Below are 56,057 nucleotides of genomic sequence, written 5' to 3'. Positions count from 1 at the left end.
ACCCCGCCGTCGCCGAACCCGCCGGTTCCCGAGCCGACGCCGCCCGCCCCCGCCCCGTACCCGCCGGTCCCGACGCCGCCGCCCGGCCCGGCCGTGCCGCCGCCCCCGGCGCCCGGTCCCGTGCCGCCCGTGCCCGGCCCGCCGGTCCCCCCGCCCGGCCCGGCGGTGCCGCCGTCCCCGCCGCCGCCCGGCCCGCTGCCGGCACCGCCGTTCCCGCCGCCACCGCTGACCGCCCCGGCCACCACCGCGCCGCCGCCGGCCGCCCCCGCATGGCCGCCGGTCGGCCCGGCCGGCACCCCGCCGTCGTCGGCACCGCCGTCGTCCGAGGCCCGGCCGTCATCCGGGGCCCCGCCGTCATCCGGGACTCCGGCCGGCTGGTCGGTGGGCCACGCCGCGCCGCCGTTCCCGACGGAGCCACCGTCGCCGGCCGCCCCGCCGCCCCCGGTCGTGCCGGCCCCGGCGCTCCCGGTCTGGCCGCCGCCGACCAACCCGGCCACCCAGCGGGACGGCACGCCCGCCGCCAGCGGCGTGGCAACGACACCGGCACCCGCCGCACCGGCGTCGGGCGCTCCCGCCCCGGGCATCCCGGCGTCGGGCGCTCCGGCTCCGGGCATTCCTGCGTCGGGCTTCCCGGCATCGGGCGTCTCCGCACCGGGCGCTCCCGTCTCGGGCATTCCGGCGTCGGGCGCTCCGGCCTCGGGCGCTCCGGCCTCGGGTGTTCCCGCGGCCGGGCCGCAGGCCGCAGGCCGACCGACGTCCGGCCTGTACGGCGCAGCCCCGACCACCGCCTGGCCGGTGGCACCCCCGGATGGGCCGCCCGCGCCGCCGGGCGGGGCCCAGGGCGGCCGGGCCACCGTCGGCAGCCCCGCCGCCCGGCCGGAACCGGGCACGGCCGACCTGGCCAGCACCGCGTACGGCACCGACGGGCCGGGCTTCGCCACGGTCTCGCTGCCCACCGGCAACCAACTGGACAATTCCGGCTCGCTGACCGGGCACATCCTGGCCCAGGGCTGGACGGACGCCCCGACCGCCCGGTCCAGCACCGCCAAGGTGTTGATCGTCCTGGTGGCGTCGCTCGGGCTGCTCGTCGCGATCGGTGTGCTCGTCGTGCTGCTGGCCGGCGACGCGATGGACGGTCTGGTCGGCGGCCTCCTCAACAGCTGAGCGGGCCGGAGGGGCGACTGAGCGGGCCGGGAGAAACAGCCGGGCAGGTCGGGAGAAGGGGCCGAGCAGGACTGGAGCGCGGCGGGGCCGACCCGGGGTGGTAAGCCCGGGAGGGTGAGCCCGCCCACTCCGGTCTCGTGACACGGTGGCAGGTTTGCTATGTCGCCGTACACTTGTCGGGATCACTGACCCGGCGTGCATGAGGCGCGCCCATGGGCGATCTTGCGGGCGATCCGGCGGCGTTCAGCTGCGGCAGGCCATCGCGAAGATGCGCCCCGCTTGAAAGGCATTTCTTGACCACGTTTGCTGACCCCAGCACGTTCCCGTCCGTCTTCGACACCTCGGCCGAGCCGAACAAGCCGGCCGACACCGTCGCCGCCGAGGCCGCCGCGCCCGACGTCGCCGCGACCGCTCCCCGCGACACCGCCGACGGCAGCGCGCCACTCGCGCTCACCACCGCCGACGAGCCCGTAGCCGCCGAGCCCGTAGCCGCCGAGGCGGGGGCCGGACCCGTCGCCGCCGAGGCTGTCGCCGCCGAGGCCGGGGCTGAACTCATTGCCGCCGAGGCCGAGGCGGTTGCCGCCCGGGCCGACGCCGAAACCGTCGCCGCCGAGGCCGACGACGCGGACACCGCCGTCGACGCGGATGTCGCCGTCGACGCGGATGTCGCCGTCGACGCGGATGTCGACTTCGCCGCGGATGTCGACTTCGCCGCGGATGTCGACTTCGCCGCGCTCGGCCTGCCCGACCCGCTGGTCCAGGCTCTCGGCCGGCTGGGCATCACCACGCCGTTCCCGATCCAGCGGGCCACCGTGCCGGACGCCCTCGCCGGGCGCGACGTCCTCGGTCGGGGCCAGACCGGCTCCGGCAAGACCCTCGCCTTCGGCCTGCCGGTGATCGCCCGGCTCGCCAAGCGCAACCGGGCCCGCCCGCTGCACCCCCGGGCCCTGGTGCTGGTGCCCACCCGGGAGCTGGCCATGCAGGTCAACGACGCGCTGGTGCCGCTCGGCAAGGCGGTCGGGATCTTCCTCAAGACCGCCGTCGGCGGCGTGCCGTACGACCGGCAGATCGACGCGCTCCGGCGGGGAGTGGAGATCGTCGTGGCCACCCCCGGCCGGCTGGGCGACCTGATCAACCGGGGCGTCTGCCACCTCGACGACGTCGAGGTGACCGTGCTCGACGAGGCCGACCAGATGGCGGACATGGGCTTCCTGCCGGAGGTCACCGAGCTGCTGGCCAAGACGCCGGCCGGCAGCCAGCGGCTGCTCTTCTCGGCCACCCTGGACGGTGACGTGGACTCGCTGGTCAAGCGGTTCATGACCGACCCGGTCACCCACTCGACCGCCCCCGCCACCGCCGCCGTGTCCACCATGGACCATCACCTGCTGCTGATCCCGCCGCACGACAAGTTCGCCGTGGCGGCGTCCATCGCCGCCCGGTCCGGCCGGACGATGCTCTTCGCCCGCACCCAGCTCGGGGTGGACCGGCTCGTCGAGCAGCTCGCCGCCGTCGGCGTCCGGGCGGGCGGGCTGCACGGGGGCAAGACGCAGCGGATGCGCACCAAGACCCTCGCCGAGTTCCGCGAGGGCCGGATGAGCGTGCTGGTCGCCACGGACGTCGCGGCCCGGGGCATCCACGTGGACGGCGTCTCGCTGGTGCTGCACGTGGACCCGCCGAAGGACCCGAAGGACTACCTGCACCGGGCGGGGCGTACCGCCCGGGCCGGCGAGTCGGGCGCGGTGGCCACGCTGGTGCTGCCCAAGCAGCGCCGGACCACTCTCGCCATGTTGCAGAAGGCCGGCGTCGAGCCGGCGGAGACGCGGGTCCGGGCCGGCGACCCGGCCCTGGCCGAGCTGACCGGCGCCCAGGAGCCCAGCGGGGTGCCGGTCCGCGACGAGCCGCCCGCCCCGCGCCGCTACGGCGACCGTCCGTCCGGTCCGCGCCGGTTCGAGGAGCGGGGCGAGCGCCGGCACGGCGACCGGGACGGCCGGGGCGAGCGCCGCTACGGCGACCGGCCGACCGGCGACCGGCCCGGCGGCGGCGAGCGCCGTTTCGGCGACCGGCCGTCGGGCGAGCGCGGCTTCGGCGAGCGCCGCTACGGCGACCGCCCCACCGGCGAGCGGTCCTTCGGCGACCGACCCACCGGCGAGCGGCGCTACGGCGACGGCCCGACCGGCGAGCGCCGCCACAGCGACCGGCCTACCAGCGAGCGGTCCTTCGGCGACCGGCCGACCGGCGAGCGCCGCCACAGCGACCGGCCCGGCGGCGACCGCGCATTCGGCGAGCGGCGGTACGGCGACCGGGAGCAGCACGCCGGCGGGGACCGCCGGTTCGGTGACCGACCGACGGGTCAGCGCCGCCACGAGGACCGGGGCGAGCGGGGCTTCGGCGACCGGCGGTTCGACGAGCGCGCCGGTGGCGACCGCCGCTACGGCGACCGACCGACCGGCGAGCGCCGCTACGGCGACGGCCCGACCGGCGAGCGCCGCCACAGCGACCGGCCTACCAGCGAGCGGTCCTTCGGTGACCGGTCGACCGGTGACCGGGCCACCGGCGAGCGCCGCTTTGGCGACCGGCCGGCCGAGCCGCGTCGGTTCGACGAGCGCGCCGGCGGGGAGCGCCGCTACGGCGACCGGCCCACCGGCGATCGCCGCCACGACGACCGGCCCGGCGGCGACCGGCCCATGGGCGAGCGCCGCTTCGGGGATCGGGCCTTCGGCGAGCGGGGCGGGGACGCCCGTACCGGCGACCGACGGGGTGGGTTCCGCCCCGAGGGGCGCGGGCGGGACGACCGGCCCCGGGACGACCGGCGCGGCTTCGGCGGGCGACCGCCGGCGCGTACCCACTGATCGGAACGCCGCCACTGGTCGGCACGCCGCTGCGGAGCCCACGCTCCGCGGCGGCGTTTCCGCTTGTGCTGCCGGCGGGTCCGGCGTGCCGTAACGTCCGGTTCATGCCGACAATGCCGAAGTCGCTGTTCTGGGCCCGGACGGACACCGCCGGCAGCGAGCACGTGGTGTTCGACGACGGCGCCGGGCTCGGCGCGCGGGGCGTCGTGCTCGCGGTCGACCCGATCCCCTACACCTGCCGGTACCGGCTGACGGCCGGGTCGGACTGGGCGACCAGCCGGCTGGAGGTCGAGGTGGAGGGCGCGGGCTGGCAGCGGAGCGTACGCCTGGAAGCGGCGGGTGGCCGGTGGCGCGTGACCGCCGCCGAGCAGGGCGACCTGGACGCGGCCTTGCGGGCGGCCGGGCATCCGGCGGCCGGTCTGCCGGGCGCCGACGATCCGGAGCGGCTGGCCGACGCGGTGGACGTCGACCTGGGCGGTTCGCCGCTGTTCAACACCCTTCCGGTACGCCGGCTCGGGCTGACCGCCGCCTCCCCGACCACGACGTCATCTCCGGCTGCGGCGGAGCCGGGGGCGGCGCACCGGATCACCGTGGCGTGGGTGCAGGTGCCCAGCCTGCTGGTGCTGCCCGCCGAGCAGGTCTACACGGCGCTTGGGCCCGGGCGGGTCCGCTTCGCCAGCGAGACGTTCACCACGGAACTGGCCGTCGACCCGGGCGGCTGGGTGCTGCACTATCCGGGCCTGGCCGACCGCATCGCGCCGCGCTGAACGCTCCCGGCCTGACGCGAGTGTTAGCAGGGGTCCCCTGTACAACAGAATGCGTTAACAGGGGGCCCTTCCTTTCACTCGGGCCAGGTGCCGGTCGCCAGGAAGCGGTCGACGGTCGCCAGGTGCGGGGCGAGGTCGAGGCCCTGCCCGGCCACCCACTCGTCGGCGTAGTAGGTGTCGGCGTACCGGTCCCCCGGGTCGCAGATCAGGGTGACCACCGAGCCGGTACGGCCCTCCGCGAGCATCCCGGCGATCAGGCCGAACGCGCCCCACAGGTTGGTGCCGGTGGAGCCGCCGACGCGGCGGCCGAGCAGGGCCGAGCCGGCCCGCATGGCGGCCAGGGACGCGGCGTCGGGCACCTGGACCATCCGGTCCACCACGGCGGGCAGGAACGACGCCTCGACGCTGGGCCGGCCGATGCCCTCGATCCGCGAGCCCCGGCCGGTGCACACCGCCCAGTCGGCGGCCTGCCAGGCGGGGTAGAACGCCGAGTTCTCCGGGTCGACCACGCAGAGCTTGGTGGGCAGCCGCCGGAACCGGGTGTAGCGGCCGATGGTGGCGCTGGTGCCGCCGGTGCCGGCCCCGACGACGATCCAGGCCGGCACGGGGTGCCGCTCCAGCGCGAGCTGGGCGTAGATCGACTCGGCGATGTTGTTGTTGCCCCGCCAGTCGGTGGCCCGCTCGGCGTACGTGAACTGGTCCATGAAGTGCCCGCCGGAGTCCTCGGCGAGCCAGCGCGCCTCGACCACCACCTTCGCCGGGTCGTCGACGAGGTGGCAGCGCCCGCCCTGGAACTCGATCTGGGTGATCTTCTCGGGCGAGGTGGACGCCGGCATCACCGCGATGAACGGCAGCCCCAGCATCCGGGCGAAGTACGCCTCGGAGACCGCCGTCGAGCCGGAGGACGCCTCGACGATCGTCGTCCCCGGGCCGATCCAGCCGTTGCAGAGCCCGTACAGGAACAGCGAGCGGGCGAGCCGGTGCTTGAGCGAGCCGGTGGGGTGCACCGACTCGTCCTTGAGATAGAGGTCGATGCCCCACTCGCGGGGCAGCGGGAACGGCAGCAGGTGGGTGTCGGCGGACCGGTTGGCGTCGGCCTCCACCGTGGCGATCGCCTCGGTCACCCAGCGCCGGCTGGCCTCGTCGCACCGGTCGAGATGAGTCATGTTCGGAAACGTAGCAAGCTGATCGGCCCTGGTCGCGGGCCGGTCAGGACCGGGTCGGGCAAAGCCGGTCAGGGCCGCTCGCCGGGGGCGTCCCGGTCGCGGGGCGGGCCCGTCAGGTCGCGGGGCGGGCCAGCGGCTGCGGGCGGTTCTCCCACTTGGTGGACAGCGCGATGCCCGTCCGGGTCGAGGCCACCCCGGGGGTGCGGTTCAGCCGCATGATCAGCTGCTCCAGCTCGGCGATGGTGCCGACCCGGGCCTTCAGCAGGAACGACTCGACGCCCGCCATGAAGTAGCAGGACTCGATCTCGGGCATCCGCCGGAACGCCTCCAGCACGTCGTCGGTGTCGCCGCCGGAGTCCTCGACGATGCCGATGAGCGCGGTGACGCCGAGGCCGATGGCCTCGGGCTCGACCTCGGCCCGGTACGCCCGGACGACGCCGCTCGACTCCAGCTTGCCGACCCGCTCGTGCACGGCCGGGGCGGAGAGGCCGACCTGGCGGGCCAGCTCGGCGTACGAGAGTCGGGCGTTGCCCTGCAACAGCTCCACGAGGCTGAGGTCGATGGCGTCCACGGACTGTGACCCTAGTCGTTGGGGCGTAACGCCGGTCGCCCGGCATGCGTTGCACATGACAGTAGGTGAGTGTCCGCAGACCTTCGGTCGAGGGAGAGCAGAACCGCCCCAGTTTACTAACTTCCCACTCAGTGCGTTTTTCGCGTTTGGCGGACAGGCCAGGTCGCTGGTGCTGTAATTGCCATACGTCCCTCATGACGGCTCTGGGCTCGCACCGGCCGGGGGCAGTGTGTTCAGCCGGGGGCTTCGTCGACGCGAGGAGGGGGCTGTGGACACTGGAGATCGCCTGCTGACACCGGGTGAGGTCGCCGCGCTGTTTCGGGTTGACCCGAAGACTGTGACGCGCTGGGCGGCGGCCGGCCGGATAGGCAGCATCCGGACTCCAGGCGGGCATCGCCGGTTTCGGGAATCCGAGGTGCGGGCCCTGCTTGAGGGGGAGGGCATGCTGGACGAGGCGGACGAGATGGGGAAGGCCCGTAACGTCGGCCCCGCCGCGTCGACCGGCCCTGGCCCGGCCAATGCCGGGATGTACTGAGCAGGTGTGCTGACGGGCACGGGCCGGCCAGTCCGGCCCGCGTCCGGCCACCGGCCCCGGCGTCGGGAGTGTCACGGCGGCGGGGCCGACGACCGGCCCCGGACCGTGGGGCGGGAGCGACCGGCCCGGGCCCGGTTCAGGAGCGGGCGGTGCCCAGCTCGCCGGACCAGCGGCGGAACAGCGTGTGCGGCACGCCCAACGCGTCGAGCACCTTTCCCGCCACGAAGTCGACGAGCTGCTGCGCGGAGGCGGACGCCCCGGCACCGTAGAAGCCGGGGCTGGCCGGCAGCACCACCGCCCCGGCGTCGTGCAGGGCGATCAGGTGCTCCAGGTGGCTGCGGGTCACCGGCGTCTCCCGGGGCACGACCACCACCGGCCGGCGCTCCTTGAGGTTGACCTCGGCGGCCCGCTGCAAGAGGTCCTTCGACAGGCCGATGGCGATGCCGGCGCAGGCCGCCGTGCTGGCCGGCACGACCGCCATGCCGCGTACCCGGTAGGAGCCGCTGCTGGGGCCGGCGGCGAGGTCACCGGCGGGCCAGTGCCGCACGTCGGCGTCGCCCAGGTCGCGCCCGAGCCAGGCCGCGAGGTCCTCGGCCCAGTGCCCGTCGCGGAACGCCCGCCCGGTCTCGTCGAGGATGGTCAGCCGGGCGGCCCGGGAGACGACCAGGTCCACCGGCTCGCCCGCGTCGAGCAGCCCCCGGACGACCGCCGCCGCGTACGGCGTGCCCGATGCGCCCGAGACTCCCACCACCCATGGTTCCCGCATGCCCTCCAGCCTGCCTGGTCACGGCGGCGGGCCGCCGACCGCCCCCACCCCGGGGACGGGGCGGGGGCAGCCGCGCGGGGCCGACCTGCCATGCTGCCGAGAACGATTCACATCCCACAGGGGGAATCGGTGATGACCGACGACATCCTCCGGTCGCTGCGCGCCGACTGCCCGATCCCGCCCCGGCTGTCGCCGCACGCCGACCGGGTGCAACGCTGGCTCGACGACCGGCTGCCCGGCGTCGGCCTCCCGTTGGACCCCCCTGCCCTGGAACGGCTGTCCCGCGCCCGGTTCGCCCGGTACGCGGGCCGGCTCTACCCGCAGGCCACCGAGCCCGACCTGCGGGTCATCGCCGCCCTGTTCACCTGGTTCTTCCTGGTCGACGACGCCTGCGACAGGCCGGGCCGGCTGTGCCCCGACGAGATCCTCGCGCTGCGGGACGGGACGCTCCGGCTGCTGCGCGACGGGCCACGGGGGCGGCATCCGGGCCTCACGGGTCCGCTGCGCCGGCTGCTGGTGCGGGCGTGGCGGGAGCCGCGCCGCCGGATGCCGGCCCGCTGGCAGGAGCGGTTCACGGACGCGGTCGGCCAGCACCTGCACGGCGCGTGGCTGGAGGCGGTGGGGAAGACCTCCGGCCGCCCGCCGGACGTCGCCCGGTACGTCGAGCTGCGCCGGGCCACCTCGGCGGCGTACGTGTCGTATCCGCTGATCGAGTTCGTCACGGGCCGGCCGCTGCCCGACGCGGTGTACCACCACCCGCTGCTGCGCGAGATCGGCGATCTCGGCAACGACCTGCTCTCCTGGTACAACGACATCGCCTCGCTGGAGCGGGACCGGGTCACCTCCGGCGGGCACAACCTGGTGCTGGCGCTGGCCGCCGAGCGGGGCATCGGGGTGGAGGCCGCGCTCGGCCCGGCCGCCGAGCGGTGGCGGGCGGCGATGCGTCGCTTCGGCGAGCTGCGCGCGGGCGTGCCGTCGTTCGGGCCGGCGCTGGACGAGGCGGTCGCCGACCACCTCGACGGGGTCGCCGCCGCCGTCCGGGGCACGATCGACTGGACGCTGGAGAGCGCCCGCTACGGGGGCGACGGTAAGGAGGGGCCCCTTCTTAACGCTTCAGGTAGAGCAGGGGCCCCTTCTTAACCACGCTGGGCAGCGGCCGCGGCAGCGGCGCAAGCGGCAGGCGCGGCGGGGGGCAGCGCGGGCGGGCGGCGGGGGCGGGGGCTGGCTCAGGGGCGCAGGCCCAGCCTGGCCACGAGGTCGACCAGCGCGAACACGAACAGCGCGATGCCGACGAACCCGTTCGCCGTGAAGAACGCCCGGTTGACCTTGCTCAGGTCGGTCGGGCTGACCACGAGGTGCTGGTAGCCGAACGCGGCGGCGGTGAGCGCCAGCCCGATCCACCACGGCCAGCCGAACCCGACGAGCGCCCCGAACCAGACGAACAGCGCGAACGTCACCACGTGCGCGACGGTGGAGGCGTGCAGGGCGAACCGCAGCCCGTACCGCGCGGGCACGCTGTGCACGCCGATCTCGCGGTCGACCTCGGCGTCCTGGCAGGCGTAGATCAGGTCGAAGCCGCCGATCCACAGGCCGACGGCCGCGCCGAGCAGCCACGCCGGCCACGAGCCGGCGAAGGTGCCGGTGACGGCGAGCCACGCGCCGACCGGGCCGACCGCCTGGGCGACCGCGAGGATCGCGTGCGGCCAGTTGGTGAACCGCTTGCCGTACGGGTAGACGACCAGCGGGACCACCGCCAGCGGCGCGAGCGCCAGGCAGAGCGGGTTGAGCAGGGCGGCGGCGGCGAGGAACACCACGAGCGCGACGCCCGCGCCGGTCCAGGCCGTCCGCACGCTCACCGCCCCGGTGACCAGTTCCCGGGCGGCGGTACGCGGGTTCCGCGCGTCGATCCGCCGGTCGAGGATGCGGTTGGCGGCCATGGCGAACGTCCGCGCCCCGACCATCGCCACGGTGATCAGCAGCAGGTCGAGCCAGCGGACCCGGCCGCCGTCGACCTGCATCGCGGTCAGCGCCGACAGGTACGCGAACGGCAGCGCGAAGACGGAGTGCTCGATCGCGACGAGCTTGAGGAAGGACTTGACGCGGCCCGGCCGCGCCGGCGCAGCGGCGGCGGTGGCCATCAGATCCCGTACTCCTTCCAGCGCTTGTCGACCAGGGAGACGACCTCGGGAGCCATGGTCATCTCCTCGGGCCAGCCCCGGGTGTAGCCCTCGGTGGGCAGCTTGCGGGTGGCGTCGACGCCGACCTTGCCGCCCCAGAACTGCTGGTAGGAGGAGTGGTCGAGGTGGTCGACGGGCCCCTCGGTGAGCAGCAGGTCGCGGGCGTAGTCGACGTTGCCGAACGCCCGGAACGCGACCTCGTGGTAGTCGTGCACGTCGCAGTCCTCGTCGACGATCACGATCAGCTTCGTCAGCGACATCAGGTGCGCGCCCCAGATGGCGTTCATCACCTTCTGGGCGTGCTTGGGGTAGCGCTTGCGGATCGACACGATCGCGCAGTTGTGGAAGACCCCGGCGGCCGGCAGGTCGTAGTCGACGATGTCGGGGATCAGCAGCTTGAGCAGCGGCTGGAAGATCCGCTCGGTGGCCTTGCCGAGGCCGTGGTCCTCCTGCGGCGGCTTCGAGGTGACGATCGAGTGGTAGACGGCGTCGCGCTGCATGGTCATCGTCTCGATGTGCAGCACGGGGAACGGCTCGACCGGGGTGTAGAAGCCGGTGTGGTCGCCGAACGGCCCCTCGGGCAGGCGCTCGCCGGGCTCCAGGTAGCCCTCCAGCACGATCTGGGCGTGCGCGGGGACCTGGAGCGGGACGGTGAGGCAGTCGACCATCTCGACCCGCTCGCCGCGCAGGAACCCGGCGAACAGGTATTCGTCGATGTCGCTGGGCAGCGGCGCGCTGGCCGCGTACGAGACGACGGGGTCGCAGCCGATCGCGACCGCGACGGGCAGGCGCTGGCCGAGCCGCTCGGCGACCGCGTGGTGGGCGGTGGAGTCTTTGTGGATCTGCCAGTGCATGCCGAGGGTGTTGCGGGAGTGCTGCTGGAGCCGGTAGAGGCCCAGGTTGCGCTTGCCGGTCTCGGGGTGCTTGGTGTGGGTGAGCCCGTAGTTGTGGAAGATCCCGCCGTCGCCGGGCCAGACCTGGAGGCCGGGCAGCCGGCCCAGGTCGACGTCGTCGCCGGAGTAGACCACCTGCTGACAGGGGGCGGTCTTGACCTTGCGCGGCGGCACCGACTTGAGCTGCATGACCTTGCCGAGGCCCTCGCGGATGCCGGACCAGCCGACCGGCAGCTCCGGCTTGATCAGCGCGCCGATCCGCGCGCCGACCTCGTCGAGCGAGTCGACGCCCAGCGCCATCGCCATCCGCTTCTCGGTGCCGAACAGGTTGATCGCCACGGGCAGCTCGCCCCGGGTGGGGCGCTCGAACAGCAGCGCGGGGCCGCCCTCGCGCACGGTCCGGGTGACGATCTCGCTGATCTCCAGCGTCGGGTCCACGGGGACGCGGACGCGGCGCAGCTCCCCCGCCCGCTCCAGGGCCGCGAGGAAGTCCTTCAGATCGGTGTACGGGAACCCACGAACCGCCATGCCCCCAGTCTCCCGCACCGCGCTGAGGTGCAAGGAAGGGCCCCTTGTTAACGCCTTCTGTAGAGGAAGGGCCCCCTGTTAACAAGCCCGGCCACCCGGGCGGCGCGCGTCTCCCCAGTCGACCGGCGCTCGTTGGTACGGGTGGCGGCGCGCCGGGTGATCGGCCGCCGGGGTCGGGACGGGGGCGGGACGGGGGCGGCGATGGGCGACGGACGGGTGCCGGCGGGGTTCACCGAGCAGCGGACCCAGGTCGGCGCGGTGGCGATCAACTACGTCCGGGGCGGCCGGGGGCCGACCCTGGTGCTGCTGCACGGCTACCCGCAGTGCTGGCGGATGTGGCGGGGGCTGCTGCCGGAGCTGGCCGACTCGTACCACGTGATCGCCCCCGACCTGCGCGGCTTCGGCGACAGCGACGCCCCGCCCGGCGGGTACGACAAGAAGACCCTCGCCGCCGACCTGCACGGGCTGCTGACCGGCCTCGGCCTGGCCGGGGACATCCGGCTGGTCGGCCACGACGTCGGCACCATGGTCGCGTACGCCTACGCCGCCGCGCACCCCGACGAGGTGTCCCGGCTGGTGCTGACGGAGGCGCCGATCCCCGACGAGAGCATCTACGCGTTCCCCGCGTTGACCGCCGCCGGGCCGGCGGTGTGGAACTTCGGCTTCTTCAACCTCACCAACGGCCTGCCGGAGGAGCTGGTCGCCGGCCGGGAGGCGCTCTGGGTGGACCGCTTCACCGACTCGCTCATGGTGCGCAAGGGCAGCATCGACGCGGGCGACATCGAGGAGTACGCCCGGCATCTGAGGGACCCGGCGCGCCTGCGGGCCAGCTTCGCCTACTTCCGGGCGTTCGGGCAGGACGTCGCGGACAACGCGGCGTACCGGAAGCGGCCGTTGCCGATGCCGGTGCTCGCCGTCGGGGCCGCGGCCAGCCTCGGCGGGCAGGTGGCCGACCAGGTGCGCCGGTACGCCCGCACGGTCGAGGGCCGGGTCGTCGAGGACAGCGGTCACTGGCTCTTCGAGGAGCGCCCGGCCGAGCTGACCGCCCTCCTGCTCCCCTTCCTACACTACTGACCCCACCCCACCCCTGCCCCTCACCGCCCCGGATCGAGAATGAGCCGGGTCGAGGGGGGCATGCAGCAGGCGGTTGGCGAAGGTGGAGATGGTGTACGCGCCGATGCCGAGCACGGCGTCCAACGCGTGCCGGGGCCGCCAGCCGGCGGCGAGGAAGGCGGCCAGTTCCTCGTCGGGGACGTCGCCCAGGTGATCGAGCACGGCGGCGGTGAAGCGGCGTAGCGCTTCGAGGCGCGGCTCGGGCAGCGCCGCCCCGATGCGCAGCGCTTCGATCAGTGCCGTGGTGCCGGCGTGTCGGGTCAGGATGGCGGTGTGCATGGCCACGCAGAGGTGGCAGCCGTTAGCTGCGGCCGGTGCACGGCTTCGTCCTCCAGGCCGTCGGCCCGACCGGCACGACCGCCAGCGAGCTGGGCCACCGCCTCGGCGTCTCCAAGCAGGCCGCCGGCAAGACCGTCGACCGGCTCGTCGCCCTCGGCTACCTGGAACGCGCCGACGACCCCGCCGACGCGCGGCGCAAGCTCATCCGGGGGCATGAGCGACGCGTACGTCTCCGGCGACCCGGACGGCCTCTCGCCCCTGCTGGTCCGCATCCGCGACGCCGTGGCGCGGGAGCTGCACGCCCAGCTCGCCATGCGGTCGGACCGGATCGAGCTGGCCGACGTGCCGGAGATCGCCTACCAGGTGACGCGCCGGGTCGACGAGGTGCTGAGCCGACGGTGACCGGGCGTTGACACGACGGTGACGGGCCCCGGGGTCCACTCGCCGGGCATGGGCGGGCCGGGAGGCAGCGCCGCGACCCGTGGCGGTCGGCCGGCCCGGACGGAGATCACCATGAGCAGACGCGCTCCCCACAGCGTGCTGGCGGCCCTCGCCCTCGTGGCCGGGCTGCCGGCGGCGCGCCGCCGGCAGCGGCGGCGACCACCACCGTGACGTTCCTCCCCAGCCAGGACACCTACGTCAGCTCGTCGAGCCCGAACACGAACTTCAACGACACCAACTCGCTCATGGTCGGCGCGTCCCCGACCCGGATCTCCTACCTCCAGTTCACGGTCACCCGGCTGGTCGATCCGGTCGCCAGCGCCCGCCTCCGGCTGCACGTCCAGAACACCGCCAACGCGCCCAGCCCGGCCGGCGGCACGGCGCGGGAGGTCGGCACCGACTGGTCGGAGCGCACGCTGACGTACGCCACCCGGCCGCCGTCGATCGGCGGACCGCTCGGCTCGCTCGGCATGGTGCGCAGCAACACCTGGTACGAGCTGGACGTCACCAGGGCCGTCACCGGCAACGGCTTCGTCGCCTTCTCCCTGTCGTCCGACAACCCGGACGGCGCCTTCTACGACAGCCGGGAGGTCCCCAATCTGTCCCCGCAACTGATCGTCCAGACCGGGCCGCCGGCCACCGGCAGCAACGTGCTGCTCAACGGCGGGGACATCTCCGCGTGCAGCACCACCGGGGCGGCGCAGACCGCGCAGATCGTCGCCCGCGAGCCCGGCACCGTCATGGCCGGCGGCGACCTCACCGACAGTGGTACGGCGGACCAGCTCGCCAACTGCTACGACCCGACGTGGGGCCAGTTCAAGGACCGGACGAAGCCGATCCTCGGCAACCACGACTATCTGACCGCCAACGCCAAGCCCACCTTCGACTACTTCGGCCCGGTGCTGCCGCCCGGCAAGGGCTACTACTCCTTCGACCAGGCCGGCTGGCACGTCGTCGTGCTCAACTCCAACTGCTCCGAGGTGGGCGGCTGCCAGGCCGGCTCGGCGCAGGAGCGCTGGCTGCGCGCGGACCTGGCCGCGCACCCGACCCGCTGCACCCTGGCCCAATACCATCACCCGCTGTTCAGCTCCGGCGGCCGGCAGTCGTCGAACGTCCGGCCCCTGTTCCAGGCGCTCTACGAGGCCGGGGCCGAGATCGTCATCAACGGGCACAACCACCAGTACGAACGGTTCGCCCCGCAGGACCCGTCCGGGGTCGCCGACCCGGCCCGGGGCATCCGGGAGTTCGTGGTGGGCACCGGGGGCCGTTCGCTGCAGAGCTCGTTCCCCGACCCCGCCGCCAACAGCGAGGTCAAGAACGGGCGCACCTTCGGGGTGCTCAAGCTGACGCTCTCCCCGGCCAGCTACACCTGGCAGTTCCTGCCGGTGGCCGGCGCCACCTTCACCGACTCGGGCACCGGCACCTGCCACTGACCCGGTCCGGGTCCGGCCCGCGCGTGCGGGTCGGACCCGGCGGGGGTCAGCTCACCCCGGCGTACGAGTGCAGGCCGGTGAAGAAGAAGTTGACGCCGAACAGGTTCATCAGCACGGTGAGGAAGCCGACGACGGCGAGCCAGGTCGCCACGTTGCGGCGCACGCTCGGGGTGGCCCGGGCGTGCAGGTAGCCCGCGTAGACCACCCAGGAGATGAACGCCCAGGTCTCCTTCGGGTCCCAGCCCCACGGCCGGCCCCACGCGGCCTCCGCCCAGATCGCCCCGGCGATCACCGCGAAGGTGAAGACGGGAAACGCGAAGGCGTGCAGCGAGAAGGTCAGCCGCTCCAGGCCGGCAGCCGTCGGCAGCCGCTTCGCCAGCGTGTACGGGAAGCTGCGCTTGCCCTGCTCGTAGCCGTTGCGCATGAGGAACGCGACCGCCGGCACGACGCCCAGCAGGAAGATGCCCGACGAGAAGCTGATCGTCGACACGTGCACGACGAACCAGTAGGAGTTGAGCGCCGGGGTCAGCGGCACCACCTCGACATAGAGCTTCAGCTCGGCGAACGCCAGCAGCAGCACCATGACGAGGGTGAGGAACAGCCCGAGGCGGCGCAGCGGGGGGCGCTTCCACAACACGGCGAGCCACGCCGCCGTGCCGATGAACGACACGGTCAGCACGAACTCGTACATGTTGCCCCAGGGCATCCGGTCGGCGGCGATGCCGCGCGTGACCGTGGCCCCGAGGTGCAGCGCCGCGGCGAGCGCGGTGATCCACACCGCGACGCGGCCGGCGAGCCGGCCCCGGGCCGCCGAACGGTCGACGCCGGCCGGCGGGGCGGTGCCGGCCTTGGCGACAGGCCCGGCGGTGCCCCCGGCGCCCACCCCCGCCCCGACCAGCTCGCGGGCGGGCGCGGCGGGCCGGGCGACGGCGCGGGCGTTGCCCAGGGCGTACTCGACGGCGTGGCTGATCATCGCGATCAGGTACGCCAGGGTCGCGAACGTGACCAGCTGGTCGGAGAGTGCGGACATCACTGCGCTCCTTCTCGCGTCCCGGCCGGGCCACGCGCTGTCGCCTCGCCGGCCCGCTCGCCCGGCGTCCCGTCGCCGCGGATGGCGGCGACGAGCTGCGCGAACTCGTCGGCGAACCCTGGATAGTCGGTGCGCGGCAGGCCACCGGCCTCCACCAAGCTACTACCGGCCGTCGGAGATCCACCGGCGGGGTCCGCCGCGGCCTCCGTCGCCCCGGTCGCCGGGGGCGTCCCGGCCGGCGTGACGCGGAACCAGACCCGGCGGCGCTTGCCGAACAGCGCGCCCATGAGGCCGATCAGCAACGTCGTCGAGCTGACCAGCAACAGGGCCGAGCCGGGGTCGTACCGGACCGAGATCGTGACGTACGGCTGCGTGCCGACGAACTCCAGCACGCTGCCGTCGTCCAGCGTCCACTCCTCGCCGACGGCGAGCTTGCGGTCGCCGATCTGCTTGAGCTTGCCGTTGCTGACCTGACGCTGGTCGAGCTGGTAGACCGAGCCGGGGATGCCGGCGTCCATGCCCAGGTTGCCCCGGTAGGCGACCAGCACCACCGCCGGGTTGCGCTCGGTCGGGAACTCCGACCGGGTGAACGGGGGCTGCTGCGGCGCGGTGGGCAGGTAGAGCCCCTCGAAGGCGACCTGGAGGTCGGCGTTGCGCTTGCCGGTGGCCGGGTCGACGTTGACGTCGGGGAACGCGGCCACGCCCTCGCTGGTCAGGGTGGCGTCCCCGGTGGTCAGGAACGGGAAGTTGCTGGTCTGCGTCTTGCCGTAGCGGTCGGTGTAGCGCAGGACCGGCGCGTAGCCGTGGCCGAGCAGGTAGACGTTGGCGCCGCCGAGGCGCAGCGGGTCGTTCACCGAGAAGGACGCGGTGCGGGTGGCCCGGCCCGCCTCCTCCACGTCGACCGTGGCCCGGTACGACTCCGGCTGCGTCGACTCCAGGAACGTCGCGTCGAACCTCTTCAGCGTCAGGCAGAACGGCGGCAGGTCGGCGCTGTCGACGCGGGGGCCGAGCTTGGCCTCGGCGTACTGCTGCCGGGTGTTGCAGAACGCGTTGTCCGCGCCGGCCACCAGCAGCTTGTTGCCGTGCCAGCCGTACCACGAGCCGAGCGCGACCCCGAGCAGCACGGCGATGAGCGAGGTGTGGAACAGCAGGTTGCCGGTCTCCTTGAGGTAGCCCTTCTCGGCGGAGACCTCGGTGCCGCGCACCTGGACCCGCCAGCGGCGGCGGCGCAGCTCGGCGGCGATGGCCTCGACGGCCGCGGTCCCCTCGACGGTCGCGGGACCGGCGGTGGCGACGCCGGCCAGCACGGCGTGCTGGGGCAGCCGGTCCAGCCGCCTCGGCGCGGCCGGTGGCTTCGCCCGCAGGGCGCGCACGTGGTCGCGCAGCCGGGGCACGATGCAGCCGATCAGCGAGGTGAACAGCAGCAGGTAGATCGCCGAGAACCAGACCGAGCCGAACACCTCGAACGCGCCGATCCGGTCCAGCTTCGGGGCCAGGTCGGGGTGCTCGACGAAGTACCTGTTGACGTTCTCCGGGTTGACCCCGCGCTGCGGCAGCACCGAGCCGGGGACGGCGGCGACCGCGAGCAGGAAGAGCAGGATCAGCGCCGTACGCATGCTGGTGAGCTGCCGCCACGAGTTGCGCAGCAGGGCCAGCACGGGGTTGGGCCGGCGGCGGGGGGCGTCGGCCGGCGGGGCCGGCCGGTCCTCGACGACCGTCATCAGATGCTCACCTCGCCCACGCCGACGGTGGTCTGCAACCAGATCACGAAGTTGGTCCACCCGCCGGTGACCAGCGCGAGGCCGATCAGGATCAGCAGGACCCCGCCGACGCGGGTGACCCAGCGGCTGTTGCGCCGCACGGCGCGGAACACCCCGAGCAGCCGGTGGAAGGCCAGCCCGAAGACGACGAACGGCACCCCCAGCCCGAGGCAGTACGCCACGGCGAGCACCACGGCCCGGTCGAGCTGCCCGCCGGGGGTGGCCATGCCGAGCACCGCCGCGAGCGTCGGGCCGGTGCAGGGCATCCAGCTCAGCGCGAAGACCGCGCCGAAGACGGGGGCCCCGAGCAGGCCGGCGGCGGGCAGCCGCTGGATGCGGAACTCCCGTTGCAGGCCGGGGAGCACCCCGACGAACGCCAGCCCGAGCACGACGATCAGCGCGCCCGCGCCGATCTCCAGCTGCCGCTCGTACTGGATGAGGACCCGGCCGACGCTGGCGAAGAGGATCGCGGTGGCGGTGAAGACGGCGGTGAAGCCGGCGATGAAGAGCAGCGTCCCGGCGAGCACCCGCCCCCTGACGGCCGCGCCGGTCCGGCTGCCCTCCCGGGTACGCTCCGCCGTCCGTTCCTGCACGGCGACCCCGCCGCCGGCCGAGTCGCCGGGGCCGGTCGCCGCCCTGCCGCCGGCCGGCTCCCCCGACGGGGGGGTGTTAACAGGGGGTCCCTGCTCTACAGAAGGCGTTAACAGGGGGCCCTTCCTTGCGCGCTCCAGGTCGGTGCCGGCGAGGCCCGTCACGTAGGACAGGTAGCCGGGAACCAACGGGAGGATGCACGGGGAGAGGAAGCTGACCAGCCCGGCGAGCGCCGCCGCGCCGATGGCCAGCAGCAGCGGGCCGCCGCTGGCGATGTCGTGGAAGGTCTCGCCCATCAGCGGGAACCGTCGGGCGCGGGCTTCTCGGCGGCGATCCGCTCGACGATCGGTCGCAGCCGGTCCTGGGTGACCGCCGACCGGATGACCACGGCGACCCGGCCGTCCCGGTCGAGGATCACCGTGGCGGGGATGGTGTTCGGCGCGATGTCGAAGGCGAGGGCGAGCCGGCTCGGCGGGTCGAACAGGCTCGGGTAGGTGACCCGGCCGGACTCGAACGCGAGGGCCTTGTCGCGGTTGTCCTGCACGTTGATGCCGAGGAACGTCACCCCGGAGCCCTTCGTCGCCTGGTAGGTGGCCTCCAGGTCGTCGGCCTCGGCCCGGCAGGGCGGGCACCAGGAGCCCCAGAAGTTGACCACGACGACCTGCCCGAGGTCCTTCGCGATGTCGTAGCTGCCGCCGGTGAGCAGCTCACCGGTCAGCTTCGGCGCGGCGGAGCGCTGGTCGGGGGCGCACTCGATGACTCCGTCGGTGGTGGCGCAGCGCCGCTCCTGGCTGTCGCCGGAGCAGCCGGCCAGTGCCGCCGTGGCCGTCACGGCCGCGAGCAGTCCGGCGATCCACCTTCGGGCTGGCATCAGGCCCCCTTGGCCGTCCGGGCGGTCGGCGATGTGGCGACGAGGTGCGCGGCGGGCTCCGAGTAGCCGATGCCCACCACCTTCGCGCCGTCGAAGTGGAACGAGGTGAGGCTGGCCAGCCCGCACTGCCGCTTGCGCGGGTCGTGCCAGAGCCGCTTGCGCTCGACGTACCGGCGCAGGGTCCAGATGGGGAGCTGGTGGGAGACCAGCACGGCCTCCCGGCCCTCGGCGGCGACGCGGGCGGCGTGCAGGGCGGCGAACATCCGCTCGGCGATGGCCCGGTAGGCCTCGCCCCAGCTCGGGGTGACCGGGTCGCGCAGCACCCACCAGTTGCGCGGGTCGCGGAACGACCCGTCGCCCGGGGAGACCTTCTTGCCCTCGAACCAGTTGGCGCTCTCGATCAGCCGTTCGTCCACCCCGACGGGCAGGCCGAACTGGGCGGCGATCGGCTCGGCGGTCTGCTGGGCGCGTTCGAGCGGGCTGGCCACGACGTGCACCACGTGCCGCTCGGCGAGCCCCTGGGCCGCCGCCTTGGCCATCTGCACGCCCAGCTCCGACAGGCGGAAACCGGGCAACCGGCCGTAGAGGATCTGGCCCGGGTTGTGCACCTCGCCGTGCCGCAGCACATGGACCACCGTCTTGCTCACCGGTTACCCCCCGTTACCTGCCGCTGCCGCCGCGCCCGCCGCCGCCGGCAGGGCCGAGGCGATCCGCTCCAGGGCGGCGTCGTCGATCGCCGCCGAGACGAACCAGGACTCGAACGCGCTCGGCGGCAGGTAGACGCCGTCGGAGAGCATCGAGTGGAAGAACGCCCGGAACGCCGGGACCTGCTGGGTCCGCGCGCTGTCGTAGTCGACCACGTCGGCGTCCGTGAAGAAGATCGAGAACATGCTGCCCGCGTACGACAGGCGGTGCGGGACCCCGGCGGCGGCCAGCGCGTCGGAGGCGAGCTTGCCCACGACGGCGGCCGTGTCGTCGAGCCGGCGGTAGACGGCGTCGTCGGCCAGCCGCAGCGTGGCCAGGCCGGCGGCGCACGCGAGGGGGTTTCCGGAGAGCGTGCCGGCCTGGTAGACCGGCCCGGCCGGGGCGAGTCGCGCCATGATCTCCGCGCGCCCGCCGAAGGCCGCGGCGGGCAGCCCGCCACCCATGACCTTCCCGTACGTCCACAGGTCGGCGTCGACCGGGTCGAGCCCGTGCCAGCCGGAGCGGGACACCCGGAACCCGGTCATCACCTCGTCGACGATGAGCAGCGCGCCGTGGGCGTGGGCGATCCGGGCGAGCTGGGCGTTGAACCCGTCGCGCGGGGCGACCACGCCCATGTTGCCGGCCGCCGCCTCGGTGATGACGGCCGCGATGTGCTGCCCCTGCGCGGCGAACGCCTCCTCGACGGCGGCGACGTCGTTGTACGGCAGCACGATGGTCTCGCCCGCCGCCGCGCCGGTGACGCCCGGCGAGTCGGGCAGGCCGAGGGTGGCCACGCCGGAGCCGGCGGCGGCGAGCAGCGCGTCGACGTGCCCGTGGTAGCAGCCGGCGAACTTGATGATCTTGGAGCGGCCGGTGTGGCCCCGGGCCAGCCGGATCGCCGACATGGTGGCCTCGGTGCCCGAGTTGACCAGGCGGACCTGCTCGACCGGGGTCCGGTCGACGATCTCGGCGGCCAGCTCGACCTCGCCGGGGGTCGGGGTGCCGAAGCTGGTGCCCCGGGCGGCGGCGGCCTGGACGGCGTCGACCACCTCGGGGTGGGCGTGCCCGAGCAGCAGCGGGCCCCAGGAGCAGACCAGGTCGACGTAGCGCCGGCCGTCCGCGTCGTAGAGCCAGGGGCCCTCCCCCCGGACCATGAAGCGCGGCGTCCCGCCGACGGCCTGGAACGCGCGCACGGGAGAGTTGACCCCGCCCGGCACGATGGCGCGGGCGCGGTCGAACAGGGCCTCTGAGGCCGGCGCGTCGGCCGGGTAGCGGCCGGATCCGGCGGAAAAGTCATCGGTCACGATGCGGCCATTGTGTCAGCGCCGGACGGCGAATCGGCAGCCACCCCTGATCGGGGTTACCGGGCTCACCCCGGCGGTGGGGCTCGGCGGGGGCTGGGACGGTCGCTGCGGCGGGGCCCGCCGCGCTGGTCGCCTCAACGGGCCGGGTGAGCGAGATCGCGATAGGCTGACCGGGTGGATCGTGCCGAACTGTCCATCACGGTACACCGGACGGGCGATGAAGCCGTGCTTCGCCTCGCCGGTGAGATCGACATGCTCACGGCCGCCCAGCTCTCGACCGCCGTCAACGAGGCGCTGGCCGACCCGCCGCCGCGCATCGTCCTCGACCTGGGCGGCGTCACCTTCTGCGACTCGCAGGGCCTGGGCACCCTGGTCGTCCTGAGCCGCAAGGCCAGCCACGCGCAGAGCCTGCTGGTCCTGACCAACGTCGGCGACTTCCTGCTGCGCGTCCTGGACATCACGGGCCTGCGCTCGGCCCTGATGATCCGCAACGGCGCGGCCGCCGACTGACCCGGGCACCGGCCGGGCTGATCGCGTCAGCTCGGCCGGCCGGGCCGCGTCACTCGGCGGCTGGTCGCGTCAGCTCGGCGGCTGGTCGCGTCAGCTCGGCAGGTCGCGGCGGCGGAACGCCAGCAGGCCCGCCGCCGACAGGGCCGCCGCGACGGCGGTGAGCGCCAGCAGCGGAGTCCGGGGCACGGGCCCGCCCAGCACCTGCGGGGTGTGGGTGAACGGCGACAGGTCCAGCAGCCACTGGCTCAGCTCCAGCACCGCGCCGAGCTGGCCGAGCAGCAGGCAGGCCGCGAGCGTCGCCCAGGCCACCCCGACGCTGACGCGCGGCAGCAGGCCGAACAGCAGCACCGCCACGCCGACCAGCACCCACACCGCCGGCACGTGGGCCAGCGCCGCCCCGGTCAGCCGGGGCACCCGCCCGGCGACGTCGCCGGTGCTGAGGCCGTACGCCAGGCCCGTCGCCAGGCCCGTGACGACCAGCACGACCGCCGGGCCGAGCAGGGCGAAGGCGAGGTGGCCGAGCAGCCAGCGGGAACGGCTCACGCCGGTGGCGAGCACCGGCTCGGCCCGCTGGGCGGTCTCCTCGGCCCGCATCCGCAGCGCGGCCTGGATGCCGTAGCCGGCGGCGGCGAGGGCGGTGATGCTCAGGGTCGCCCCGAGGTACGCCTCCGCGACCGACGTGCTGCCGCCCAGCCGCTCCATCAGCCGGGCGACGGCCTCGTTGCCCTCCACCGCGCCCCCGGCCGCCTCGGCCGCGCCGCCGAGCACCGCCCCGAGCGCCGCCGCGCCGACGGTCCAGCCGATCAGGGCGACCCGGTTGAGCCGCCAGGCCAACCCCAGCGGGCCGGCGAGGGCGGCACCGGCGGTGGCCGGGCCGAGCCGCTGCGGCAGCACGCCGGCGCCGAGGTCCCGCCGGGCGGCCAGCCGCGACGCCAGCGCACCGACCAGGGCGGTCAGCCCGGCCAGCACCGCCAGCGGCCACCACCGCTCGGAGGTGTAGGGGTGGGTGCGCTGGGCCAGGCCCAGCGGGGAGAGCCGGCTCAGCCACTCCACCCCGCCGGCGTCCCCGGCGAGCCTGACCAGGTAGGCCACGCCGAGGGCCGCGAGGCCCAGCCCCCGGGCGGCGCCCGCGCTCTCGGTGAGCTGCGCGGCGAGCGCGCCGACGGTGGCGAAGAACATCCCGGCGAGGGTCACCGACAGCCCGAACGCCACCGAGCCGGCGGCCGGCAGGTCGGTGGCGACCAGGCCACCGGCGACGAGCAGCCCGAGCAGCAGGTCCGCCGCGTACGTGACGAGCAGCGCGGCGGCCAGCGGCGCGGCCCGGCCGAGGACGGTGGCACCGAGCAGCTCCCGCCGACCCGCCTCCTCCTCGGTGCGGGTGTGCCGGACGACGACGAGCAGGCTGATCAGGCCCACGATCAGGTGCAACAGCCCGGCCCGCTGGGCGGCGAGCGCGCCGACGCTGTCGCCGTACGCGGGGCCGAGCAGCGCCTCGACCGACGGGTTGCCGGCGGTGGTGGCCAGGTATTCGGCGCGCTGGGCGGCGGTCGGGTACAGCTCGGCGTAGGTCGCCGCGTAGCTGGCAGGGAGGGCGGCGATCACCAGCACCCAGATCGGCAGCAGGACGCGGTCGCGCCGCAGGATCAGCCGGGCCAGGTGCCGGGTGCCGGTGAGCGGCCCGCCCCGCCCGGCGGCTGCACGGCTCGTCGCGCCGCCCGGTGCGGCGACTGCGCGGCTCATCGCGCCGCCCCGGCCGGGGCGGCGTCGGGCGCGGCCGTGCCGTAGTGCCGCAGGAACAGCTCCTCCAGCGTGGGCGGCCGGCTGACCAGGCTGCGTACGCCGATCTCGGTGAGCCGGCGCAGCGCGGCGTCGAGGGCCGGGGTGTCCACGTCGAAGCGGACGCGGTCGCCATCGACCCGCAGGTCGTGCACGCCGGGCAGCCCGGCCAGCCCGTGCGGCGGCCCGGCCAGCTCGGCGTCGACGCTGGTGCGCTGGAGGTGGCGCAGCTCGCTCAGGGTGCCGGCCTCGGCGGCCCGGCCGGCGCGGATGATCGTCACCCGGTCGCAGAGGGCCTCGACCTCGCCGAGGATGTGGCTGGAGAGCAGGACGGTGCGGCCGTCGGCGCGGGCCCGGCGGACCCAGTGCTGGAAGACCTCCTCCATCAGCGGGTCGAGCCCGGAGGTGGGCTCGTCGAGGATCAGCAGCTCGGCGTCGGAGGCGAGGGCGGCGACCAGGCCGACCTTCTGCCGGTTGCCCTTGGAGTAGGCCCGGCCCTTCTTGCGCGGGTCCAGCTCGAAGGCGGCGAGCAGCTTGTCGCGGCGGGCGCGGTCGAGGCCGCCGCGCATCCGGCCGAGCAGGTCGATCACCTCGCCGCCGGTCAGGTTGGGCCACAGCGTCACGTCGCCGGGCACGTACGCGAGGCGGCGGTGCAGGGCGACGGCGTCGCGCCAGGGGTCGCCGCCGAGCAGCCGGACGGTTCCCGCGTCGGCGCGGAGCAGGCCGAGCAGCACCCGGATGGCGGTGGACTTGCCGGCCCCGTTGGGGCCCAGGAACCCGTGCACCTCGCCGGCGCGGACGGTCAGGTCGAGCCCGTCGAGCGCCCTGGTCCGGCCGAAGGTCTTCACCAGGCCGGAGATCTCTATCGGAGTTTCCACGATTCCGAAGCTACAGTGATTTCAGAAAGTTGTGAAGTATGTGGAACCTGAGGCACGATCTGATACCCGACTGCCGAGGAGAACCCGATGAGCGCCGCCGATCCGCCCCGCCGCAACGAGGAGGCGGTCCACCACTTCGTCGAACGGATGGCCATGGCCTTCGCGGAGGTCGGCTTCCCCCGGATGGCGGCCCGGGTGCTGTTCACGGTCATGAGCGCGGACGACCCGCTGACCGCCGCCGAGATCGGCGAGCGGCTCGGCGTCAGCGCGGCGGCCGTCTCCGGCGCGGTCCGCTACCTGACCCAGTTCGGCATGCTGGTCCGCGAGCCGGTGAAGGGCTCCCGCCGCGACCGCTACCGGCTGCCCGACAACCCCTGGTACGAGGGGACCCTCACCAAGACCGGGATCTACAAGAACCTCATCGACCTCGCCGACGGCGGGGTCGACGCCCTGAACGGACGCGGCACCGTGGCCGGCGAGCGGGTCTCCGAGATGCGCGACTTCTTCGTCTTCGTCCAGGAGGAGATCGATGCGCTGGGCGAGCGCTGGCGGGCCCGGCGCGCCGCCACCGGGCACGACGGGCACCCGGCCGGCCGCTGACGCCCCGCCGGCCGCCGCGCCTGCCGACCGCCCCTCCGCCGGCCGCCGCCCCACCGGTCGACGCACCCGGCCCGGTTCGGCGCGTTCCAGCGGCTCCGATTCGGCGCGTTCCAGCGGCTCCGGTGCCGCGCGATCTAGAGGCTGTTGCCCCAGCGGGCCTGTTCGAGGAGTTCCACGGCGCGGGCGCGGCCGTCCGGCGCGTCGCCGCGCAGCAGCGCCGTGGCCTCGTCGACCGCGTCGGTGAGCGCCCGCCACTGCGTCTCGCGTTCGCGGACCAGGTCGGACTGCGCCGCCAACTGCCGGGTCTTCACCCACAGCTCCACGAACACCGACACCTTGGCCCGCAGCACCCACGGGTCGAAGGGCTTGGTCAGGTAGTCCACCGCGCCGACCGCGTACCCGCGGAGGGCGAGCTGGGCGTCCTTGTCGGCGGCGGTGAGGAAGATGATCGGCACGTGCCGGGTGCGTTCCCGCCGCTTGATGTGGCTGGCGGTCTCGAAGCCGTCCATGTCGGGCATCTGCGCGTCCAGCAGGATGACCGCGAAGTCGTCCACCAGCAACTGCTTGAGCGCCGCCTCGCCGCTCTCCACCGCCACCGACTGCACCGGCAGTCCCTGGAGGATCGCCTCCAGGGCCATCAGGTTCTCCCGCCGGTCGTCGACCAGCAGCGCCTTGGCCGTCTGAATCACGAACTCTCCTCGCCTCGGCTGCCGCTCGCCCAGGACGACATCAGCTCGATCAGCTCGTCCAGGTCGACCGGTTTGGTGATGTAGTCGCTGCCTCCCGCCGCGAGCGCGGACTCGCGGTCCCCCGGCATCGCCTTCGCGGTCAGGAAGACGATCGGGAGGTCGGCGAAGTGGTGGTTGCGGCGGATCTGCCGGGTCGTCTCGTAGCCGTCCTGGTCGGGCATCATCGCGTCCATCAGCACGATGTCCACCTCCGGATGCTCGGCCAGCAGGCGGACCCCGTCCGCCCCGTTGTCCGAGTACAACACGGTCATACCGTGCAACTCCAATGCGCTGGTCAGAGCGAAGACATTTCGCACATCGTCGTCGATGATCAGCACGGTCACGCCCTCCAGTCGGCGGGTCCCCGGCGTGTCGGCCGGCTCCGGCAGCTCCAGCGGGGGCATGAGCAGCGACGACGGCAGGCCCGCCCGGGCCGGCGAGGGCGGCGCGGGCGCGACCACCGCGTCCGGCGCCAGCACCTCCGGCACGTAGAGGGTGAACGTCGAACCCTCCCCGGGCGCCGAGCTGACCGTGATCGAGCCGCCGAGCAGGCGGGCCAGGTCCCGGCTGATCGACAGGCCCAGCCCCGTCCCGCCGTAGCGGCGGCTGGTCGTGCCGTCCGCCTGCTGGAACGCCTCGAAGATCAGCGACAACTTGTCGTCCGAGATGCCGATGCCCGTGTCGATCACCGTGAAGGCGATCACCTGACGGGCGTTGGTCAGCGCCGGCACGTCGAACACGACGTTCTCGGGGGCCGGGGCGATGCGCAGCGTCACCGCGCCGTTGTCGGTGAACTTCACCGCGTTGGAGAGCAGGTTGCGCAGGATCTGCTGCAACCGCTGCGCGTCGGTGACCAGCGCCGGGGGCAGCTCCTTGGCCAGCCGCACCTGGAAGTCGAGGCCCTTCTCCTCCGCCTGCGGGGCGAACGCCTGCTCGACGTACCCCCGGATCTCGGCGAACTGGACCTCCGTCGGCTCGACGTCCATCCGGCCCGCCTCGATCTTCGACAGGTCGAGGATGTCGTCGATCAGGCGCAGCAGGTCCGAGCCGGAGCCGTGGATCGTCCGGGCGAACTCGATCTGCTTCGGGGTGAGGTTCTGCTCCGAGTTCTCCACCAGCAGCCGCGCGAGCAGCAGCAACGAGTTCAGCGGCGTACGCAGCTCGTGGCTCATGTTGGCCAGGAACTCGGACTTGTACGCCGACGCCCGGGTGAGCTGCTGCGCCTTGTCCTCCAGGCCCAGCCGGGCCAGCTCGATCTCCCGGTTCTGGGTCTCGATGTTGGCCTTCTGCTCCGACAGGAGCTGGGCCTTGTCCTCCAGCTCGGCGTTGGTGCGCTGCAACTCGGCCGACTGCTCCTGGAGCTCGTGGGCCAGCCGCTGCGACTGCGCCAGCAGCTCCTCGGTGCGCCGGTTGGCCTGGATGGTGTTGACCGCCACGCCGATGGTCAGCACCAGCCGCTCCAGGAACGCCAGGTGCAGGTCGGGGAAGGCCGCCACGCCGGCGAACTCGATCACGCCGAGCAGCTCGCCCTCGAACAGGACGGGGAGCACCACCAGGTCGGCCGGCGGGGTGTTGGCCAGCCCGGAACGCAGGGTGAGCCGGCCGTCCGGCGAGGCGCTCACCCGGATCGTCCGCCGGGAGAGGGCGGCCTGCCCGACCAGTCCCTCGCCCGGCCCGAACGTGACGTCGTGCCCCCGCGCCACGTAGCCGTACGAGGCGGTCAGCCGCAGTCGCATGCTGCCGTCGGAGGTGTCCGCCAGGAAGAACGCGCCGAGCTGCGCGTCGACCAGCGGGGTCACCTCCATCATGATCATCCGGCAGACCTCGCCGAGGTCGCGCTGCCCCTGGAGCAGGCCGCCGATGCGGGCCAGGTTGGAGTCCAGCCAGCCCTGCTCGGCGTTCTTCTTCGTCGTCTCCCGGAGGGTGACGATCATCTGGTTGATGTTGTCCTTCAGGTCGGCGACCTCGCCCTGCGCCTCGACCGCGATCCGCTGGGTCAGGTCGCCCCGGGTCACCGACGTCGACACCTGGGCGATGGCCCGGAGCTGGGTGGTGAGCGTCGAGGCGAGCTGGTTGACGTTCTCCGTCAGGTCCCGCCACGTGCCGGAGACGCCCTTAACCTGGGCCTGCGCGCCCAGCTTGCCCTCGATGCCGACCTCGCGGCCCACCCGGGTCACCTCGTCGGCGAACGACCGGAGCTGGTCCACCATCGTGTTGACGGTGTTCTTCAGCTCCAGGATCTCGCCCTGCGCGTCCACCGTGATCTTCTGGCTCAGGTCGCCCTTCGCCACCGCCGTGGTCACCGAGGCGATGTTGCGCACCTGCGACGTCAGGTTCGACCCCATCGAGTTCACGTTGTCCGTGAGGTCCCGCCACGTGCCGGAGACGCCCTTGACCTGCGCCTGACCGCCCAGCTTGCCCTCGGTGCCCACCTCACGCGCCACCCGCGTCACCTCGTCGGCGAACGAACTGAGCTGGTCCACCATCGTGTTCACCGTCGACTTCAACTCCAGGATCTCACCCCGGGCATCCACCGTGATCTTCTGCGACAGGTCACCCTTCGCCACCGCCGTGGAGACCTGGGCGATGTTGCGCACCTGGGCGGTGAGGTTCGACGCCATCGAGTTCACGTTGTCGGTCAGGTCGCGCCAGGTGCCCGCGACGCCGCGCACCTGCGCCTGACCGCCCAGCTTGCCCTCGGTGCCCACCTCACGCGCCACCCGCGTCACCTCGTCGGCGAACGAACTGAGCTGGTCCACCATCGTGTTCACCGTCGACTTCAACTCCAGGATCTCACCCCGGGCATCCACCGTGATCTTCTGCGACAGGTCACCCTTCGCCACCGCCGTGGTCACCGAGGCGATGTTGCGCACCTGCGACGTCAGGTTCGACGCCATCGAGTTGACGTTGTCGGTCAGGTCGCGCCACGTACCCAGAACGCCCTTGACCTGTGCCTGGCCGCCCAGCTTGCCCTCGGTGCCCACCTCACGCGCGACGCGCGTCACCTCGTCGGCGAACGAGCTGAGCTGGTCCACCATCGTGTTCACGGTGTTCTTCAGCTCCAGGATCTCGCCCTGCGCGTCCACCGTGATCTTCTGGCTCAGGTCGCCCTTCGCGACCGCCGTCGAGACCTGCGAGATGTTGCGGACCTGGCTGGTCAGGTTGCCGGCGAGCTGGTTGACGTTCTCGGTGAGGTCGCGCCAGGTGCCGGAGACCCCGCGCACCTGGGCCTGACCGCCGAGCTTGCCCTCGATGCCCACCTCACGCGCCACCCGCGTCACCTCGTCGGCGAACGAACTGAGCTGGTCCACCATCGTGTTCACGGTGTCCTTCAGCTCCAGGATCTCGCCCTGGGCGGCGACGGTGATCTTCTGCGACAGGTCGCCCCGGGCGACGGCCGTCGAGACCTGGGCGATGTTGCGCACCTGCGCGGTCAGGTTCGACGCCATCGAGTTGACGCTGTCGGTCAGGTCCTTCCAGGTGCCGGCGACGTTCGGCACGTCGGCCTGGCCGCCGAGCTTGCCCTCCGTGCCCACCTCGCGCGCCACCCGGGTCACCTGCTCGGCGAAGAGGCGCAGCGTGTCGGTGAGCGAGTTCATCGTGTCGGCCAGCTCGGCGACCTCGCCGCGCGCCCCGACCGTGATCTTCTGCGACAGGTCGCCCTTCGCCACGGCCGTCGCCACCTGGGAGATCGACCGCACCTGGCCGGTCAGGTTCGACGCCATGGTGTTCACCGAGTCGGTGAGGTCCTTCCAGGTGCCGGCCACGCCGCGCACGTCGGCCTGGCCGCCGAGCTTGCCCTCGGTGCCCACCTCCCGGGCCACCCGGGTCACCTCGTTGGAGAACGACGAGAGCTGGTCGACCATCGTGTTGACCGTGCGGCCGATCCGCAGGTACTCGCCCCGCAGCGGGCGGCCGTCGATCTCCAACGCCATGTGCTGGGAGAGGTCGCCGTCGGCCACCGCCACGATCACCCGGGCGATCTCGGTGGTCGGCCGGCCCAGGCCGTCGATCAGCGAGTTGACCGCCCGCTGGTCCTCCGCCCAGGAGCCCTCCAGCCCCTCCTCCTCCAGGCGCTCGTTGAGCCGGCCGTCGCGGCCGACGACCCGGCTGATCCGCAGCAGGTCGCGGTGCTGCCGCTCCTGGAGCGCCACCACCTCGTTGAACGCGTCCGCCACCTCGCCGGCCGCGCCCGCCCGGGGGCGCAGCCGCACCTTCAGGTCGCCACCGCGCACGCGCCGCAGCGCCTCCGCCAGATCGCCGAGCAGCGCGGCCTGGTCCGGCGCGGACGGGTCCGCGGCTACCTGGTGTTTCGCCGTGGTCATCGCATTCCTCGCTGAGTTCCGGGGGCCGCCGGCGCCCGTCGAACGCACCGGCCGTTCCCTCATTGTGCCCGGCTGGGCTCCCCGGACGCGCCGCCCGCCGGCCCGCCACGCCCGGCGACGCCGCCGTCGCCGGGCCGCGGCCCGTCCGGCGCGACGGCCCCGAGTGCCGGATCAGCTTGGCGCGGGGCCCGGCGGCGGTGGAGGATACGGAGGTGTCAGCGGAGGCGGGGCCGGCGGCGTTCGACGGTCCGGACGAGCGCGTCCGGCGGGTCCGGCTGCCCGCGGACCGGCGCACACCGGCCGCCGCCCGCGCCCTGGTCCGCTCCGTGCTCGCCGCCGCGCGCCTCGACGACCTGCTCAACGAGGCCCTGCTGCTCACCACCGAGCTGACCACCAACGCCGTCGAACACGCCCGCACCGAGCTGGACATCGAGGTCGTCGGCGACGACGTCGGCCTCACCGTGACGGTCTCCGACTTCGCCGCCGGGTCCGTCGACGAGCTGACCATCGGCGTACGCAACGACACCTCGGAGATCAACGAGGTGTCCGAGCGGGGCCGGGGGCTGCTGCTGGTGGACCACTTCGCCAGCCGGTGGGGCACGACCTACCTGCCCACCGGCAAGGGGGTGTGGTTCCGGCTGGACCGGGCCGGCGTGGCCGACGGGCAGCGGGTCGCCGCCGGCCCCCAGGCCGGCGCCGCCGGGGGCACGCCGACGTCGGCCGGCGGAGCGGAGCACGCGGGGCCCAGCGCCGGGGCGATGAGCGAGCTGATGCAGACCGCCCCCGACCAGTACGCCGACGACCCGCTGCCCGACTTCGCCACCGACCTGCTCACCCGGCTCGCCGAGATGGTCGGCGCGGCCGGCGGACTCGTCCGACTCGACCGGGGCGACGGGCTGGGCCCGCAGGTGCTGGCCCGCTACGGTCGCACCCCCCGCACCGGCAACGAGCTGCTGCGGGTGCCGCTGGCGGTGCACCGGCCGTACTCCGGGGAGCTGGAGCTGGACGCGGCCCCCTCGACGTACGCGCGGCCGCTCGCCGTGCTGACCGCCGAGCGGCTCTCGCTGCACCTGGAGAACGACCGGCTGCGCCGGGCCGACGTGCGGCGACAGGCCTGGCTGACGTTCCTGGCCGAGGCGGGCGAGCTGCTCGCCCAGTCCCTCGACGTCGAGCTGACGATGGTGCTGATCCCGCAGCTCGTCGTGCCCCGGCTCGGCCAGTGGTGCGCGGTGCACACGGCCGACGAGTGGGGCCGGCTGCGGCTCGCGGCGGCCACCCACGCCGACGAGTCGGTGCTGCCGCAACTGCACAAGGTGCTCCGCGAGACGGGGACCGACTCGGTGCAGTCCCGGCTGCGGGAGGCGTCCCGGATCGGGTCGCAGGTGCCGCTGGGCGGGCCGATGGAGGGCTTCGCCGTCCCGCTGGTGGCGCGCGGGCAGCGGCTCGGCACCCTGGCGGTGGGTCGCCACCAGCGGCACCGGCACGACCCCGACGAGGTGGCCGTGCTGGAGGACATGGCCCGGCGGGCGGCCCTGGCCATCGAGAACGCCCGGATCCACGCCGAGCGGCGGCGGGTGGCGCAGACGCTCCAGCGGTCGCTGCTGCCGCCGGTCCTGCCGGTCGTCGACGGCATCGGCTTCGCCGCGGAGTACGTGCCGACCGGCGACGACGCCGAGGTGGGTGGCGACTTCTACGACGTGCTCCCCCTGCCCGACGGGCGCTGGCTCGTGGTGGTCGGCGACGTGTCCGGCAAGGGGGTCGAGGCGGCGGCCGTCACCGGGCTGGTCCGCGACGTCATCCGGGTGCTGGTCAGCGACGGCAAGCCGCTGCCGGAGGCGCTGGGCCGGCTCAACAACACGCTGGTCGAGCGGGGCGGCGGGCGCTACTGCACGCTGGCGCTGGCGGCCGTCGGGCCGGGCGAGGGCGACCAGCTCGACGTGTCCCTGCACCTGGCCGGCCACGACCGCCCGGTGCTGCTGCGCGCCGGCGACGGTGCCGCGTTCGTCGGGGCCGGCGGCACCGCGCTCGGCCTGCTCGACACGATCGCCTCCCCGGCCGCCGAGCTGAGCCTGACCCCCGGCGACTCGCTGATCTTCTACACCGACGGGGTGACCGAGCGTCGGCGCGGCCGGGAGCTGTTCGGCACGGAGCGGCTGCGGGAGTCCGCCGCGCCGCTGGCCGGCTACTCGGCCGACGTGGTGGCCGCCCGGCTGCGGACGACGGCGATCGGGTTCTCGGCCGAGACGCCCCGCGACGACATCGCGATCCTGGTGCTGCGCAACGACCGCCGCTGACGCCCGGCCCACGGGGATCCGGCCCGCGCCGGGGGCCGGGGGCCGCGTCGGCGCTGCATGTCGGCGACATGGGGGTATCCCGGGCCGGGGATACCCCCATGTCGCCGACATGGCGACCCGGCCCGGCGGGCGCGGGCGCGCGGCGGGCGCGGCGCGGGCGCATGGTGACGGAGGGGCGGGGCACGGCGGGCCGGTCAGAGGCCGCCGGGGAGGCGGCCCGGGGCCAGGCGCTGGTGCGGGTCCAGGTATTCCTTCGCCGCCCGCAGCCGGGGCAGCGAGGCCAGCTCGCCCCACAGGTCGACGGCCTCCCGCACCGGCGGCGGCGCGGCGACCACCACGCACCGGCCCCGCCGGGCGAGCAGGACGGCCCGCACCCCGGCGACGATGGACGCCACCCGCTCGGCGGGCAGGGTGCCGGGCAGGCCGGCGTGCAGCACCCCCTGCCCGGCGGAGCCCCGCACCGGCACCGGGCCGCCGGCCGCGTCGCGCAGCGCGTAGACGGCCGCGTGCAGATCGCTGACCGGCACCTCGATGCGCAGCGCGGTCTCGCCGGGGCCGAACGGATAACGCCGCCACCACTGCGGCGCCGAGCTCTCGGTCTTCGCCTCCCCGCCCAACAGGCCGCGCAGGCCGTCGGCGCGTTCGGCGACGTCGGCGGGACCGCCCTCCAGCAGCACGGTCAGGCTGCCCGCCCCGGCCGGGGTCACCGTGCGCCGGAACATGGCGGGGTGGCGGGCCCTGGCCAGGGCCTCCGGGGAGTCGGGGTGCAGCGGCGGGCGCACCCGGTTGGCCCGGGCCGGCAGGTCCAGCTCCACGGCCGCCGGGTCGAGCCGGGCGGCGAGCACCTCCCGGACCAGGTCGTCGACCTCCAGCGGGCTCCACACCGGGCGGGTGACCCATGCCTGGCTGGCCGGCACCGGCTGCACCCGCAGGGTGGCCGAGACGAGCACGCCGAGGCCGCCCTGCGACCCGCACAGCAGCCGGGCCAGCTCCAGGCCGGGCGCGCCGCCGCCGGCACTGATCAGCTCGCCGGCGGCGTCCAGGTAGCGCAGGCCGACCAGTTGCTCGCAGGGACCGCCGTGGCGGTGCCGCAGCGGGCCGGACTCGTCGGTGGCCAGCACCCCGCCGACGGTGGCCCCGGGCGAGGGCGCGTCGAGGGCCAGCCGCAGCCCCGCCCGCTCCAGGGCGGCCTGGGCGGCCCGCAGCGGGGTGCCCGCGCCGATCTCGGCCACGCCGCCGTCGGCCGGCCGGTGGCAGATGCCGGCCAGCCGCCCGGTGTCGAGCATGATGTCGACGTGCGCGGGGGCGGCCCCCCAGTCGATCTTCGTGCCGGCGCCCCGGGGCACCACCGTCAGGTCGTGGGCGGCGGCCAGCCGCAGCACCTCGGCCGCGGCCTGCGGGGCGCCGGGCACGGCCACCCACCGGGCCTGCGCGCCGGCCACCTCGTCGGCCGCCCCCGCGAACCGCGCGAAGGGCGGGCCGCAGATCTCCGCCAGCCGACGGGTGATGCCCACTGCCCCGGACCGATCGATGGACCCCGCTGCTGCCGCCATGGCCGCAATCGTACATGTGTTCGAACAGCCGGTCGTGCCGCCGGGCGGGTGTCGGGCGTCGATCTCGCCGGGCGGGTGCCGGCGTCCCGACGGACGGTAACCTGACCGGCGTGACCACCGAGACTCCCGTGCCCGTCGCCAAGCGGGTCCCCAGCGAGCGCACCCACCACGGCGACACCGTCGTCGACGAGTACGCCTGGCTGGCCGCCAAGGACGACCCGGAGACGATCGCCCACCTGACGGCGGAGAACGCGCACACCGAGGCGCGCACCGCGCACCTGGCGGAGCTGCGGGCCGCCCTGTTCGAGGAGACGCGCCGGCGCACCCAGGAGACCGACCTGTCGGTGCCGGCCCGCAAGGGCGGCCACTGGTACTACACGCGCACCGTCGAGGGCCAGCAGTACGGCGTGCAGTGCCGCCGCGCGGTCCGCGACGGCGAGACCGACCCGCCGGTCAGCGTGGACGGCGCCCCGCTCGACGGCGAGGAGGTGCTGCTCGACGGCAACCTGCTCGCCGAGGGGCACGACTTCTTCTCCCTCGGCGCGTTCGACGTGAGCCCCGACGGGCGCTGGCTGGCCTACTCGACGGACTTCAGCGGCGACGAGCGGTTCACGCTGCGGGTCAAGGATCTGAGCACCGGTGAGGTGCTGGCCGACGAGGTGCCGGGCACCTTCTACGGCACGGCCTGGTCGGCCGACGCCTCGGTGCTGTTCTACGTCACCGTCGACGACGCCTGGCGGCCCCACCGGGTGTGGCGGCACCGGATCGGCACCCCGTCCACCGAGGACGTGGTGGTCCACCAGGAGGACGACGAGCGGTTCTGGGTCGGCGTCGAGCTGACCCGGTCGGAGAAGTTCGTCCTCATCGACATCCACAGCAAGATCACCAGTGAGGTGCTGGTCATCCCCGCCGGCAACCCCACCGGCGAGCCGGCGTCCGTCGCGCCCCGACGGCAGGGCGTGGAATACAGCGTCGAGCACCACGGGCACCGCTTCCTGATCCTGCACAACGACGACGCCGAGGACTTCGCGCTCGCGTACACCTCGGCGGACGCGCCCGGCGACTGGGTCCCGCTGATCCCGCACACCCCCGGCACCCGGCTGGAGTCGGTCGACGCGTTCGCCGACCACCTGGTCGTGTCGCTGCGCACCAACGGGCTGACCGGGCTGCGGGTGCTGCCGGTCGGCGGCGGCGACGGTCACGACATCGACTTCCCCGAGCCGATCTACAGCGTCGGGCTGGACAGCAACCCGGAATACCGCACCCGGCAGGTCCGGCTGCGCTACGCCTCGCTGGTCGCCCCCGAGTCGGTGTACGACTACGACCTGGTCACCCGGGAGCTGACCCTGCGCCGCCGCAAGCCGGTCCTGCCCGGCCCGGACGGCCGCGAGTACGACCCGGCCGACTACGAGCAGCACCGGGACTGGGCGCTCGCCGACGACGGCACGCGCGTGCCGATCTCGCTGGTCTGCCGGGCCGGCACCCCCCGCGACGGCTCCGCCGGCTGCGTCATCTACGGCTACGGCTCGTACGAGGCGAGCATGGACCCGTGGTTCTCCGTCGCCCGGCTCTCCCTGCTGGACCGGGGCGTGGTCTTCGCCGTCGCGCACGTGCGGGGCGGCGGCGAGCTGGGCCGGCGCTGGTACGACCAGGGCAAGATGCTGGCCAAGAAGAACACGTTCACCGACTTCGTGGCCTGCGCCCGGCACCTGGTCAAGTCGGGCTGGACGTCGGCCGACCGGCTGGTGGCCCGGGGCGCTTCGGCCGGCGGCCTGCTGATGGGCGCGGTGGCCAACCTCGCGCCGGACGCGTTCGCGGGCATCGTCGCGCAGGTGCCCTTCGTGGACCCGCTCACCTCGATCCTCGACCCGTCGCTGCCGCTGACCGTCACCGAGTGGGAGGAGTGGGGCAACCCCCTCGACGACCCCGAGGTCTACGCGTACATGAAGTCCTATGCACCGTACGAGAACGTGGCGGCGGTGGACTACCCGGCGATCCTCGCGGTGACCAGCCTCAACGACACCCGGGTGCTCTACCACGAGCCGGCCAAGTGGATCGCCCGGCTGCGGGCGGCCGCCCCGCAGGGCGACTACCTGCTCAAGACGGAGATGGGCGCCGGGCACGGCGGCCCCAGCGGCCGGTACGACTCGTGGCGCGAGGAGGCGTTCGTCAACGCCTGGATCCTCGACCGCCTGGGCGCTGCGTAAGGAAGGGCCCCCTGTTAACGCATACGGTCGAGAAGGGCACCCTTCTCACCACTGGTCACGCGGTGGTGAGAAGGGCGGCGAGCACCGCCGGGTCGGCGTTGCCGCCGGTGATCACCGCGGCCGTACGCCCCGGTGGCAGCTCGTCCGCGCGGAACAGCCGGGCGGCCGTGGCCACCGCGCCGCTGGGCTCGACGACCAGCCGGGCCTCACGGATCAGGCGACCGGCGGCGGCCCGGATCTCCTCCTCGGTCACCGTGACGATGCCGTCGAGGCGGTCCCGCAGGTGGGCCAGCGTCAGCTCCGACAGGTTGGTGCGCAGCCCGTCCGCGCAGGTGCGGTAGGTCAGCTCCACGTCCCAGGTGACCACCCGCCCGGCGGCGAGCGAGTCCCGCGCGTCGGCGGCGAGCAGCGGTTCGATGCCGTACACGGCGGTCGACGGGCGCAGCGCCTTCACCGCCGTGGCGACCCCGGAGGCGAGGCCGCCGCCGCCGACGGGCACCAGCACCACGTCGACGTCGGGCAGGTCGGCGACGATCTCGGCCCCGACGGTGCCCTGGCCGGCGATGATCCGCCGGTCGTCGAACGGCGGCACCAGGGTCGCCCCCGTCTCGGCGACGATCCGCTGGGCCTCCGCCAGCCGCCGGGCCGGCGGGACGAGCAGCACCTCCGCCCCGAACGCCCGCATCCGGGCGACCTTCACCTCCGGCGCGCCCTCGGGCACCACCACCGTGCACGGCACGCCGGCGGCCCGCGCCGCGTACGCGAGGGCCTGGCCGTGGTTGCCGGACGAGTGGGTGACCACCCCCCGGGCCCGCGCGTCGGGGTCGAGCCGGGCGACCGCGTGGGTGGCTCCGCGCAGCTTGAACGAACCGACCGGTTGCAGGCTCTCCGGCTTCAGCCACAGCCCGTCGTCCCACGGCGCGGCCAGCAGCGGCGTGCGCAGGACGGTCGGCGCGATGTCGGCGGCGGCGGCCCGGATGTCGTCGAGCGTCACGAGGTCCACGGCCCCATCCTGCCCTGCCGAGGGTGGGGGTCAGTTCGGGGACCAGTTGGGGTCGCGGCCCATCCGGGCTACGGCACGCTCCAGGTCGGTGGCGTTCGGCGGGGCGGTGACCGGGGCGGCGAAGGCACCCTGCTGCTGGCCCATCTCGCCCATCCGGTCCATGAACGCGTCAAGCGTGGCGATCACGGCCGGCGCGGCCTCGTACGGCTGGCCGGTGGCCCGCGCCAGGTCCCACGCGTGCACGGTCAGGTCGATCAGCGCCATGTCGCCGATGGTCTCCTGCGGCAGGCCCATCCCCGGCGACACGCCCTCCAGCGCGGCCGGATCGGCCCACGCCGCCACCAGCCGCTCCGTCTCGGCGGCGAACCGGTCCCGCCAGCCGTCGGTGAGCAGGTCGGTCTTGTCGGCCCAGTCCGCCGACTCCCGGGCGGCCATCGCCTGGAAGTTGACCACCACCTGAAAGAGATGCCCGAGCAGGTCCCGCACGGTGTAGTCCGCGCACGGGGTCGGCAGGTCGAACTGGTCGTCGGAGATCGCCCGGACCACCGCCACGGCGCGTGGCGCGGCATCCGCCAGCAGTTCACTAGTCTTCGTGGTCATAGGGGCAGCGTATGCAGCCCGGGAGGGCAAGCTTGAAGAAATGCGACAGCGGCCCGCGCGCCGACAACCGGGGCATCCTCGACCCCGCGCGGCTGCGGCGCGAGGTCCGCTTCCGCCGCCGGCTGCCCGCCGCCGCCCTGCTCCCGTACGTCGAGCACTACTGGCTGATCGACTGGGACCTCGATGAGCCGTTCGAGCAGCGGGTGCTCCCGCACCCGGCGGTCAACCTCGTCTTCCGCCGCGACCCGGCGGACGGTCCGGCTTCCGGGTCCGCCGAGGTGGCCGGCGTCGGGCGGGGGCTGTTCCGGATCACCCTCGCCGGCACCGGCCGGGTCAGCGGCGTGCAGTTCCGCCCCGGCGGGTTCCGCCCGTTCTGGCCGGGGCCGGTCGCCGAGCTGACCGGCGAGCGCCGCCCGCTGCCCGCCGGGCTCGTCGGGGGCCGGCACCCCTGCGACGGTACGGACGACGAGCGCGCCGCCACCCTCGACGCCCTCCTGCTCACCTGGCACCCCCGCCCCGCCTCGCTGCCGGCCTCCCCGTCGGCGGCCGGCGTCGCGGCGGCCAGTGTCCCGGCGGCCGACCCGCCGACGGCGGAGGCGCTGGCGCTGGCCGGGGAGATCCGCACCGACCGCAGCGTGTTGCGGGTCGACGACCTGGCCCGCCGGCACGGCACCACCACCCGACGCCTGCAACGGCTGTTCCTCGACCACGTCGGCGTCGGCCCGAAGTGGGTGATCCGGCGGTACCGCATCCAGGAGGCGATCGAGCACGCCGCCGGCGGCGGGCCGGTGGACTGGGCGGCCGTCGCCGCCGACCTCGGGTACGCCGACCAGGCCCACCTGATCCGCGAGTTCGCCGCCGAGACGGGCCTCACCCCGGCCGCGTACGCCCGCTCGCTCCACCGGCCGGCGAGAAGCTCGCTCAGCCGGCCGGGGTGAAGCGGGTCAGCCAACGGGGGGTGAAGCGGGTCAGTTGGACGGGGCGAGGCGGGTGGGAAGGCTCCCCACGTCGCCGGGGCGAACGCCAGCACCGGGCCGGTGCGGTCCTTCGAGTCGCGCACGACCACCACGCCGGGCAGGTTGCCATGGGACCTGCGGAATCGCGGCCCGGACGCCCGGACGGCCCGGGCCGCGACCATTCATACAGTAACCGTCACATCAGCGGAATGTGACCCCAGTAGGCCCGTTCGGTCGTCTTCCCCCGCGATTCCCCGACCCGGGCGGAACCACGCGGGGGCGCGACTGGCACGACGGCACGTCCCCGCACCAGTCGAGAAGGGACAGCCACAGTGGATGAACGGCCCCGGGACCCGGCCCGCGAACACGCGACGCAGGCTCGCGAACGCCCGCCGGCCCGGGGGCATCTGCCGGTCCGGTCGATCCGGCTCTGCCGGGTCCGCGGCGGGCCGTGGCCCTGCTCGCCTGCCCGCCGCCGGCTCCTGCACGAGTACGCTGACGCGCCCGTCACGCTCGCCGTCCACCTCGCCGGGCTGATGCTGAAGGCGGGCGAGCAGCGCGACGGGTGTTAGGAAGGGGCCCCTTTACAACAGAAAGCGTTAACAAGGTGCCCTTCCTTACCTGCGGCGGACCGCCACCACCGCCACGTCGTCCTGGATCTCCGTGGGGGCCAGCTCGACCACCAGCCGCTGGCAGAAGCCGTCCAGGTCGTCGTCCACCGCCTCGGCGCAGCGGGCCAGGGCGGCCAGCCCCTCGTCGATGGTGGCGTCCCGCCGCTCGATCAACCCGTCGGTGTAGAGCACCAGCGTCGACCCGGCCGGCAGCACGAACTCCAGGTCGGCGGGGCGGTCCGCGCGCACGCCGAGCAGCGGCGCGGAGTGGTTGACGTACTCCACCTGGCCGGCGCGGCTGATCAGCGCCGGCAGGTGACCGGCGCTGGCCAGCTGGATCCGGCCGGTGCCGGGGTGCAGCAGCAGCACGCAGATGGTGGCCAGCTCGCCGGGGAGCAGCGCGCGCATCAGCGCGTCGACCCGGGTCAGGACCACGCCGGGCGGGTGCCCCTCGACCGCGTACGCCCGCACCGCGTGCCGCAGCTCGGCCATCACCGTCGCCGCGTGCAGCGAGTGGCCGGCCACGTCGCCGATGGCCACCAGCAGCTCGTCGCCGAGCATCACCAGCTCGTAGAAGTCCCCGCCCACCTCGGTCTGCGCGCTGGCCGGCTCGTAGCGGACGGCGAGGTCCAGCCCGGTCACCTCGGGCAGCCGGCGCGGCAACAGGCTGCGTTGCAGGGTCACCGCGATCCGGTGCTCCTCGTCGAGGGTGCGCTGCGCCTCCACGGCCGCCGCGAGGGCCTGGGCGAGCTGCCGCACCACCGGGGCGTCGGGGAGCAGGGCCCGGGGCGGCACCGCCACGTAGATGGGGGACCGGTCGGGGCGCAGCCGGGCGACCGCGACGACCAGCTCCGGCTCGCCGCCCCAGTCGTGCACCGCCCACTCGGCCGGGTCCACCTGCCCGCGCAGGATCGCCCCGATCGGCACGTCGTCGGCCGGCATCGGCCAGGGGCGGACCACGGGCTCCGCGCCGGGGCCGGTGGTGGCGGCGGCGAGCGTGGTCCCGTCCATGGTCTCGGCCAGCACGACGACGGGGGTGGCGAGCATCTCCGCCGCGCCCTTCGCCGCGGCGACCATCAGCCGTGGGAAGCTCGGTGCGGAGTTGACGGCGAGGGTCGTCTCGGCGAGCCGGCTGAGCCGGTCGGCGAGCAGCTCGGCGCGCTGCCGGGCCCGGTAGTAGCGCAGCACGGCATGGGTGGTGGCGACCAGCTCGTCGGGCTCGATGGGCTCGGCCAGGTAGGCGTCCGCGCCCCGGGTCAGGCCCTGCGCCCGGTCGTTGACGTCGACCGCGTGCGCCGAAACGTGGATCACCGGCATCGCCGGGTGGGCCTTCTTGATCCGTTCGCAGACCTCGAACCCGGTCAGGTCGGGCAGCCGGACGTCGAGCACCACCAGGTCGATCGGGTCCACCCCGACCCGGGCCAGCGCCTCGCCGCCGCTCTCCGCCTCCAGCGTCGCGAAGCCGGCCCGGCTCAGCCAGCTCACCAGCAGGTAGCGCTTGGTACGGCTGTCGTCGACGACCAGCACGGTCCCCTGACCGCCGTCCACCGTCACGCCCCGTCGGTGGGCAGGACGACGGTGAAGGTGCTGCCCCGCCCCGGCTCGCTGGTCAGCTCCAGGGCCCCGCCGAGCAGGTGCGTCACCCGCCGGGCGTACGGCAGGCCGAGGCCGGTGCCGCCGATGCGGGTGCTCCCCGGCACCTGGTAGAACTCCTCGAAGATCCGCTCGTGCAGCTCCGGCGCGATGCCCGCCCCGGTGTCGGAGACGGACAGCCGCCACCGCCCGTCGCGGATCTCGGCGCGCAGCCGGACCTCGCCCCGCTCGGTGAACTTGAGCCCGTTGTGCAGCAGGTTGCGCAGCACCTGGGCGAGCAGCACCTCGTCGGAACGGACCCTGCCCGGCGGCGGCGGGTCCTCCACCACCAGCTCGACGCCCGGCCTGGTGGACAACGCCCGCAGGGTGCCGCGCAGTTGGCCGAAGATGGCCCGCAGGTCGACCTCGGTCCAGTTCGGCTCCAGCCGCCCGGACTCCGCCTTCGCGAGGTCGAGCAGGTCGTTGACCAGGCCGAGCAGGTCGGTGGCGGAGTCCCGGATCAGCCCCACCTGGCGGGCCTGCTCGGCGGTGAGCGGGTCGGACGCGGAGTCGGCCAGCAGCCGGCTCAGCCCGATGATCGCGGTCACCGGGGCGCGCAGTTCGTGGCTGACGTTGGCCAGGAACCGGCTCTTGGACTCGCTGGCGGTGCGGAGCTGGGCCGACTTCTCGTCCAGCTCGGCGTAGAGGGCCACCACGCCCCGGTTGGTCTCCTCCAGCTCCTCGGTGAGCTGGTTGTAGAGCGCCATCACGCCCCGGTTGGTCTCCTGGAGCTCCTCGTTGAGCACGGCCAGCTCGTCGCGCTGGCTGCGCACCTCGTCGAGGGCGGCGATGAGCTGCTCGTTCTGGAGGGCGAGCTCGTCGAGGGCGCTGGCCGGAGCGGAACTGCCGAGTTCGGCGCGCAGCTCGGCGAGGCGCTCCGGGGTCAGCGCCTGCGCGTTGGCCGGGACACGTCGGGACATCCTCACGACCGTATCGCCCTCCCGGCCCACCACGCCCAGCATGTCCACGAGGCGTGCCACCGCGCCGGACTGCGGCTCGTACCGGCCGCCGGGGAGTGGGCGCACCGGGGCCAGGTCGACGCGCAGGTGGACCGGGCCCTGCACCTCGACGACGGCGGAGAAGGTGACGTCCGCACCACCGCAGAGGTGCAGCAGGTCCCGGGCCACCTCACTCAGTGCGGTGGCGAGCCGGACCTGGTCCTGGTGTTCCAGCCCGACCGCCTCGGCCACCTCCCGGCCCCGCTGCCGGACGAGGAAGATGTCGTGCTCGACCCGCAGCGCCATCTGGAGCAGCGACGGGCCGCCCGCCGGGCCCGTCACCAGGGCGCCCTCGCGGCGAGTACGCACGCGTCGTCCCGCCGCACCCCGGCATCGCGCAGCACGGTCGCGGCCAGCACCAGCGGGGCACGCCCGGCCAGGCCGGGATAGTCGTCGAGCTGCCAGCGGTCCGCCACCCCGTCACTGTGCATCACCAGCGTCGCCCCGGCGGGGAAGGCGTACTCGTATTCGCGGACGACGGGTCGCTGGTGGCCGGCGATGCCGGGCAGGGAGACGAGCCCGCGCCGCCGCTCGCCCTCGGCGAGCACGGTCGCCGCGATGTTGCCGAGTCCGGCGTACCGGAGCAGGTGGGCCTCCCCGTCCAGCTCGGCGACGGCCAGCGCGGCCCCCCGGGTGTGCGACATCGACCGGTGCAGGTGCTGCACCACGGCGGCCGGCGGGGCGGCCGGGGCGGCCCGGAACGCGGCGAGCGCCGCGTCGGTCGCGGACGCGGCCAGGGGGCCGTGCCCGAGCCCGTCGCAGACGAACACCTGGTGCCGCCCCTCGGCGACCCGGACGGCGTACCCGTCGCCGCTGACCTGCTCTCCGGTCAGCGGCCGGGTCAGCGCCCCGGCCCAGGACTGCTCCGGGGCGGGCCCCTTCGGCCAGACCTGCACGGCGAGGACGGTGCCCCGGCCGGGACGGGAGTAGCCGTCGAACCAGTCCGCCTGGCGCATGATGGCGCCGAGGCCGATGCCGAGCGTGCCGGCGGTGGAGTGCCCGTCCCGGGAGGAGACCGTGAGGTCGGCCATGCCCGGCCCGGAGTCGATGGCGACGAGTTCCACGCCGGCCCGGTCGCCGACGCGCACGGGGCGCAGCAGCAGCACGCCGTCCTCGGCGTGCTTGACCAGGTTGCTGGTCAGCTCGGCGGCGACGATGGCCAGGTCGGCGGTGCGGGCGTCGCCGATGCCGAGCTGCGCGCCCAGCCGTTCGGCGGCCCGCCGGACCGAGCTGGCCGCGCTGCCGCTCTCGACCCGGAACCAGAGGCCGTGGTCGGAAACGGCGTCCGGGGTCATCGGGACCACTTGGTGACCGTGATCCGGGTGCCGCGCCCCGGGCCGGTGTCGATGGCGAACTCGTCGACGAGGCGGCGGGCGCCGCTGAGGCCGAGCCCGAGGCCGCCGCCGGTGGTGTAGCCGTCGGTGAGGGCCAGGTCCAGGTCGGCGATGCCGGGGCCGTCGTCGGCGAAGACGATCCGCACCCCGCGCCGCAGGCCGTTGTCCACGACGGACACCTCGGCGCTGCCGCCGCCGCCGTAGACCAGGGTGTTGCGCGCGAGTTCGCTGGCGGCGGTGACCAGCTTCGTCTGGTCGACCAGCGAGAGCCGGACCGCCACCGCGACCGTACGCACCAGCTGGCGGACCCGCACCACGTCCTCGTCGCTGCGGATCGCCTGGGCCTGCGGGTGGCCCAGGTCGACGCCCGCGGTCACCTCGTGTCCGTGGGCTGGTCGCCGGGCTCGTCGACGTCGTAGTGGTCGTCGCGGGTCGCCGCGATCAGCTCCATGCCCCGCTCCACGTTGAGAGCGGTGCGGATGCCGTTGAGCGACAGGCCCAGCTCGACCAGGGTGATGGCGACGGCGGGACGCATCCCGACCACCACCGTCTCGGCGTCGAGCACCTTGGAGATGGAGGCGATGGTGGAGAGCATCCGGCCGACGAACGAGTCGACGATGTCCAGCGCCGTGATGTCGATGATCACGCCGTGGCAGCCGGTGGCGACGATCCGCTCGGCCAGGTCCTCCTGGAGCTGCACCGCCGTCTGGTCGGACATGTCGACCTGGATCGAGACGAGCAGGATGTCGCCGATCTTCAGGACCGGCACCCGCTCCATCAGGACTCCCGGCGCGGCTGGCGGCGCGCCGTTTCCACGCCTGTCAGCCGCAGCACGTGTCGCAGCGCGTCGGCGAGGCTGGCCTTGGTGGCGATGTCGCCGAACTCGATGCCGAGGGCGACGATGGTCTGGGCGATCTGCGGACGGATGCCGGAGATGATGCAGTCGGCGCCCATCAGCCGGGCGGCCACCACGGTCTTGAGGATGTGCTGGGCGACCTGGGTGTCGACCGCCGGCACGCCGGTGATGTCGATGATCGCGTACGGCGAGCTGGTGTCGACGAGGGTCTGGAGCAGCCGCTCCATCACCACCTGGGCGCGGGCGGAGTCGAGCGTGCCCACCAGCGGGACGGCGACCACGCCCTCCCAGATCTTGACGACCGGGGTGGAGAGTTCGAGCAGCTGCTCGGCCTGGTCGGCGATCAGGCTCTCCCGGGTGCGGACGAAGCTCTCGAAGGTGAACAGCCCCATCTGGTCGACCAGGGCGGAGAAGGCCACGTAGTCGCGCAGCGCCGTGTCGGCGGCGTCGGCCTCCAGCAGCTCCAGCAGGACGTCCTTGAGGGCGTACACGCTGATCGCCGTCTCGGTGGCGGTGAAGCCCTGCCGGGCCCGGCCCCGGGACAGCTCGGCCAGCACGGCGCGCAGCTCGCCGGCCGACTCGGACTCCAGATCGAACCCGCCGCCGCGGGCGGCCTCGATGACGGCGTGGTGCAGCTCCTGCACCTGGCGACGCAGCTCCGCCTGGCTGAGCCGGCCGCGTAGCGAGGCGGCCAGCAGCTCCGCCCAACGCTGGGTGATCCGCTCGGCGTGCTCGTCGAGCAGACCGGTCAGGCGACCGCTTTCCTCCGCGCTCAACGCCACGGCATCCTCCCTAGGACCTGGATCGGCCGGACTCTACCACCGGGTAGCCGGGAAGTAGTTGTCCCACGGCAACGACATGACGACCGGCACCCCGGCGCTCCCGGTTCTGCGCCGAACCCCGCTCGTGGGATACGGTTCCACCGATAACAGCAGGAGGTCGGCGAATGTCCTTGACGGTGCAGACGGAACAGCGCGGCGACGTGGTCGTCGTGTCGGTCGCGGGCGAGCTGGACATGGCGACGGCCCCGCAGCTCCAGGACCAGATCACGGACCTGCTGGACAAGGGCCGCAGCCGTCTCGTGTTCGACCTAGCGGAGGTTTCGTTCTGCGACTCGACCGGGCTGTCGGTGTTCGTGCGCGCCAAGAACAGCTGCGACGAGGCCGGGGGCGTGGTCCGGCTGGCCGCGCCGCAGCGCGGGGTGCTGCGCATCCTGGAGGTCAGCGGGCTCGTCGAGGTGCTGCACACCTACCCGACGGTGGAGCAGGCCGTCGCGGGCGACCCCACGCCGACCTCCTCCTGACCGTCCCGCTCAGCGCTCGTCCTCGACGAAGCGGGGGCGGGCGATGACCAGGCCCGCGCCCGTCTGCACGGCGAGGGCGACGAGCAGGAACCCGATCGGCGCGGTCCACCCGCCGGTCGCCTCGTAGAGGACGCCGACCAGCAGCGGCCCGAGCGCCGCGATCACATAGCCGGTGCTCTGCGCGAACGCCGACAGCGCCACCGTCCCCTCCGCCGTGCGGGCGCGCAGCCCGATGGTGGTGAGGATCAGCGGGAACGCGCCCTGGCCGAGGGCGAGCAGGGCCACCCAGAGCAGCGCGCCGCCGCGCGGCGCGAGCGCCAGCCCCAGGTAGGACACGGCCGAGAAGGCGGTCAGCCCGAACACCAGCGGGCGCAGCGTCCGCAGCCGGCCGGCGAGCGTCGGCATCAGCAGCGCCACCGGCACGCCGAGCGCGGTCACCCCGGCCAGCAGCAGCCCGGCCGTCTCCGGGCGGAAGCCGGCGTCGCGGAAGAGCTGGGCCAGCCAGCCCATGATCGCGTACCCGCTCAGCGACTGCGCGCCGAAGTAGACCGCCATCGCCCAGCCGAGCCGCGTCCGCGCCGGCCGCACCCGGGCCGGGGCGGCGACGGCCACCGCGCCGGTGGCGGCCCGTCGCGCGGCGCGGGCCCGCAGCGCCAGGGGCACCCACGGGAGTACGGCCAGCGCGGCCAGCCCGGCCCAGACCCCGAGCCCGGCCCGCCAGGAGCCGAAGGCGTGCGCCACCGGCACCGCCGACGCGGCGGCCACCGTCGTGCCCGTCGTCAACGCCATCGTGTACGCCCCGGTGACCAGCCCGGTGCGGTGCGGGAAGTGCTGCTTCACCAGCATCGGCAGCAGGATGTTCGCCACCGCGATGCCGGCCAGCGCGAGCGCGCTGGTGGCCACGAAGACCAGCGCGGAGTCGGTGACCACGCGCAGCACCTGCCCGACGGCGAGGGCCGTCATGGCGACCACGAGCACCCGGGCCGGGGCGTACCGCCGGACCAGCCAGGGGGTGAGCGCGCCGAGCCCGGCGAAGGCGATCGTCGGCAGGGTGGTGACGAGCCCGGCCATCGCCCCGGAGAGCCCGAGGCCGGTGCGGACCTCGCCGAGCAGCGCGCCGAGGCTGGTCACGGCGGCGCGCAGGTTGAGGGCGACCAGCAGCATCCCGGCCAGCACCAGCAGGCCGCCGGTCGCGGGCTTCGGGCCGGGGGCCGGGGCGACGGGCGCGGGGGCCGGGGCCACGTCGACGGTCGGTCGGGGCCGGGCTGCCCCGGTGACGGGTTCCGCGATGACGGTCGGTGGCGGGGTCATGGTCTTCAACCTACAATCATGGGATGAATCCTGGGCAGGTGATGTAACCAGTGCCACCGTCGGCTGATTCCGCACCTCCGCCCGGCCCGGCCGCCCGACCCGACCCCACGCCCCCGCCCGACTCGGCATCCCCGCCCGGTGCCGCCGCGCCGCCGCCCCGGGGGCAACGCGTCCGGCAGACGACCGAGCAGCTCCGGGCCCGCATCCTCGGCGGCGAGTGGCCGGTGGGCGGCCGCATCCCCACCGAGCCGCAGCTCGTCGCCGCCCTCGGGGTGGGGCGCAACACCGTCCGGGAGGCCGTCCGGGCCCTGGTGCACGCCGGGGTGCTGGAGTGCCGGCAGGGCTCCGGGACGTACGTGGTGTCGACCGACGAGCTGGCCCCCGTGGTGGCCCGCCGACTCACCGACGACCGGATGACCGAGGTCGTCGAGGTGCGCCGCGCCTTCGAGGTGGAGGCGGCGCGACTGGCCGCGCTGCGGCGTACCCCGGCGGACCTGGCCGCCCTCGACGGCGCGCTCGCCGCCCGGGAGGCCGCCTGGCGCGCGGGCCGGGTCGACGAGTTCGTCGAGGCCGACGCGGCCCTGCACACGGCGGTGGTGGCCGCCGCACACAACCGCATGCTCGCCGAGCTGTACGCGTCGGTCGGCACGGCGCTGCGCAGCACGATCAGCCAGGCGACCGGCGACGCACTGGAGCCCGAGCGGTACGTCGACCACGCCCGGCTGGTGGACGCGATCCGGGCCGGCGACCCGGCCTTGGCGGCCCGGGAGGCTGGTGCTTTCCTGGAGCCCTCCCCGGGGGAATAGGTTGCCCGGGAAACCGAACCGGACACCACGGGAGTGACGGATGCTCAAGGGCTTCAAGGACTTCATCATGCGCGGCAACGTCGTCGACCTCGCGGTCGGCGTCGTCATCGGCGCGGCGTTCACGGGCGTGGTCACCCAGCTGACCAAGTCGTTCCTGGACCCGCTGATCCGCGTCTTCGTGCTGCTGATCACCGGCAGCGAGAAGGGAATCGCCGGCACGGCCCCGACGTTCCGGGGCATCGCCTTCGACTGGGTCGCCTTCGTCAACGCGGCGATCACCTTCGCGCTCACCGCGGCGGCGCTCTACTTCCTGGTCGTCTTCCCGATGAACAGGCTGGCCGAGCGGCGCAAGCGCGGCGAGGAGCCGCCGCCGGCCGCCCCCAGCGAGGAGGTCAAGCTGCTCACCGAGATCCGGGACGCGCTGGTGGCCGCCGGCCACACCACCCCCGGCCAGCAGCGGGGCGCCCTGGACGACGTGCTCGGCCGCAACCCGGAGCCCCCGGCCGCGCGCTGACGCCCACCGACACACACCGGCCCTCACGGGATTCCCGTGGGGGCCGGGCGCTGTCGTACACATGTTCGATAGAGTCCGGCCATGGAGCAGCGTAAGCACTGGTGGAACGGCAAATGGGGGCGGCTGGCCCGGCGGGACGTCTTCCTCCGGGTCGACGGCGACCGGTGGCACGTCGAGCAGCGCGCCGGGGGCGCGGAGGGGGTCTCCCGGTTCTACGAGCACCCGAGCGCGGAGGAGGCCGAGGAGACCGTCCGCGCGCTGCTCGCCGGGGCGGACGGGTGGCGGGAACTGTCCCCCCGGCCGCCGTCCGGGTGGGCCTGACCGGCGCGGCGTTTAGTCCGGTGGCCGGGCGGGAACCGCCCCGGGATGGAACAGCAGGGGACGGATCAGCAGGCGGGCATCTCCCGCGTCACCACCGGGATGCCCGTGGTCGACGTGACCGGCGTCGAGGTCGGCACCGTGGACCTCGTCCAGCGGGGCGACCCGAACGCGCTGACCGTGCAGGCGTCGACCGCCCCCACCGCCGACCCGGGCGGCAGCCTGGACGAGTTGATCGAATCCGCGGCGGTCGAGGAGCCGGACGTCCCGGCCGACCTGGCCGCCCGCCTGCTGCGCACCGGCTACCTGAAGGTCTCCACCGACCACGCCCCGACCGGCGCGGTCTACGTGCTCGCCGACCAGATCGCCGCCGTCGCCGACGGCCGGGTACGCCTCGGCGTCCTCGCGGCGAGCCTCCCCGCCGAGGAGTGACCCCAGCGGGCCTCGATCGCCGTCGGCCTTGACCGCCCCGGGCCACTTGGTCGACTCCGGTTGGTCGACTCCGGGCCCCTTGATCGACTTCATGTCGGCGACATTGGGGTATCCCGGGGCGGTTTTCCCCACCATGTCGCCGACATGGAGTCGATCTAGCGCTCCGCCGGCCCAGCCGACGCCCGCCCAGCCGACGCCCGCCCAGCCGACGCCGGCTCGACGGGCTCGACGAGCGCTACCGGCTCGACCGGCGGAACCGACCGCGCGGGCTCGACGGGCGCGGGCGGCTCGACCGGAGCCGGCTCGACCGGCGCGGCGGGCGCAGTCGGCGCGGCGTGGTCGCCCGCGCGGCGGCGACGCAGCAACAGCAGCATCAGCCAGCCGGCGAGCAGCCCCCAGAACGCGCCCCCGACGCCGAGCAGGCTCACTCCGGAGGCGGTGACGACGAAGGTCACCACGGCCGCCTCCCGGGTCGCCGGGTCGGCGACGGCCGCCGACACCGCGCCGGCGAGCGCGGCGAGCAGCGCGAGCCCCGCCACGGCCTCGATCAGCACGGGCGGGGAGAGCAGCACGAGGGCGGTGGCGACGCCCGCGCCGAGGCCGAGCAGCGCCAGCCCGACCCCCGCCGTGACCGAGGCGACCCAGCGGCGCTCCGGGTCCGGGTGGGCGTCGGGGCCGGCGGCCAGCGCGGCGGTGATCGCGGCGAGGTTGACCGCGTGCCCGCCGACGGGCGCACCGATCGCGCTGGCCAGGCCGGTGACCCGCAGCGCGGAGCCTAGCGGGGGGCGGTAGCCGTACCCGGTGAGCACCGCCATGCCGGGGACGTTCTGCGCGGCCATGGTGACCAGGAACAGCGGCAGGGCCAGACCGATCACCGCCGGCACCGTCCACTCGGGCGCGGTGAGCACGAACACCGGCCGCAGGCCGTGCGCGCCGATGCCGCCCGGCGTGGTCGCGGCGATGGCGACCGCCGCCGCGACGAGCGCGGCGGGCACCGCCCAGCGCCGGGCGAAGCGGTGCAGGACGAGCCAGGTGACGACCACCGGCGCGGCCAGCTTCGGCACCTCGACCAGGGCGCGGACCGGCGCGGTGCACAGCGGCAGCAGCACCCCGGCCAGCATCGCGGCGGCGATCGGCCCGGGGATCGCGGCCACCGCCCGGCCGAGGGCCGGGAAGAGGCCGGCGGCGACGATCAGCGCACCGCAGACGACGAACGCGCCGACGGCCGCCGGCCAGCCGCCGGGGACCGGGCCGGTGGCCACCAGCAGCGCCGCACCGGGGGTGGACCAGGCGATCGCCATCGGCAGCCGGTGACGCAGGCCCAGCCACACCGCGCAGAGGCCGGACGCGACGCTGACCGCGAGCAGCCCGGAGGCGGCCTGCCGCTCGTCGGCGCCGACGGCGCGCAGCCCGGCGAGCACGACGGTGAACGAGCTGGCGAAGCCGACGAGCGCGGTCACCACCCCGGCGAGCACGGGTTGCAGCAGGCCGGCCACGTCTTCCCCCTTCGCCGTTCCGTTTACGGAACGATGGCGTGTAGCACGATAGCGGGATGGAGTCGCCGACACCAACCCCCCGAACGGCCCGGGAGCAGGCAGCCCGGGAGCAGGCAGTCACGGACGCCGGCACGGTCGGCGCCCGGGTGCGCGCCCTGCGCGAGGAGCGCGGCCTGTCACTGTCCACGCTGGCCCGGCTCGCCGGGGTGGGCAAGGCCACCCTCTCCGGCCTGGAGAACGGCACCCGCAACCCCACCCTGGAGACGCTCTACGCCGTGACCGCCCAGCTCGGGGTGCCGCTGACCGCGGCCCTCTCCGGGCCGGCGGCGACCCCCACGGTGCGCGGGGCGGCGGTGAGCGCCACCCTGCTGGAGGTGTTCACCGAGGCCGGGGCGACGTACGAGCTGTACCGGATGCGGGTCGCCCCCGGCGTCGGGCAGCTCTCCCCCGCGCACCAGCCCGGGGTCACCGAGCACGTCACCGTCTTCGCCGGGCAGCTGCGCGCCGGGCCGGTGGACGCCCCGCTGACCGCCGGTCCCGGCGGCCACCTGCGTTGGACGTCGGACGTGCCGCACGGCTACGCGGCGATCGGCGACGAGGAGGTGTGGGCGAGTCTGCTGCTGCGCTACCCCCGCCGCTGACCCGTCGGGCCGGTCGACCGTTCGGGCCGCCGGCCGGTCGGCCACCCGCGCCGACACAAGATTCTTTTCGGGCCGACCCCGGAGGGCGTAGAGACGCCGGGCGGGTCTTCTTGGCAAGCTTGTCGTATGACGCTGATCCTCCGCTCGGCCATCCTCAACGACGTCGGCCTCGTGCGGACCAACAACGAGGATTCCGCCCTCGCCGGTGACCGCCTCGTCGCCGTCGCCGACGGGATGGGTGGCCTGCCGGCTGGTGAGGTGGCGAGCGAGATCGTCATCCGCATCCTCGACGAGCTGGACCCGCCCACCACGACCGAGGGGGCCGCCGACGCGCTGCGGGCCGTGGTGAGCACCGCCAACCAGCGGATCCGGGCCGCCATCTCCGTCGACCCCGCGCGCGAGGGCATGGGTACGACGCTCACGGCCGGCCTGCTCGCCGGGGACGTCCTGGTCCTCGCGCAGGTCGGCGACTCCCGCTGCTACCTGCTGCGGGACAACGAGCTGACCCAGCTCACCCGGGACGACACGTTCGTGCAGGCGCTCGTCGACCAGGGCGCGCTCTCCCCGGACCAGGCGCGGCACCACCCGCAGCGGTCGCTGGTGACCCGCGCCGTGCAGGGCGCCGACACGCCCCCGGCGATCGGCACGCTCACCGTCTTCGGCGGCGACCGGCTGCTGCTGTGCAGCGACGGGCTCTCCGACTACGTGGACGACGCGGCGATCGCCGCCGCCCTCGCCATGTACGGCGACCGCCAGCAGTGCGGCGAGCAGCTCGTGAAGCTCGCCCACCAGGCCGGCGCGCCCGACAACGTCACCGTCGTCGTCTCCGACGTCAGCGCGCTCGCATGACCATCCGCCGGTTGACCAACGCCGAGCGGCCGGCCACCTCCTTCCCGCTCCAGGCGTACGCCTTCGAGGCGTCCCCGATGCGGGCCGGGCGGGCCGAGGAGTTCCGCAGCTACCTGCCCTACCACGAGGCCACCCGCACCCTCGTCGCCGAGGAGGGCGGCGAGACGGTGGCCACCGTGTCGGCCATCCCGATGCGGCAGAACCTGCGCGGGGCGGTGCTGCCGATGGCCGGCGTCGCCGGGGTCGCCACCCACCCGCTGGCGCGGCGGCGCGGGCACGTCCGGGACCTGCTGCGCCAGCTCCTCGACGAGATGCGCGACGAGGGGCACCCGCTGACCACGCTGTACCCGTTCCGCGCGTCGTTCTACGAACGCTTCGGCTACGTCGGGCTGCCCCGGGCGCGTTCGGTGGCCTTCGCCCCGGCCGACCTGGCCCCGCTGCTGCGCGCGGACCTGCCCGGCGAGCTGGCCTGGGGTCGCAGCGGCGTCGGGTACGCCGACCACCGCGCCTTCACCGAGCGCTGCCTGGCCGAACGGCACGGGTTCGCGGTCTTCCCCGAGACGCGGGCGGTGCGGCAGCGTGACGACGACGACCGGTGGCAGCTCACCGCCCGCGTCGACGGCGAGACGGTCGGCGTGCTGACGTACCGGATCGACGACCACGGCGGCGAGCTGATCGGCGACGACCTGCTGGTCGCCGACCCGTACGCCCGGGCCCTGATCCTGCAGTTCCTCGCCCGGCACGTCGACCAGGTGGAGCGGGTCCGCCTGCGGGTCCCGGCGGACGAGCTGCCCGAGCTGTGGCTGACCGACCTGGCCGTGCACGTCGAGGCGCGGGTCGCCCGGCCAGGGTCGTCCGCGCCGATGGCCCGGCTGCTCTCGCTCGACGCGCTGGCCGGCCTCCCCGCCGGGCCGGGCCGGGTCCGGGTGGAGTTGACCGGGGACCGGTGGCTCGCCGGCACCCACCTGCTCGACGGCGCGACCGGTCGGCTGGAGCTGCCCGGCGACGCCGGCACCGCGGGGTCCGTGCCGGCGGCGACGCTCACGGCGGCCGGGCTCAGCGCCCTGGCGTACGGGGTGCTGGACCCGGCGGAGGTCGACGTCCGGGGCCTGGGCCGGGTGCCGGCGGACGCCGCCGCCGAGCTGCGCCGGCTCTTCCCCCGCCGGTTGCCATACCTCTTCGCGGACTTCTAGACCCTGGCCGCGACGAGCGGGTGCTGTTTCGCGGCTCGGGGGCGCGGGTAGCGTCCTGCGGGTGCCGGAATGGTCGCAAGCGGGTGGTTGGGGGCTGCTGGCCGGGTCGGCGCTGCTGCTCGGGGCGGCGCTGGGCTGGTTCGTGCCCGTACCGCGCCGGGTCATCGCGTCGATCATGGCCTTCGGGGCCGGGGTGCTGCTCTCCGCCGTCTCCTTCGAGCTGATCGCCGAGGCGCACGAGCAGGGCGGCCTGTTGCCCACCGCGGTCGGGGCGGCCGGCGGCGCGGTCGCGTACACCGGGGCGAACGTCCTGCTGGCCCGGCGGGGCGCGCGGCACCGCAAGCGCTCCGGCGCGCAGCCGTCGGAACGGGACGCGCCCGGCTCCGGGTCGGCGATCGCGGTGGGCGCGCTGCTCGACGGGATCCCCGAGTCGGTGGTGATCGGCGCGAGTCTGCTCACCGGCGGCCCGGTCAGCCTGGTCACGGTCGTCGCGGTCTTCCTCAGCAACGTGCCGGAGGGCCTGTCCAGCGCCGCCGGGATGCGCCGGGCGGGCCGGAGCAGCCGGTACGTCTTCGCCCTGTGGGCCGGGATCGCCCTGGTCAGCGGCCTCGCGGCGCTCGCCGGCCACACGCTGCTGGGTGGCGCGCCGCCGGAGGTGCTGGCCTCGATCACCGCGCTGGCAGCCGGCGCGATCCTCGCGATGATCACCGACACCATGGTCCCCGAGGCGTTCGAGGACGCGCACCTGCTGGTCGGCCTGATCACGGTCGCCGGCTTCCTGACCGCCTTCGCGCTCTCCCACGCCTGAGGGTGCCGAGGTGGCCCAGGCGCAGCCCCCGGCGCGGGCGGAGTCAGTAGGGGTTGGTCTGGCCCGGCGGGCGGGCGCGCAGCAGGGCCGCCGGGCGGCCCGGCCGGTCCGGGGCGGCGGACATCGGCGGGCTGGTGGTGTGCCCGCAGTGCGCCATCCCGGCGAAGAGGTCCCGCAGGGCGGCCAGCGCGTCCGTCCCCGGCCGCCAGCCCAGCTCGACTTCGGCCCGCTCGCTGGACATCAGCGGGGCGTTCAGCGCCAGCTCCACCCAGCCGGCGTCCACGGGTTGCAGCCGGGCCCGCCAGGTCAGCGCCGCCGCGCCGCGCAGCAGCGGGGCCGCCACCGGCACCGTCCAGCCGTGGAAGTGCCGGGCCACCAGCTCCGGGGTGAGCACCGGGTCGGCCGCCAGGTTGAACGCGCCCCGCGCGTCGCCCAGCACCGCCCGGGCGTACGCGTCGGCCACGTCGTCGGCGTGCACGGCCTGCATCCGCAGGCGGCGGTGCGTGGGCACCAGCGGCAGGCGGCCGTACCGCAGCAGCCGCACCGGGGCCAGCGGCCCGAGGAAGTAGCGGGTGATCTCGGTGCCGGCGTCCCGCTGGAAGATCAGCCCGGGGCGCATCCGCACGACCCGCAGCCCCGGGTGCTCCCGCTCGACGCCGTCGAGCAGCGCCTCCACGTCGGCCTTGTCCCGGCTGTACGACGACCCGGGCACCCCGGTCGTCGGCCACCGCTCGCTGACCGGGTGGTCCTTCGGGCCGGGCGCGTACGCGCCGACGGACGACGCGTACACCAGGGCGGGCACCCGCGCGCGGAGCACCGCGTCGACCACGGCCCGGCTGCCGTCGACGTTGGTGCGGCGCAGCACCCGCTGGTCGTGACTGGGCTGGATCTGCCAGGCCAGGTGGACCACCGCGTCCGCCCCGGCGAAGACCTCCGCCAGCCGGGCGGCGGCACCCGGCGCCCCGACGTCGCAGGGGTGCCACGCCAGCCCGTCGTACGGCTCACCGGCGTCCGGGCCGGGCGGACGGCGGGCCACCCCGACCAGGTCCAGGCCCCGTTCCCGGCGTAGCCGGCGCAGCAGCGCCGTCCCGGCGTTCCCGCTCGCTCCCACCACCACGATCCGCATGTCTGGCCCCGTACCCGCTGCGCGGGGGCCGAACCGCGCGGAGCCTCAGGGTCGGGGGGAGGTGCGTACCCAGCTCTGCCGCTGCCGGCGGTCCCGGCTGCGACCGGTGGCGGCCAGGCAGCGCGGGCAGACGTGGCCCACCGCGTCGGCGGCGGTGAGCACATCGGTCGGGGAGTAGTCGAAGCGGACGTGCGGGAAGCGACGCAGCCCGGCCCTGCTCAGGGGCAGCCCGCACAGGGTCTGGTTCTGCCCGGGCAGCCAGGCGTGCACCTCGCCGCCGGGCCGGCGCACCCCGTCGGGGCCGGTCTCCTCGCTCGACGCCGCCACCGCCGGCGCGCTGCTGATCCGCATGCCCTCCGGTTCCCCCTTCGGGGGCGATCCATCCGCCGGTCGGCGGCGGGATCGACCAGGGCCCCGCTCCTGGTCACGGTGCTTCAATGGTGGGCATGCCACTCGACGAGCTGCGCGTTCTGCTGGCCCGGCATGCCCGGCCCGACCTGAGCACGGGCATCCCCGATGTCCGTATCTTCCGCGCCGACCGGCCCAACCCGCCGACGCCGACCACCTACGGCAAGGTGCTGGCCCTCGTCGCCCAGGGCACGAAGCGGTTCGCGCTCGGCGACCGCGTGTACGAGTACCAGGCCGGCGACTATCTCGTCGCCTCGGTCGACCTGCCGGTGACCGCGCACTTCGCCCGCGCCAGCCCGGAGGAGCCGGCGCTCGGTTTCGGCCTGACCCTCCACCCGGCGGCCGTCGCCGAGGTGCTGCTCCAGGCGGACCCGGCGGGCCTGCCGGAGCCTGCCGCCGACACACCGGCGGGCCTGGCCGTCAGCCGGGCCCCCGTCGAGCTGCTCGACGCCGCCGTCCGGTTGCTGCGCCTGCTCGACCAGCCCCGCGACATTCCCATGATCGCGCCCCTGATCAAGCGGGAGATCATCTGGCGGCTGCTCACCGGCGAGCAGGGCGGCGTCCTGCGCCAGTTCGGCCTGCCCGACAGCAGCCTCAGCCACGTCGCCCGGGCCGTCCAGTGGATCCGCGACAACTTTGCGCAGCCCTTCCGGGTCGAGGACGTGGCGCAGCAGGCGGGGATGAGCGTCTCCGCGTTCCACCGCAACTTCCAGGCCGTCACCTCGATGAGCCCGATCCAGTACCAGAAGCAGATCCGCCTGCAACGCGCGAGGCTGCTGCTCGCCGCCAGCCCCGGCGACATCGCCGGGGTCAGCCGCCGCGTCGGCTACGAGAGCCCTGCACAGTTCAGCCGCGAATACCGCCGGCAGTTCGGGGGCCCGCCCCGTCAGGACGCGGCCCGCCTGCACGCCCGGACCGCCCCGCGGGTCACGTCCCACGACAGTTGACCAGAACTCGCGTTTCCTTGCGCGATCCTGCCCGCCTGCCGGACGGACGTCCGGTTGGCGGAACGCCCCCGGTAGCCTGCCCGGACAGGAAGGCAAGGTCGGCCGGGGCCGACGGACGACGA

Annotated in this window: 53 protein-coding genes and 2 pseudogenes (1 of these 55 only partly in view); 25 read left to right on the top strand and 30 right to left on the bottom strand. The window is 74.6% G+C overall.

Going from position 1 to position 56,057, the window contains the following annotated elements; translation table 11 throughout:
* The 3 genes from O7628_RS14065 to O7628_RS14055 all read left to right on the top strand — a co-directional run.
* A protein-coding gene (locus O7628_RS14065; RefSeq protein ID WP_278130936.1) for a hypothetical protein crosses the window boundary here: on the top strand, positions 1-1,164 show its 3' portion. Its footprint begins 615 nt before the window's first position; 1,164 of the gene's 1,779 nt are visible here — the last part of the coding sequence; the start codon falls outside the window, past its left edge; it ends in the stop codon at positions 1,162-1,164.
* 293 nt (positions 1,165-1,457) lie between these two features.
* Complete coding sequence (locus O7628_RS14060) at positions 1,458-4,013, top strand: DEAD/DEAH box helicase (protein WP_278130934.1); 2,556 nt, start codon at positions 1,458-1,460, stop codon at positions 4,011-4,013.
* 104 nt (positions 4,014-4,117) lie between these two features.
* A complete protein-coding gene (locus tag O7628_RS14055; protein WP_278130933.1) occupies positions 4,118-4,780 on the top strand; it encodes a putative glycolipid-binding domain-containing protein in 663 nt (220 codons plus the stop codon).
* A 74-nt stretch (positions 4,781-4,854) separates the two neighbouring features.
* Here the strand turns inward: O7628_RS14055 and O7628_RS14050 are convergent, their stop codons facing one another.
* Both O7628_RS14050 and O7628_RS14045 read right to left on the bottom strand, forming a co-directional pair.
* Positions 4,855-5,946 (bottom strand): PLP-dependent cysteine synthase family protein, encoded by a 1,092-nt coding sequence (locus O7628_RS14050; protein ID WP_278130931.1) that lies wholly within the window; start codon positions 5,944-5,946, stop codon positions 4,855-4,857.
* A 112-nt stretch (positions 5,947-6,058) separates the two neighbouring features.
* Positions 6,059-6,517: an Lrp/AsnC family transcriptional regulator gene (locus tag O7628_RS14045; RefSeq protein WP_074475476.1), complete on the bottom strand. Its 459-nt coding sequence runs from the start codon at positions 6,515-6,517 to the stop codon at positions 6,059-6,061.
* A gap of 268 nt (positions 6,518-6,785) precedes the next feature.
* Here O7628_RS14045 and O7628_RS14040 point away from each other — a divergent pair, with 268 nt between their 5' ends.
* A complete protein-coding gene (locus O7628_RS14040) occupies positions 6,786-7,052 on the top strand; it encodes a BldC family transcriptional regulator (RefSeq protein WP_043961351.1) in 267 nt (88 codons plus the stop codon).
* A gap of 136 nt (positions 7,053-7,188) precedes the next feature.
* Here the strand turns inward: O7628_RS14040 and O7628_RS14035 are convergent, their stop codons facing one another.
* On the bottom strand, positions 7,189-7,818 hold the full coding sequence (locus tag O7628_RS14035; RefSeq protein WP_278130928.1) for a UbiX family flavin prenyltransferase: 630 nt from the start codon (positions 7,816-7,818) through the stop codon (positions 7,189-7,191).
* Positions 7,819-7,950: 132 nt separating this feature from the next.
* Between O7628_RS14035 and O7628_RS14030 the strand changes: the two genes are divergently transcribed.
* A complete protein-coding gene (locus O7628_RS14030; RefSeq protein WP_278130926.1) occupies positions 7,951-8,958 on the top strand; it encodes a terpene synthase in 1,008 nt (335 codons plus the stop codon).
* Between the two features lie 86 nt (positions 8,959-9,044).
* Here O7628_RS14030 and mqnP read toward each other — a convergent pair whose 3' ends face one another.
* Both mqnP and O7628_RS14020 read right to left on the bottom strand, forming a co-directional pair.
* The gene (gene mqnP / locus O7628_RS14025) at positions 9,045-9,956 is read right to left on the bottom strand and encodes a menaquinone biosynthesis prenyltransferase MqnP (RefSeq protein ID WP_074475479.1); all 912 of its coding nucleotides are present in this window, start codon (positions 9,954-9,956) and stop codon (positions 9,045-9,047) included.
* Complete coding sequence (locus O7628_RS14020) at positions 9,956-11,416, bottom strand: menaquinone biosynthesis decarboxylase (protein ID WP_278130923.1); 1,461 nt, start codon at positions 11,414-11,416, stop codon at positions 9,956-9,958. Before O7628_RS14020 ends, mqnP begins: the two co-directional genes overlap by 1 nt.
* Before the next feature lie 201 nt (positions 11,417-11,617).
* On the opposite strand from O7628_RS14020, the gene O7628_RS14015 reads away from it, so the two are divergent.
* On the top strand, positions 11,618-12,490 hold the full coding sequence (locus O7628_RS14015; protein WP_278130921.1) for an alpha/beta hydrolase: 873 nt from the start codon (positions 11,618-11,620) through the stop codon (positions 12,488-12,490).
* Here the strand turns inward: O7628_RS14015 and O7628_RS14010 are convergent.
* Positions 12,479-12,814, bottom strand: a complete 336-nt coding sequence (locus O7628_RS14010; RefSeq protein WP_278130919.1) for a hypothetical protein — start codon at positions 12,812-12,814, stop codon at positions 12,479-12,481. The genes O7628_RS14015 and O7628_RS14010 overlap by 12 nt on opposite strands.
* 20 nt (positions 12,815-12,834) lie before the next feature.
* On the opposite strand from O7628_RS14010, the pseudogene O7628_RS14005 reads away from it, so the two are divergent.
* The 3 genes and pseudogenes from O7628_RS14005 to O7628_RS13995 form a co-directional block, all read left to right on the top strand.
* Positions 12,835-13,017, top strand: a pseudogene (locus O7628_RS14005) (helix-turn-helix domain-containing protein); the annotation flags it as partial.
* 4 nt (positions 13,018-13,021) lie between these two features.
* Entirely contained in the window at positions 13,022-13,210 is a 189-nt protein-coding gene (locus tag O7628_RS14000) for a hypothetical protein (RefSeq protein WP_278130917.1), read from the top strand.
* Between the two features lie 206 nt (positions 13,211-13,416).
* Positions 13,417-14,682, top strand: coding sequence for a DNRLRE domain-containing protein (locus O7628_RS13995; RefSeq protein ID WP_278130914.1), 1,266 nt, complete (start codon positions 13,417-13,419; stop codon positions 14,680-14,682).
* Positions 14,683-14,728: 46 nt separating this feature from the next.
* Here O7628_RS13995 and ccsB read toward each other — a convergent pair whose 3' ends face one another.
* The 6 genes from ccsB to hemL are packed head-to-tail and all read right to left on the bottom strand — an operon-like array spanning position 14,729 to position 20,922.
* Complete coding sequence (gene ccsB, locus O7628_RS13990) at positions 14,729-15,712, bottom strand: c-type cytochrome biogenesis protein CcsB (protein ID WP_278130912.1); 984 nt, start codon at positions 15,710-15,712, stop codon at positions 14,729-14,731.
* On the bottom strand, positions 15,712-17,433 hold the full coding sequence (locus O7628_RS13985; protein ID WP_278130910.1) for a cytochrome c biogenesis protein ResB: 1,722 nt from the start codon (positions 17,431-17,433) through the stop codon (positions 15,712-15,714). The genes ccsB and O7628_RS13985 overlap by 1 nt, the downstream gene beginning before the upstream one ends.
* A complete protein-coding gene (locus O7628_RS13980) occupies positions 17,433-18,359 on the bottom strand; it encodes a cytochrome c biogenesis protein CcdA (RefSeq protein ID WP_278130908.1) in 927 nt (308 codons plus the stop codon). Before O7628_RS13980 ends, O7628_RS13985 begins: the two co-directional genes overlap by 1 nt.
* Positions 18,359-18,934 carry a TlpA disulfide reductase family protein gene (locus tag O7628_RS13975; protein WP_278130906.1) on the bottom strand — a complete coding sequence of 192 codons (576 nt, stop codon included), beginning with the start codon at positions 18,932-18,934 and terminating at the stop codon, positions 18,359-18,361. The genes O7628_RS13980 and O7628_RS13975 overlap by 1 nt, the downstream gene beginning before the upstream one ends.
* A complete protein-coding gene (locus O7628_RS13970) occupies positions 18,934-19,581 on the bottom strand; it encodes a histidine phosphatase family protein (RefSeq protein WP_043961327.1) in 648 nt (215 codons plus the stop codon). The genes O7628_RS13975 and O7628_RS13970 overlap by 1 nt, the downstream gene beginning before the upstream one ends.
* Positions 19,582-19,584: 3 nt before the next feature.
* Positions 19,585-20,922, bottom strand: coding sequence for a glutamate-1-semialdehyde 2,1-aminomutase (gene hemL / locus O7628_RS13965; protein WP_278130902.1), 1,338 nt, complete (start codon positions 20,920-20,922; stop codon positions 19,585-19,587).
* 174 nt (positions 20,923-21,096) lie between these two features.
* On the opposite strand from hemL, the gene O7628_RS13960 reads away from it, so the two are divergent.
* Positions 21,097-21,432 (top strand): STAS domain-containing protein, encoded by a 336-nt coding sequence (locus O7628_RS13960; RefSeq protein ID WP_074475488.1) that lies wholly within the window; start codon positions 21,097-21,099, stop codon positions 21,430-21,432.
* A 90-nt stretch (positions 21,433-21,522) separates the two neighbouring features.
* Here the strand turns inward: O7628_RS13960 and O7628_RS13955 are convergent, their stop codons facing one another.
* Together O7628_RS13955 and O7628_RS13950 are read right to left on the bottom strand one after the other, a co-directional pair.
* Entirely contained in the window at positions 21,523-23,172 is a 1,650-nt protein-coding gene (locus O7628_RS13955; RefSeq protein WP_278130900.1) for an ABC transporter permease, read from the bottom strand.
* Positions 23,169-24,086: an ABC transporter ATP-binding protein gene (locus tag O7628_RS13950; protein WP_278130898.1), complete on the bottom strand. Its 918-nt coding sequence runs from the start codon at positions 24,084-24,086 to the stop codon at positions 23,169-23,171. Before O7628_RS13950 ends, O7628_RS13955 begins: the two co-directional genes overlap by 4 nt.
* An 87-nt stretch (positions 24,087-24,173) precedes the next feature.
* Here O7628_RS13950 and O7628_RS13945 point away from each other — a divergent pair, with 87 nt between their 5' ends.
* Positions 24,174-24,686, top strand: a complete 513-nt coding sequence (locus O7628_RS13945) for a MarR family transcriptional regulator (RefSeq protein ID WP_278130896.1) — start codon at positions 24,174-24,176, stop codon at positions 24,684-24,686.
* Between the two features lie 134 nt (positions 24,687-24,820).
* Here the strand turns inward: O7628_RS13945 and O7628_RS13940 are convergent, their stop codons facing one another.
* Both O7628_RS13940 and O7628_RS13935 read right to left on the bottom strand, forming a co-directional pair.
* Entirely contained in the window at positions 24,821-25,375 is a 555-nt protein-coding gene (locus O7628_RS13940; protein WP_074475491.1) for a response regulator, read from the bottom strand.
* Positions 25,372-29,739 (bottom strand): HAMP domain-containing protein, encoded by a 4,368-nt coding sequence (locus O7628_RS13935; RefSeq protein WP_074475492.1) that lies wholly within the window; start codon positions 29,737-29,739, stop codon positions 25,372-25,374. Before O7628_RS13935 ends, O7628_RS13940 begins: the two co-directional genes overlap by 4 nt.
* Before the next feature lie 212 nt (positions 29,740-29,951).
* On the opposite strand from O7628_RS13935, the gene O7628_RS13930 reads away from it, so the two are divergent.
* On the top strand, positions 29,952-32,033 hold the full coding sequence (locus O7628_RS13930; protein WP_278130892.1) for a SpoIIE family protein phosphatase: 2,082 nt from the start codon (positions 29,952-29,954) through the stop codon (positions 32,031-32,033).
* A 194-nt stretch (positions 32,034-32,227) separates the two neighbouring features.
* Here the strand turns inward: O7628_RS13930 and O7628_RS13925 are convergent, their stop codons facing one another.
* Entirely contained in the window at positions 32,228-33,586 is a 1,359-nt protein-coding gene (locus tag O7628_RS13925; protein ID WP_278130890.1) for an FAD-binding oxidoreductase, read from the bottom strand.
* 110 nt (positions 33,587-33,696) lie between these two features.
* Between O7628_RS13925 and O7628_RS13920 the strand changes: the two genes are divergently transcribed.
* Positions 33,697-35,793: a S9 family peptidase gene (locus O7628_RS13920; RefSeq protein ID WP_278130888.1), complete on the top strand. Its 2,097-nt coding sequence runs from the start codon at positions 33,697-33,699 to the stop codon at positions 35,791-35,793.
* Positions 35,794-35,848: 55 nt separating this feature from the next.
* Here O7628_RS13920 and O7628_RS13915 read toward each other — a convergent pair whose 3' ends face one another.
* Positions 35,849-36,796: a pyridoxal-phosphate dependent enzyme gene (locus O7628_RS13915; RefSeq protein ID WP_278130886.1), complete on the bottom strand. Its 948-nt coding sequence runs from the start codon at positions 36,794-36,796 to the stop codon at positions 35,849-35,851.
* Between the two features lie 30 nt (positions 36,797-36,826).
* A complete protein-coding gene (locus O7628_RS13910; RefSeq protein WP_278130884.1) occupies positions 36,827-37,396 on the bottom strand; it encodes a TIGR03086 family metal-binding protein in 570 nt (189 codons plus the stop codon).
* 32 nt (positions 37,397-37,428) lie between these two features.
* On the opposite strand from O7628_RS13910, the gene O7628_RS13905 reads away from it, so the two are divergent.
* Positions 37,429-38,334 (top strand): AraC family transcriptional regulator, encoded by a 906-nt coding sequence (locus O7628_RS13905; protein WP_278130882.1) that lies wholly within the window; start codon positions 37,429-37,431, stop codon positions 38,332-38,334.
* Between the two features lie 56 nt (positions 38,335-38,390).
* Here O7628_RS13905 and O7628_RS13900 read toward each other — a convergent pair.
* Positions 38,391-38,480 (bottom strand): annotated as a pseudogene (locus tag O7628_RS13900) (DUF397 domain-containing protein); the annotation flags it as partial.
* Positions 38,481-38,684: 204 nt separating this feature from the next.
* On the opposite strand from O7628_RS13900, the gene O7628_RS13895 reads away from it, so the two are divergent.
* The gene (locus tag O7628_RS13895; RefSeq protein WP_278130880.1) at positions 38,685-38,924 is read left to right on the top strand and encodes a hypothetical protein; all 240 of its coding nucleotides are present in this window, start codon (positions 38,685-38,687) and stop codon (positions 38,922-38,924) included.
* 45 nt (positions 38,925-38,969) lie between these two features.
* Here O7628_RS13895 and O7628_RS13890 read toward each other — a convergent pair whose 3' ends face one another.
* From O7628_RS13890 to O7628_RS13865, 6 genes are read right to left on the bottom strand one after another with little or no spacing between them, the layout of a single operon-like run.
* Positions 38,970-40,511, bottom strand: a complete 1,542-nt coding sequence (locus O7628_RS13890; protein WP_278136308.1) for a SpoIIE family protein phosphatase — start codon at positions 40,509-40,511, stop codon at positions 38,970-38,972.
* 2 nt (positions 40,512-40,513) lie between these two features.
* The gene (locus tag O7628_RS13885) at positions 40,514-41,839 is read right to left on the bottom strand and encodes an ATP-binding protein (RefSeq protein WP_278136307.1); all 1,326 of its coding nucleotides are present in this window, start codon (positions 41,837-41,839) and stop codon (positions 40,514-40,516) included.
* 32 nt (positions 41,840-41,871) lie between these two features.
* Positions 41,872-42,888, bottom strand: a complete 1,017-nt coding sequence (locus O7628_RS13880) for an ATP-binding SpoIIE family protein phosphatase (protein WP_278130877.1) — start codon at positions 42,886-42,888, stop codon at positions 41,872-41,874.
* A complete protein-coding gene (locus O7628_RS13875; RefSeq protein ID WP_178062929.1) occupies positions 42,885-43,304 on the bottom strand; it encodes an ATP-binding protein in 420 nt (139 codons plus the stop codon). The genes O7628_RS13880 and O7628_RS13875 overlap by 4 nt, the downstream gene beginning before the upstream one ends.
* Complete coding sequence (locus tag O7628_RS13870; protein ID WP_278130875.1) at positions 43,301-43,705, bottom strand: STAS domain-containing protein; 405 nt, start codon at positions 43,703-43,705, stop codon at positions 43,301-43,303. Before O7628_RS13870 ends, O7628_RS13875 begins: the two co-directional genes overlap by 4 nt.
* Complete coding sequence (locus O7628_RS13865; RefSeq protein WP_278130873.1) at positions 43,705-44,565, bottom strand: STAS domain-containing protein; 861 nt, start codon at positions 44,563-44,565, stop codon at positions 43,705-43,707. The genes O7628_RS13870 and O7628_RS13865 overlap by 1 nt, the downstream gene beginning before the upstream one ends.
* Before the next feature lie 164 nt (positions 44,566-44,729).
* Between O7628_RS13865 and O7628_RS13860 the strand changes: the two genes are divergently transcribed.
* Entirely contained in the window at positions 44,730-45,086 is a 357-nt protein-coding gene (locus O7628_RS13860) for an STAS domain-containing protein (RefSeq protein WP_178062926.1), read from the top strand.
* A gap of 9 nt (positions 45,087-45,095) precedes the next feature.
* Here O7628_RS13860 and O7628_RS13855 read toward each other — a convergent pair whose 3' ends face one another.
* Positions 45,096-46,250, bottom strand: a complete 1,155-nt coding sequence (locus O7628_RS13855) for an MFS transporter (protein ID WP_278136306.1) — start codon at positions 46,248-46,250, stop codon at positions 45,096-45,098.
* A 197-nt stretch (positions 46,251-46,447) separates the two neighbouring features.
* Here O7628_RS13855 and O7628_RS13850 point away from each other — a divergent pair, with 197 nt between their 5' ends.
* From O7628_RS13850 to O7628_RS13835, 4 genes are all read left to right on the top strand, one after another.
* On the top strand, positions 46,448-47,203 hold the full coding sequence (locus tag O7628_RS13850) for an FCD domain-containing protein (RefSeq protein ID WP_278130870.1): 756 nt from the start codon (positions 46,448-46,450) through the stop codon (positions 47,201-47,203).
* 40 nt (positions 47,204-47,243) lie between these two features.
* Positions 47,244-47,717, top strand: a complete 474-nt coding sequence (gene mscL / locus O7628_RS13845; protein ID WP_278130868.1) for a large conductance mechanosensitive channel protein MscL — start codon at positions 47,244-47,246, stop codon at positions 47,715-47,717.
* Positions 47,718-47,798: 81 nt separating this feature from the next.
* Positions 47,799-48,038: a hypothetical protein gene (locus O7628_RS13840; protein ID WP_278130867.1), complete on the top strand. Its 240-nt coding sequence runs from the start codon at positions 47,799-47,801 to the stop codon at positions 48,036-48,038.
* A gap of 45 nt (positions 48,039-48,083) precedes the next feature.
* Positions 48,084-48,467, top strand: coding sequence for a hypothetical protein (locus tag O7628_RS13835; RefSeq protein ID WP_278130865.1), 384 nt, complete (start codon positions 48,084-48,086; stop codon positions 48,465-48,467).
* A gap of 155 nt (positions 48,468-48,622) precedes the next feature.
* Here the strand turns inward: O7628_RS13835 and O7628_RS13830 are convergent, their stop codons facing one another.
* Positions 48,623-49,963, bottom strand: coding sequence for a benzoate/H(+) symporter BenE family transporter (locus tag O7628_RS13830; protein ID WP_278130863.1), 1,341 nt, complete (start codon positions 49,961-49,963; stop codon positions 48,623-48,625).
* Positions 49,964-50,019: 56 nt separating this feature from the next.
* Here O7628_RS13830 and O7628_RS13825 point away from each other — a divergent pair, with 56 nt between their 5' ends.
* The 4 genes from O7628_RS13825 to O7628_RS13810 all read left to right on the top strand — a co-directional run bounded on the left by O7628_RS13825 (position 50,020) and on the right by O7628_RS13810 (position 53,454).
* Complete coding sequence (locus tag O7628_RS13825; protein WP_278130861.1) at positions 50,020-50,604, top strand: XRE family transcriptional regulator; 585 nt, start codon at positions 50,020-50,022, stop codon at positions 50,602-50,604.
* A gap of 126 nt (positions 50,605-50,730) precedes the next feature.
* Positions 50,731-51,453, top strand: a complete 723-nt coding sequence (locus O7628_RS13820; protein WP_278130859.1) for a protein phosphatase 2C domain-containing protein — start codon at positions 50,731-50,733, stop codon at positions 51,451-51,453.
* The gene (locus O7628_RS13815; RefSeq protein ID WP_278130858.1) at positions 51,450-52,646 is read left to right on the top strand and encodes a GNAT family N-acetyltransferase; all 1,197 of its coding nucleotides are present in this window, start codon (positions 51,450-51,452) and stop codon (positions 52,644-52,646) included. The genes O7628_RS13820 and O7628_RS13815 overlap by 4 nt, the downstream gene beginning before the upstream one ends.
* 61 nt (positions 52,647-52,707) lie before the next feature.
* The gene (locus O7628_RS13810) at positions 52,708-53,454 is read left to right on the top strand and encodes a ZIP family zinc transporter (RefSeq protein ID WP_278130857.1); all 747 of its coding nucleotides are present in this window, start codon (positions 52,708-52,710) and stop codon (positions 53,452-53,454) included.
* Positions 53,455-53,497: 43 nt separating this feature from the next.
* Here O7628_RS13810 and O7628_RS13805 read toward each other — a convergent pair whose 3' ends face one another.
* Positions 53,498-54,580, bottom strand: a complete 1,083-nt coding sequence (locus O7628_RS13805; protein WP_278130855.1) for an NAD-dependent epimerase/dehydratase family protein — start codon at positions 54,578-54,580, stop codon at positions 53,498-53,500.
* Positions 54,581-54,625: 45 nt separating this feature from the next.
* Positions 54,626-54,931 carry a hypothetical protein gene (locus O7628_RS13800; RefSeq protein WP_178062919.1) on the bottom strand — a complete coding sequence of 102 codons (306 nt, stop codon included), beginning with the start codon at positions 54,929-54,931 and terminating at the stop codon, positions 54,626-54,628.
* Between the two features lie 95 nt (positions 54,932-55,026).
* Here O7628_RS13800 and O7628_RS13795 point away from each other — a divergent pair, with 95 nt between their 5' ends.
* Positions 55,027-55,935, top strand: a complete 909-nt coding sequence (locus tag O7628_RS13795) for an AraC family transcriptional regulator (RefSeq protein ID WP_178062918.1) — start codon at positions 55,027-55,029, stop codon at positions 55,933-55,935.
* Positions 55,936-56,057: the final 122 nt, after the last annotated feature.

This window comes from Micromonospora sp. WMMD956 (assembly GCF_029626125.1).
GTDB lineage: Bacteria > Actinomycetota > Actinomycetes > Mycobacteriales > Micromonosporaceae > Micromonospora > Micromonospora carbonacea.
Note: the sequence above shows the minus strand (reverse complement) of the source record. Positions and strands in the feature narration are given on the sequence as shown.

What these genes read in the sequence shown, in the direction of transcription:
- O7628_RS14015 (WP_278130921.1), top strand. Translation starts at nt 11,618, where the DNA reads ATGGGCGACGGACGGGTGCCGGCGGGGTTCACCGAGCAGCGGACCCAG.
- O7628_RS14050 (WP_278130931.1), bottom strand. Translation starts at nt 5,946, where the DNA reads ATGACTCATCTCGACCGGTGCGACGAGGCCAGCCGGCGCTGGGTGACC.
- O7628_RS13795 (WP_178062918.1), top strand. Translation starts at nt 55,027, where the DNA reads ATGCCACTCGACGAGCTGCGCGTTCTGCTGGCCCGGCATGCCCGGCCC.
- O7628_RS13855 (WP_278136306.1), bottom strand. Translation starts at nt 46,250, where the DNA reads ATGCTGCTGGTCGCCCTCAACCTGCGCGCCGCCGTGACCAGCCTCGGC.
- O7628_RS13860 (WP_178062926.1), top strand. Translation starts at nt 44,730, where the DNA reads ATGTCCTTGACGGTGCAGACGGAACAGCGCGGCGACGTGGTCGTCGTG.
- O7628_RS14055 (WP_278130933.1), top strand. Translation starts at nt 4,118, where the DNA reads ATGCCGACAATGCCGAAGTCGCTGTTCTGGGCCCGGACGGACACCGCC.
- O7628_RS13820 (WP_278130859.1), top strand. Translation starts at nt 50,731, where the DNA reads ATGACGCTGATCCTCCGCTCGGCCATCCTCAACGACGTCGGCCTCGTG.
- O7628_RS13945 (WP_278130896.1), top strand. Translation starts at nt 24,174, where the DNA reads ATGAGCGCCGCCGATCCGCCCCGCCGCAACGAGGAGGCGGTCCACCAC.
- O7628_RS13835 (WP_278130865.1), top strand. Translation starts at nt 48,084, where the DNA reads ATGGAACAGCAGGGGACGGATCAGCAGGCGGGCATCTCCCGCGTCACC.
- O7628_RS14035 (WP_278130928.1), bottom strand. Translation starts at nt 7,818, where the DNA reads ATGCGGGAACCATGGGTGGTGGGAGTCTCGGGCGCATCGGGCACGCCG.
- O7628_RS13985 (WP_278130910.1), bottom strand. Translation starts at nt 17,433, where the DNA reads ATGACGGTCGTCGAGGACCGGCCGGCCCCGCCGGCCGACGCCCCCCGC.
- O7628_RS13980 (WP_278130908.1), bottom strand. Translation starts at nt 18,359, where the DNA reads ATGGGCGAGACCTTCCACGACATCGCCAGCGGCGGCCCGCTGCTGCTG.
- O7628_RS13925 (WP_278130890.1), bottom strand. Translation starts at nt 33,586, where the DNA reads ATGGCGGCAGCAGCGGGGTCCATCGATCGGTCCGGGGCAGTGGGCATC.
- O7628_RS14020 (WP_278130923.1), bottom strand. Translation starts at nt 11,416, where the DNA reads ATGGCGGTTCGTGGGTTCCCGTACACCGATCTGAAGGACTTCCTCGCG.
- O7628_RS13955 (WP_278130900.1), bottom strand. Translation starts at nt 23,172, where the DNA reads ATGAGCCGCGCAGTCGCCGCACCGGGCGGCGCGACGAGCCGTGCAGCC.
- O7628_RS13910 (WP_278130884.1), bottom strand. Translation starts at nt 37,396, where the DNA reads ATGACCACGAAGACTAGTGAACTGCTGGCGGATGCCGCGCCACGCGCC.
- O7628_RS13870 (WP_278130875.1), bottom strand. Translation starts at nt 43,705, where the DNA reads ATGGAGCGGGTGCCGGTCCTGAAGATCGGCGACATCCTGCTCGTCTCG.
- O7628_RS13815 (WP_278130858.1), top strand. Translation starts at nt 51,450, where the DNA reads ATGACCATCCGCCGGTTGACCAACGCCGAGCGGCCGGCCACCTCCTTC.
- O7628_RS14000 (WP_278130917.1), top strand. Translation starts at nt 13,022, where the DNA reads ATGAGCGACGCGTACGTCTCCGGCGACCCGGACGGCCTCTCGCCCCTG.
- O7628_RS13825 (WP_278130861.1), top strand. Translation starts at nt 50,020, where the DNA reads ATGGAGTCGCCGACACCAACCCCCCGAACGGCCCGGGAGCAGGCAGCC.
- ccsB (WP_278130912.1), bottom strand. Translation starts at nt 15,712, where the DNA reads ATGTCCGCACTCTCCGACCAGCTGGTCACGTTCGCGACCCTGGCGTAC.
- O7628_RS13885 (WP_278136307.1), bottom strand. Translation starts at nt 41,839, where the DNA reads ATGGCGCTGCGGGTCGAGCACGACATCTTCCTCGTCCGGCAGCGGGGC.
- O7628_RS13840 (WP_278130867.1), top strand. Translation starts at nt 47,799, where the DNA reads ATGGAGCAGCGTAAGCACTGGTGGAACGGCAAATGGGGGCGGCTGGCC.
- O7628_RS13800 (WP_178062919.1), bottom strand. Translation starts at nt 54,931, where the DNA reads ATGCGGATCAGCAGCGCGCCGGCGGTGGCGGCGTCGAGCGAGGAGACC.
- O7628_RS14030 (WP_278130926.1), top strand. Translation starts at nt 7,951, where the DNA reads ATGACCGACGACATCCTCCGGTCGCTGCGCGCCGACTGCCCGATCCCG.
- O7628_RS13935 (WP_074475492.1), bottom strand. Translation starts at nt 29,739, where the DNA reads ATGACCACGGCGAAACACCAGGTAGCCGCGGACCCGTCCGCGCCGGAC.
- mscL (WP_278130868.1), top strand. Translation starts at nt 47,244, where the DNA reads ATGCTCAAGGGCTTCAAGGACTTCATCATGCGCGGCAACGTCGTCGAC.
- O7628_RS13805 (WP_278130855.1), bottom strand. Translation starts at nt 54,580, where the DNA reads ATGCGGATCGTGGTGGTGGGAGCGAGCGGGAACGCCGGGACGGCGCTG.
- O7628_RS13880 (WP_278130877.1), bottom strand. Translation starts at nt 42,888, where the DNA reads ATGACCCCGGACGCCGTTTCCGACCACGGCCTCTGGTTCCGGGTCGAG.
- mqnP (WP_074475479.1), bottom strand. Translation starts at nt 9,956, where the DNA reads ATGGCCACCGCCGCCGCTGCGCCGGCGCGGCCGGGCCGCGTCAAGTCC.
- O7628_RS13975 (WP_278130906.1), bottom strand. Translation starts at nt 18,934, where the DNA reads ATGCCAGCCCGAAGGTGGATCGCCGGACTGCTCGCGGCCGTGACGGCC.